At 72.4% G+C, this 54,244-nt stretch carries 59 protein-coding genes and 1 riboswitch (1 of these 60 running past the window's edge); of the genes, 31 read left to right on the top strand and 28 right to left on the bottom strand.

What is annotated here, in order from left to right:
• Both OG373_RS22285 and OG373_RS22280 read right to left on the bottom strand, forming a co-directional pair.
• Positions 1–203, bottom strand: the 5' portion of a protein-coding gene (locus OG373_RS22285) for a hypothetical protein (protein WP_405439874.1). 34 nt of this gene lie to the left of the window's left edge; the window shows 203 of its 237 coding nt (coding positions 1–203); the start codon lies at positions 201–203; its stop codon lies off the left edge, out of view.
• 23 nt (positions 204–226) lie between these two features.
• On the bottom strand, positions 227–1,150 hold the full coding sequence (locus OG373_RS22280) for a DUF3027 domain-containing protein (protein WP_327263091.1): 924 nt from the start codon (positions 1,148–1,150) through the stop codon (positions 227–229).
• Positions 1,151–1,478: 328 nt separating this feature from the next.
• Between OG373_RS22280 and OG373_RS22275 the strand changes: the two genes are divergently transcribed.
• From OG373_RS22275 to OG373_RS22260, 4 genes are all read left to right on the top strand, one after another.
• Positions 1,479–2,837, top strand: coding sequence for an MFS transporter (locus OG373_RS22275; RefSeq protein ID WP_405439872.1), 1,359 nt, complete (start codon positions 1,479–1,481; stop codon positions 2,835–2,837).
• A 176-nt stretch (positions 2,838–3,013) separates the two neighbouring features.
• A complete protein-coding gene (locus tag OG373_RS22270) occupies positions 3,014–3,505 on the top strand; it encodes a DUF2771 domain-containing protein (RefSeq protein ID WP_397736897.1) in 492 nt (163 codons plus the stop codon).
• A 13-nt stretch (positions 3,506–3,518) separates the two neighbouring features.
• Positions 3,519–4,250: a futalosine hydrolase gene (locus OG373_RS22265; protein WP_405439871.1), complete on the top strand. Its 732-nt coding sequence runs from the start codon at positions 3,519–3,521 to the stop codon at positions 4,248–4,250.
• Positions 4,231–5,112 (top strand): 1,4-dihydroxy-6-naphthoate synthase, encoded by an 882-nt coding sequence (locus OG373_RS22260; RefSeq protein ID WP_405439870.1) that lies wholly within the window; start codon positions 4,231–4,233, stop codon positions 5,110–5,112. The genes OG373_RS22265 and OG373_RS22260 overlap by 20 nt, the downstream gene beginning before the upstream one ends.
• 74 nt (positions 5,113–5,186) lie before the next feature.
• Here OG373_RS22260 and OG373_RS22255 read toward each other — a convergent pair whose 3' ends face one another.
• The gene (locus tag OG373_RS22255; RefSeq protein WP_030012939.1) at positions 5,187–5,570 is read right to left on the bottom strand and encodes a cold-shock protein; all 384 of its coding nucleotides are present in this window, start codon (positions 5,568–5,570) and stop codon (positions 5,187–5,189) included.
• A 178-nt stretch (positions 5,571–5,748) separates the two neighbouring features.
• Here OG373_RS22255 and OG373_RS22250 point away from each other — a divergent pair, with 178 nt between their 5' ends.
• On the top strand, positions 5,749–6,000 hold the full coding sequence (locus OG373_RS22250; protein WP_030387359.1) for a hypothetical protein: 252 nt from the start codon (positions 5,749–5,751) through the stop codon (positions 5,998–6,000).
• Positions 6,001–6,006: 6 nt separating this feature from the next.
• On the opposite strand, the gene OG373_RS22245 is transcribed toward OG373_RS22250, so the two are convergent.
• On the bottom strand, positions 6,007–6,624 hold the full coding sequence (locus OG373_RS22245; RefSeq protein WP_405439868.1) for an HAD family hydrolase: 618 nt from the start codon (positions 6,622–6,624) through the stop codon (positions 6,007–6,009).
• A gap of 171 nt (positions 6,625–6,795) precedes the next feature.
• Complete coding sequence (locus tag OG373_RS22240) at positions 6,796–7,806, bottom strand: hypothetical protein (protein WP_405439867.1); 1,011 nt, start codon at positions 7,804–7,806, stop codon at positions 6,796–6,798.
• A gap of 86 nt (positions 7,807–7,892) precedes the next feature.
• On the opposite strand from OG373_RS22240, the gene OG373_RS22235 reads away from it, so the two are divergent.
• Complete coding sequence (locus tag OG373_RS22235) at positions 7,893–10,379, top strand: helicase-associated domain-containing protein (RefSeq protein WP_405439866.1); 2,487 nt, start codon at positions 7,893–7,895, stop codon at positions 10,377–10,379.
• 116 nt (positions 10,380–10,495) lie between these two features.
• Positions 10,496–11,089: a DUF4291 domain-containing protein gene (locus tag OG373_RS22230; RefSeq protein WP_405439865.1), complete on the top strand. Its 594-nt coding sequence runs from the start codon at positions 10,496–10,498 to the stop codon at positions 11,087–11,089.
• Between the two features lie 18 nt (positions 11,090–11,107).
• On the opposite strand, the gene OG373_RS22225 is transcribed toward OG373_RS22230, so the two are convergent.
• Entirely contained in the window at positions 11,108–11,650 is a 543-nt protein-coding gene (locus tag OG373_RS22225) for a DoxX family protein (protein ID WP_397736912.1), read from the bottom strand.
• 179 nt (positions 11,651–11,829) lie between these two features.
• On the opposite strand from OG373_RS22225, the gene OG373_RS22220 reads away from it, so the two are divergent.
• The gene (locus OG373_RS22220; RefSeq protein ID WP_405439864.1) at positions 11,830–12,651 is read left to right on the top strand and encodes a hypothetical protein; all 822 of its coding nucleotides are present in this window, start codon (positions 11,830–11,832) and stop codon (positions 12,649–12,651) included.
• Positions 12,652–12,723: 72 nt separating this feature from the next.
• Here OG373_RS22220 and OG373_RS22215 read toward each other — a convergent pair whose 3' ends face one another.
• The gene (locus OG373_RS22215) at positions 12,724–13,284 is read right to left on the bottom strand and encodes a peroxiredoxin-like family protein (RefSeq protein ID WP_405439863.1); all 561 of its coding nucleotides are present in this window, start codon (positions 13,282–13,284) and stop codon (positions 12,724–12,726) included.
• Between the two features lie 69 nt (positions 13,285–13,353).
• Here OG373_RS22215 and OG373_RS22210 point away from each other — a divergent pair, with 69 nt between their 5' ends.
• Both OG373_RS22210 and OG373_RS22205 read left to right on the top strand, forming a co-directional pair.
• On the top strand, positions 13,354–13,971 hold the full coding sequence (locus OG373_RS22210) for a TetR/AcrR family transcriptional regulator (protein WP_405439862.1): 618 nt from the start codon (positions 13,354–13,356) through the stop codon (positions 13,969–13,971).
• A 116-nt stretch (positions 13,972–14,087) separates the two neighbouring features.
• Entirely contained in the window at positions 14,088–15,731 is a 1,644-nt protein-coding gene (locus OG373_RS22205) for a DNA repair helicase XPB (protein WP_397736918.1), read from the top strand.
• Here the strand turns inward: OG373_RS22205 and OG373_RS22200 are convergent.
• Complete coding sequence (locus OG373_RS22200; RefSeq protein ID WP_405439861.1) at positions 15,689–16,456, bottom strand: glycosyltransferase 87 family protein; 768 nt, start codon at positions 16,454–16,456, stop codon at positions 15,689–15,691. The two genes, OG373_RS22205 and OG373_RS22200, sit on opposite strands and share 43 nt — an antisense overlap.
• 82 nt (positions 16,457–16,538) lie before the next feature.
• A complete protein-coding gene (locus tag OG373_RS22195; RefSeq protein WP_397736922.1) occupies positions 16,539–16,724 on the bottom strand; it encodes a hypothetical protein in 186 nt (61 codons plus the stop codon).
• Between the two features lie 366 nt (positions 16,725–17,090).
• On the opposite strand from OG373_RS22195, the gene OG373_RS22190 reads away from it, so the two are divergent.
• Entirely contained in the window at positions 17,091–19,154 is a 2,064-nt protein-coding gene (locus OG373_RS22190; RefSeq protein WP_405439860.1) for a HelD family protein, read from the top strand.
• Positions 19,155–19,285: 131 nt separating this feature from the next.
• On the opposite strand, the gene OG373_RS22185 is transcribed toward OG373_RS22190, so the two are convergent.
• On the bottom strand, positions 19,286–19,972 hold the full coding sequence (locus OG373_RS22185; protein ID WP_405439859.1) for a copper homeostasis protein CutC: 687 nt from the start codon (positions 19,970–19,972) through the stop codon (positions 19,286–19,288).
• Positions 19,973–20,101: 129 nt separating this feature from the next.
• On the opposite strand from OG373_RS22185, the gene OG373_RS22180 reads away from it, so the two are divergent.
• The 3 genes from OG373_RS22180 to OG373_RS22170 all read left to right on the top strand — a co-directional run bounded on the left by OG373_RS22180 (position 20,102) and on the right by OG373_RS22170 (position 23,435).
• The gene (locus OG373_RS22180) at positions 20,102–20,770 is read left to right on the top strand and encodes a hypothetical protein (RefSeq protein ID WP_397736928.1); all 669 of its coding nucleotides are present in this window, start codon (positions 20,102–20,104) and stop codon (positions 20,768–20,770) included.
• 54 nt (positions 20,771–20,824) lie between these two features.
• Positions 20,825–22,045, top strand: coding sequence for a Cmx/CmrA family chloramphenicol efflux MFS transporter (locus OG373_RS22175; protein WP_405444152.1), 1,221 nt, complete (start codon positions 20,825–20,827; stop codon positions 22,043–22,045).
• A 118-nt stretch (positions 22,046–22,163) separates the two neighbouring features.
• Entirely contained in the window at positions 22,164–23,435 is a 1,272-nt protein-coding gene (locus tag OG373_RS22170; protein ID WP_405439858.1) for a serine hydrolase domain-containing protein, read from the top strand.
• 10 nt (positions 23,436–23,445) lie between these two features.
• Here the strand turns inward: OG373_RS22170 and OG373_RS22165 are convergent, their stop codons facing one another.
• Together OG373_RS22165 and OG373_RS22160 are read right to left on the bottom strand one after the other, a co-directional pair.
• Positions 23,446–23,715, bottom strand: a complete 270-nt coding sequence (locus OG373_RS22165) for a DUF4031 domain-containing protein (RefSeq protein WP_397736932.1) — start codon at positions 23,713–23,715, stop codon at positions 23,446–23,448.
• A gap of 7 nt (positions 23,716–23,722) precedes the next feature.
• The gene (locus OG373_RS22160; RefSeq protein WP_397736934.1) at positions 23,723–24,097 is read right to left on the bottom strand and encodes a hypothetical protein; all 375 of its coding nucleotides are present in this window, start codon (positions 24,095–24,097) and stop codon (positions 23,723–23,725) included.
• A 100-nt stretch (positions 24,098–24,197) separates the two neighbouring features.
• Between OG373_RS22160 and OG373_RS22155 the strand changes: the two genes are divergently transcribed.
• From OG373_RS22155 to OG373_RS22140, 4 genes are all read left to right on the top strand, one after another.
• Positions 24,198–25,151, top strand: coding sequence for a MurR/RpiR family transcriptional regulator (locus OG373_RS22155; protein ID WP_405439857.1), 954 nt, complete (start codon positions 24,198–24,200; stop codon positions 25,149–25,151).
• An 83-nt stretch (positions 25,152–25,234) separates the two neighbouring features.
• Positions 25,235–26,170, top strand: coding sequence for an N-acetylmuramic acid 6-phosphate etherase (gene murQ / locus OG373_RS22150; RefSeq protein WP_405439856.1), 936 nt, complete (start codon positions 25,235–25,237; stop codon positions 26,168–26,170).
• A 23-nt stretch (positions 26,171–26,193) separates the two neighbouring features.
• Complete coding sequence (locus OG373_RS22145; RefSeq protein ID WP_405439855.1) at positions 26,194–27,717, top strand: PTS transporter subunit EIIC; 1,524 nt, start codon at positions 26,194–26,196, stop codon at positions 27,715–27,717.
• A 17-nt stretch (positions 27,718–27,734) separates the two neighbouring features.
• Positions 27,735–28,121, top strand: a complete 387-nt coding sequence (locus tag OG373_RS22140) for a hypothetical protein (protein WP_405439854.1) — start codon at positions 27,735–27,737, stop codon at positions 28,119–28,121.
• An 88-nt stretch (positions 28,122–28,209) separates the two neighbouring features.
• Here the strand turns inward: OG373_RS22140 and OG373_RS22135 are convergent, their stop codons facing one another.
• Positions 28,210–29,715, bottom strand: a complete 1,506-nt coding sequence (locus OG373_RS22135; protein ID WP_405439853.1) for a hypothetical protein — start codon at positions 29,713–29,715, stop codon at positions 28,210–28,212.
• A gap of 137 nt (positions 29,716–29,852) precedes the next feature.
• Here OG373_RS22135 and OG373_RS22130 point away from each other — a divergent pair, with 137 nt between their 5' ends.
• The gene (locus OG373_RS22130) at positions 29,853–30,053 is read left to right on the top strand and encodes a hypothetical protein (protein ID WP_405439852.1); all 201 of its coding nucleotides are present in this window, start codon (positions 29,853–29,855) and stop codon (positions 30,051–30,053) included.
• A 7-nt stretch (positions 30,054–30,060) separates the two neighbouring features.
• Here OG373_RS22130 and OG373_RS22125 read toward each other — a convergent pair whose 3' ends face one another.
• Complete coding sequence (locus tag OG373_RS22125) at positions 30,061–30,705, bottom strand: hypothetical protein (protein ID WP_405439851.1); 645 nt, start codon at positions 30,703–30,705, stop codon at positions 30,061–30,063.
• Positions 30,702–30,923, bottom strand: a complete 222-nt coding sequence (locus OG373_RS22120) for a hypothetical protein (protein WP_030387336.1) — start codon at positions 30,921–30,923, stop codon at positions 30,702–30,704. Before OG373_RS22120 ends, OG373_RS22125 begins: the two co-directional genes overlap by 4 nt.
• Before the next feature lie 116 nt (positions 30,924–31,039).
• On the opposite strand from OG373_RS22120, the gene OG373_RS22115 reads away from it, so the two are divergent.
• Together OG373_RS22115 and OG373_RS22110 are read left to right on the top strand one after the other, a co-directional pair.
• On the top strand, positions 31,040–31,876 hold the full coding sequence (locus tag OG373_RS22115) for a Scr1 family TA system antitoxin-like transcriptional regulator (protein WP_405439850.1): 837 nt from the start codon (positions 31,040–31,042) through the stop codon (positions 31,874–31,876).
• Complete coding sequence (locus tag OG373_RS22110; protein ID WP_405439849.1) at positions 31,860–32,057, top strand: DUF397 domain-containing protein; 198 nt, start codon at positions 31,860–31,862, stop codon at positions 32,055–32,057. Before OG373_RS22115 ends, OG373_RS22110 begins: the two co-directional genes overlap by 17 nt.
• A gap of 4 nt (positions 32,058–32,061) precedes the next feature.
• Here the strand turns inward: OG373_RS22110 and OG373_RS22105 are convergent, their stop codons facing one another.
• Entirely contained in the window at positions 32,062–33,243 is a 1,182-nt protein-coding gene (locus OG373_RS22105) for a S8 family peptidase (protein WP_405439847.1), read from the bottom strand.
• A 366-nt stretch (positions 33,244–33,609) separates the two neighbouring features.
• On the opposite strand from OG373_RS22105, the gene OG373_RS22100 reads away from it, so the two are divergent.
• Complete coding sequence (locus tag OG373_RS22100; protein WP_405439845.1) at positions 33,610–33,936, top strand: protease inhibitor I9 family protein; 327 nt, start codon at positions 33,610–33,612, stop codon at positions 33,934–33,936.
• 3 nt (positions 33,937–33,939) lie between these two features.
• Here the strand turns inward: OG373_RS22100 and OG373_RS22095 are convergent, their stop codons facing one another.
• Positions 33,940–34,680, bottom strand: coding sequence for an SDR family oxidoreductase (locus OG373_RS22095; protein ID WP_405439844.1), 741 nt, complete (start codon positions 34,678–34,680; stop codon positions 33,940–33,942).
• 156 nt (positions 34,681–34,836) lie between these two features.
• Between OG373_RS22095 and OG373_RS22090 the strand changes: the two genes are divergently transcribed.
• The gene (locus OG373_RS22090) at positions 34,837–34,965 is read left to right on the top strand and encodes a hypothetical protein (RefSeq protein ID WP_405439842.1); all 129 of its coding nucleotides are present in this window, start codon (positions 34,837–34,839) and stop codon (positions 34,963–34,965) included.
• Here the strand turns inward: OG373_RS22090 and OG373_RS22085 are convergent.
• On the bottom strand, positions 34,962–35,561 hold the full coding sequence (locus tag OG373_RS22085) for a phosphoribosylanthranilate isomerase (protein ID WP_405439841.1): 600 nt from the start codon (positions 35,559–35,561) through the stop codon (positions 34,962–34,964). The genes OG373_RS22090 and OG373_RS22085 overlap by 4 nt on opposite strands.
• 136 nt (positions 35,562–35,697) lie before the next feature.
• On the opposite strand from OG373_RS22085, the gene OG373_RS22080 reads away from it, so the two are divergent.
• The gene (locus OG373_RS22080) at positions 35,698–36,270 is read left to right on the top strand and encodes a Uma2 family endonuclease (protein ID WP_397736962.1); all 573 of its coding nucleotides are present in this window, start codon (positions 35,698–35,700) and stop codon (positions 36,268–36,270) included.
• 94 nt (positions 36,271–36,364) lie between these two features.
• Here OG373_RS22080 and groL read toward each other — a convergent pair whose 3' ends face one another.
• From groL to thrC, 4 genes are all read right to left on the bottom strand, one after another.
• Entirely contained in the window at positions 36,365–37,987 is a 1,623-nt protein-coding gene (gene groL, locus OG373_RS22075; RefSeq protein ID WP_398676671.1) for a chaperonin GroEL, read from the bottom strand.
• A 325-nt stretch (positions 37,988–38,312) separates the two neighbouring features.
• Positions 38,313–38,519, bottom strand: a complete 207-nt coding sequence (locus tag OG373_RS22070; RefSeq protein ID WP_030009783.1) for a cold-shock protein — start codon at positions 38,517–38,519, stop codon at positions 38,313–38,315.
• A gap of 415 nt (positions 38,520–38,934) precedes the next feature.
• Entirely contained in the window at positions 38,935–39,213 is a 279-nt protein-coding gene (locus OG373_RS22065; protein WP_030387325.1) for a MoaD/ThiS family protein, read from the bottom strand.
• A 36-nt stretch (positions 39,214–39,249) separates the two neighbouring features.
• A complete protein-coding gene (gene thrC / locus OG373_RS22060) occupies positions 39,250–40,524 on the bottom strand; it encodes a threonine synthase (protein ID WP_397736967.1) in 1,275 nt (424 codons plus the stop codon).
• A gap of 17 nt (positions 40,525–40,541) precedes the next feature.
• Positions 40,542–40,700: riboswitch (SAM riboswitch) on the bottom strand.
• Positions 40,701–40,884: 184 nt separating this feature from the next.
• On the opposite strand from thrC, the gene OG373_RS22055 reads away from it, so the two are divergent.
• Together OG373_RS22055 and OG373_RS22050 are read left to right on the top strand one after the other, a co-directional pair.
• Entirely contained in the window at positions 40,885–41,835 is a 951-nt protein-coding gene (locus OG373_RS22055; RefSeq protein ID WP_405444151.1) for a glucosyl-3-phosphoglycerate synthase, read from the top strand.
• Between the two features lie 46 nt (positions 41,836–41,881).
• Positions 41,882–43,312 carry a trehalose-6-phosphate synthase gene (locus tag OG373_RS22050; RefSeq protein WP_405439839.1) on the top strand — a complete coding sequence of 477 codons (1,431 nt, stop codon included), beginning with the start codon at positions 41,882–41,884 and terminating at the stop codon, positions 43,310–43,312.
• Positions 43,313–43,484: 172 nt separating this feature from the next.
• Here the strand turns inward: OG373_RS22050 and otsB are convergent, their stop codons facing one another.
• The 3 genes from otsB to OG373_RS22035 form a co-directional block, all read right to left on the bottom strand.
• Positions 43,485–44,333, bottom strand: coding sequence for a trehalose-phosphatase (otsB, locus tag OG373_RS22045; RefSeq protein WP_397736971.1), 849 nt, complete (start codon positions 44,331–44,333; stop codon positions 43,485–43,487).
• A 39-nt stretch (positions 44,334–44,372) separates the two neighbouring features.
• On the bottom strand, positions 44,373–44,609 hold the full coding sequence (locus OG373_RS22040; RefSeq protein WP_030031449.1) for a DUF3263 domain-containing protein: 237 nt from the start codon (positions 44,607–44,609) through the stop codon (positions 44,373–44,375).
• An 81-nt stretch (positions 44,610–44,690) separates the two neighbouring features.
• On the bottom strand, positions 44,691–45,989 hold the full coding sequence (locus OG373_RS22035; RefSeq protein WP_405439836.1) for an extracellular solute-binding protein: 1,299 nt from the start codon (positions 45,987–45,989) through the stop codon (positions 44,691–44,693).
• A 176-nt stretch (positions 45,990–46,165) separates the two neighbouring features.
• On the opposite strand from OG373_RS22035, the gene OG373_RS22030 reads away from it, so the two are divergent.
• From OG373_RS22030 to OG373_RS22020, 3 genes are all read left to right on the top strand, one after another.
• Positions 46,166–47,098, top strand: coding sequence for an ROK family protein (locus OG373_RS22030; RefSeq protein ID WP_189973198.1), 933 nt, complete (start codon positions 46,166–46,168; stop codon positions 47,096–47,098).
• Positions 47,098–48,261 (top strand): N-acetylglucosamine-6-phosphate deacetylase, encoded by a 1,164-nt coding sequence (nagA, locus tag OG373_RS22025; protein WP_405439834.1) that lies wholly within the window; start codon positions 47,098–47,100, stop codon positions 48,259–48,261. Before OG373_RS22030 ends, nagA begins: the two co-directional genes overlap by 1 nt.
• 100 nt (positions 48,262–48,361) lie before the next feature.
• Complete coding sequence (locus tag OG373_RS22020) at positions 48,362–49,279, top strand: 1-phosphofructokinase family hexose kinase (RefSeq protein ID WP_397736977.1); 918 nt, start codon at positions 48,362–48,364, stop codon at positions 49,277–49,279.
• A gap of 25 nt (positions 49,280–49,304) precedes the next feature.
• On the opposite strand, the gene OG373_RS22015 is transcribed toward OG373_RS22020, so the two are convergent.
• The gene (locus OG373_RS22015; RefSeq protein WP_405439832.1) at positions 49,305–50,303 is read right to left on the bottom strand and encodes a CBM35 domain-containing protein; all 999 of its coding nucleotides are present in this window, start codon (positions 50,301–50,303) and stop codon (positions 49,305–49,307) included.
• Between the two features lie 68 nt (positions 50,304–50,371).
• Entirely contained in the window at positions 50,372–52,120 is a 1,749-nt protein-coding gene (cdgB, locus tag OG373_RS22010; protein ID WP_397736981.1) for a diguanylate cyclase CdgB, read from the bottom strand.
• A 302-nt stretch (positions 52,121–52,422) separates the two neighbouring features.
• Here cdgB and OG373_RS22005 point away from each other — a divergent pair, with 302 nt between their 5' ends.
• Positions 52,423–52,992 carry a flavin reductase family protein gene (locus tag OG373_RS22005; RefSeq protein WP_405439830.1) on the top strand — a complete coding sequence of 190 codons (570 nt, stop codon included), beginning with the start codon at positions 52,423–52,425 and terminating at the stop codon, positions 52,990–52,992.
• Between the two features lie 52 nt (positions 52,993–53,044).
• Here OG373_RS22005 and arfB read toward each other — a convergent pair whose 3' ends face one another.
• On the bottom strand, positions 53,045–53,470 hold the full coding sequence (gene arfB, locus OG373_RS22000; protein ID WP_266483857.1) for an alternative ribosome rescue aminoacyl-tRNA hydrolase ArfB: 426 nt from the start codon (positions 53,468–53,470) through the stop codon (positions 53,045–53,047).
• A gap of 187 nt (positions 53,471–53,657) precedes the next feature.
• On the opposite strand from arfB, the gene OG373_RS21995 reads away from it, so the two are divergent.
• Positions 53,658–54,233: a TerD family protein gene (locus OG373_RS21995; protein ID WP_030387311.1), complete on the top strand. Its 576-nt coding sequence runs from the start codon at positions 53,658–53,660 to the stop codon at positions 54,231–54,233.
• The last annotated feature ends 11 nt before the right edge of the window (positions 54,234–54,244 follow it).

Raw genomic sequence — 54,244 nt, 5'->3', positions numbered from 1 at the left:
CGCGGCGGCAGGTACTCGACCACCGTGACCACCGTCCCGACGGTGAGGCGGCCGGTCCCGTGGACCGGATGGGCGAGGAAGTGCTCCGCCCCGCCCCGGATCCGGACGATGACCTCGCCCACCAGGCCGGGGCCGACCGTCCCGGTCACCCGGCCGGTCATTCCCACCATGTCCATGTCCGTGTCCGCGCCCGTGTCCCCCATGGGGCGAGGGTACGCCGACCGGTCTACGAGTGGCCGAGGTCCGCGGCCGGCAGGTCGGACTCCGAAACCGGCACCGAACCGCTGTCGGGAGCCGGGCGCAGGGTGAACTCGTCCGAGGCCATCGAGTCGAGCACCGGCGGAGCCGGTCGCAGCGGCGCCGGCATGACCGCGGCCTCCGAGTGGCCGCCGCAGCCGTAGGACAGCGACACCAGACGGCCGTCGGCCGGGCTGAACTCGTTCGCGCAGACGCCGAAGGCCTGGCCGAGCGAGCCGCCGATGGCGACCAGGAAGCCGCAGGAGACACACGACGCGGGCGCGGCCTGCGCCATCGGGGTCTTGGCGCCGAAGGACTCGTCCCAGCGGTCGGCGGCGGTGTGCAGCCCGTACCGCGACAGCACGCGCGCCCTGCGCATGCCCAGTTCCTCGGCGACCGACGTGATGGAGCCGCGTACGGGGACCACCGCGCGGTCGGTGACGTCGGCGTCCTCGGCCTCGACCAATTCGGCCATCTCGGTGGAGACCACGGAGTTCGGCGGCGGGGTGTCCTCGCCCGACCAGCCCGGCTCCAGCCGCAGGTCCTCGGCGTCGGTGGGCAGCAGGTCGCCGGGGCCCATGTCGCCGGGGCGCAGCCGCTCGCTCCACGGCACCCACTCGGGGGCCAGCAGCGCGTCGTCGCCGGGCAGGAGCACCGTTTCGTCGAGGGTGACGTTCTTCGCGCGGGAGGCGCGGGTCACGGTGACGGCCCAGCGCCAGCCCCGGTAGCCGGGTTCCTTGGACTCGAAGAAGTGGGTGACGACGCGGTCGCCCTCCGCCACGGCGGAGACGTGCGCGCCCACCACTCCGGGGAAGGCGGCCTCCTCGGCCGCCGCACGGGCGAGTTCTACCGCCTCGACGCACAGGCGGTCGGGGGTACGCGGGGTACGGCTTCGCGTCGTCGCAGCACTCACTGGTCTCGTTCTCTCCTACGCCGTCTCACGTGTGCGCCGTCCGTACTGTCGTCCACAACGACCCGTCGGTGCTGTCCGTACGTGGCACGGGCGGAGCGGACCAGAGGGCCGCGTCGACGTCCGCACCCGATCGGACTCCGGGCGCACCTCACTGCAACCCATTCTGCGGGATCACGAAGAGGCGCGCGGCCAGGAGCAACCGCCGGTGGCGCGCTACGCACGCTACCTCCTCTTAAGCCTCGGGCACACATGCAAGGTCCGATTCGCGGACAAGCCACCGGGTCGGCGACGCGCCGGGAGGCGCCCCGGGACGGCCGGGTGGGGCACTATGTCGAGTGTGGCACCCGTACGGTCGTCCGACGACGGCTCGGGACCGGCCAGGCGGGCCGGCCGGGCTGTCGGGCGTGCGCTGCACTTTCCGGCGCGCGGCATCCGGCGGGCCACGCACGCGCACGGGGCCGGGGAATCGGGCCTCGGCCGGCTGATCGAGCTGCACGCCATCAACGGCGCCGGCGACATGATGATCACGGTGGCGCTGGCCTCGACGGTGTTCTTCTCCGTCCCCACGGACGAGGCACGCGGCCGGGTGGCTCTGTACCTCGGCATCACGATGGCCCCCTTCACCGTGCTGGCCCCGGTGATCGGCCCGCTGCTGGACCGGCTGCCGCACGGCCGCCGGGCGTCGATGGCGGCCGCGATGCTGGCCCGCGCGCTGCTCGCGCTGATGATGTCGGGCGCGGTGGCCACGGGGGGCATCCAGCTGTATCCGGCGGCCCTGGGCGTGCTGGTGGCGTCGAAGTCGTACGGGGTGGTGCGCAGTGCGGTGGTGCCGCGGCTGCTGCCGCCGAAATTCTCACTCGTCAAGGCGAACTCGCGGGTCACCCTGGCCGGTCTGCTGGCCACGGGCGCCGCGGCGCCGGTGGGGGCCGCGCTGCACATGATCGGGCCGCCGTGGCCGCTGTACGGGGCCTGCGTGATCTTCGTATGGGGCACCTTCGCGGCGTTCACGCTGCCGCACAAGGTGGACGAGGCCAAGGGCGAGCGCCGGGCGCGGCTGTCCACGCACGAGGCGCACTCGAAGCGGCCGGGCCTGCGGACGGTGAGCCGGTCGGTGCTGTGCGGGCTGCTGGCGAACGCCTCGATGCGCGCCCTGTCCGGGTTCCTGATCTTCTTCCTGGCGTTCCTGCTGCGCGAGCATCCCCTGGCGGGGCAGAGCGCGGCGGTGTCGCTGGGGATCGTGGGCGTCTCGGCGGGCGTGGGCAACGCGTGCGGCACGGCGGTGGGCTCGTGGCTGCGGGCCCGGGCGCCGGAGGTCATCATCGCGGCGGTGCTGTGCCTGACCCTCGGGGTGGCGGTGCTCGCGGCGGTGTTCTTCAGCGGGCTGTTCATGGCCGTACTGGGCGCGACGGCGGGCTTCTGCCAGGCGCTGGCGAAGCTGTCGCTGGACGCGATGATCCAGCGGGACGTGCCGGAGGCGGTGCGCACTTCGGCCTTCGCCCGTTCGGAGACGTTGCTCCAGGTGGCGTGGGTGATGGGCGGCGCGATCGGCATCGTCCTGCCGCTGAACGGCGTACTGGGGATGTCCGTGGCGGCCGCAATTGTGGCCCTCGGCACGACGATGGCCCTCCGCGGCGTCCTGTCCACTCCCCACCACCATCCGGGCACCTCCCGCCCCCGCGTGGCGTAGCGAAATCGGCCCCGCCGGCGTGTGGGGCGCGGGGGTCCGGGGGCAGGGCCCCCGGCAACGGCGCCGCACCCGGCATGCCTCCGGGCGGGGCTTCGCGCAACCGGAGCAACGCCGCGCCGCAGGCCACCGGTACCCCGTGCGGCGGCGCAGCCCACCGGCCCGATAGCCTTCGGCTCATGACCGCACCGCTTTTCTCGGGTAGGGCCCGCCGCAGCGTCGCGGCCCTCGGAGCCGTGTCCGCCGGCCTCCTCCTCCTCTCCGCCTGCGGCGAGAAGCCGACACCGCTGGCGACCGTGACGGTCGGCACCTCGTCGGTGTCCGCCGAAGCCTCCTGCCAGAACGACGGCAAGGAGCTCTCCATGGAACAGGTCCAGGAGTGCCTCACCAACCTCAAGAACCCCAAGACCGTCGAGTACGCCCGGGGTGACACGCTGCGTCTCGGTGTCGAGCCCGAGATCGTCGAGGACGGCAGCCGCTGGTCGGCGGTCCTCGACGGGCAGCCGATCACCGAGCCCTCCTCGAACACCTACCGCAGCTTCCCCGGCGCGGACGTCTTCGCCACCGGTGGCCAGGGCGAGGCCCCCTCCTCCAAGAAGCTGGCGTTCCTGCAGACCAGCGAGGACGGCAAGCCGCTCGCCGTCTGGTCCTTCAACCTCAAGCTCAAGTAACCGGGCGGCACCGGTGCGCGCGCTCGTCGTGACCGCGGTGGCGGCGGAGGCAGACTCCGTCACCACCGGGCTGACCCCTCATCCGGACGCCTTCGGTCCCGACCCGCGCACGCTCCCCGGCGGTTACCTCATCCACCGCCGGGACCTTCCGGGCATCGCCTTCGACGTGCTCGTCGGGGGCGTCGGGCCCGCGGCGGCCGCCGCCGCTGCCGCCACCGCCCTGGCCCTCGCCGACTACTCGCTCGTCATCTCCGCCGGCATCGGCGGCGGGTTCGCGCCCGCCGCCCCGCTCGGTTCCCTCGTGGTCGCCGACGCGATCGTCGCCGCCGACCTGGGGGCCGAGACCCCCGACGGCTTCCTCGACGTGACGGAACTCGGCTTCGGCCACAGCGTGCACCTGCCGCCCGCCGAGCTCGCCGCCCGCGCCGCCGAGGCGACCGGGGCGCTGCTCGCGCCCGTGCTGACCGTCTCCACCGTCACCGGCACCGCCGAACGGGCCGCCGAACTCGCCGCCCGGCACCCGATGGCCGGGGCCGAGGCCATGGAGGGTTTCGGGGTCGCGGAGGCGGCCGCCGCGCACGGGCTGCCCGTACTGGAGGTCCGCGCCGTGTCCAACGCCGTGGGCCCGCGGGACCGTGCCGCCTGGCGGATCGGGGACGCGCTCGCCGCGCTCACCGAGGGCTTCCGCGTGCTGGGGCCCGTACTCGCGAACTGGGGAGAACGCCATGAGCACGATCACCGGTGACCCGCTGAGGATCGCCTACTCGCCCTGCCCGAACGACACCTTCGTCTTCGACGCGTGGGCGCACGGCCGGGTCCCGGGCGCGCCCGCCCTCGACGTCACCTTCGCGGACATCGACCTCACCAACGGTATGGCCGAGCGCGGTGAGCTGGACGTGCTGAAGGTGTCGTACGCGGTGCTGCCGTGGGTGCTGGAGGAGTACGCGCTGCTGCCGTGCGGCGGTGCGCTGGGGCGCGGCTGCGGTCCGCTTGTGCTTGTGAAAGATCCCAGCCTGACCCGTGAGCCGGGGCTCGATCTGGCCGGGCGGACGGTGGCCGTGCCGAGCGAACGCTCCACCGCCTACCTGCTGTTCCGGCTGTGGGCGGCGGACGTGCTGCCGGAGGGTGTCGGCAAGGTGGTCGTCCTGCCGTTCCACGAGATCATGCCGGCGGTCCGCGACGGCCGGGTGGACGCCGGGCTGGTCATCCACGAGGCCCGGTTCACCTATCAGGACTACGGGCTGCACTGCCTGGCCGACATGGGTGGGCACTGGGAGTCCACGACCGGCCTGCCGATCCCCCTCGGTGCGATCATCGCCAAGCGCTCGCTGGGCGCCGAGCGGCTGCGCGCGCTGGCCGCGGCGGCGCGTACGTCGGTCCGGATGGCCTGGGACGACCCGGAGGCCTCCCGCCCGTACGTGCGCGCGCACGCCCAGGAGCTGGACCCGGCCGTCGCCGACCAGCACATCGGCCTCTACGTCAACGAGTTCACCGCCGACCTCGGCGATTCCGGGTACGCGGCGGTGCGCGGGCTGCTGACCCGGGCGGCGGCGGAGGGGCTGGTACCGGCCATCGCGCCCGGCTCGCTGGACTTCCCGCGGGGCTGATCGCCCCGTGCACGGCTGCGCCCCGCCACTCTTGCGAGTGGCGGGGCGCAGCCGTGCACGCGACGGCGAGGGGGTCAGACGTCGAGCTGGTCGGCCACCGCGCGCAGCAGGCCGGCGATCTTCGTGCCGTGCACCTTGTCGGGGTAGCGGCCGCGCTCCAGCATCGGGGTGATGTTCTCCAGGAGGGTCGTGAGGTCCTGCACGATCGAGGCGAGCTCGTCGGGCTTGCGTCGCTGCGCCGCCGCGACGGAGGGCGCCGGGTCCAGTACTGTCACCGAAAGTGCCTGGTCACCGCGCTGACCCGCGACGACACCGAACTCGACGCGCTGGCCGGGCTTGAGTGCGTCCACCCCGGCAGGGAGCACCGACGAGTGGACGAAGACGTCGCCGCCGTCGTCACGGGAGAGAAAGCCGAAGCCCTTCTCACTGTTGAACCACTTGACCTTGCCGGTAGGCACGTCCGTCCTCTGTCCTTGTGCTCGTCGGGGTCCGGAGTGCCGTGAACGGCTCCGGACAACAGCGCAGCGGGCCATGTGTGACCCGCCACCTCAAGGCTAATGGTCCAGTGCCGGGTGACAAGACGTTCCCCGGTCCTTCGCCGTCGGCTGCCTTCGGCCAGGCAACTACCCTGGTGAGGTGACTGTTACTCCTCATTCCGACGAAGCGCGGCCGGGCGACGGACTCGTCAAGGCCGGCGGCATCGTGTTCATCGCCGGGGCCGTGGCCACGCTGGCGACCATGGCTCCGCTCTTCCTCGACATCGACCCGTTCCCGCCGTACGCGTGGGCGGTGTGCATGCTCATGGGCGTCGGCTTCGCGATCTCCGCGGCGGGCGTGCTCCGCTCGGCGGCGGCGCAGCGCAGGGCGGCCCGCGCCTCGCAGGCGTAGCGAGACCTACACCGGCTGCGCGGCCACGTACTGCGCGAGCCACTGCGGCAGGGCGGTGAGGTCGGGCAGGATCACGTCCGCGCCCGCCTCGCGCAGCTCCGCCTCGGGGCACGGGCCGGTGGGCACCACCACGGACAGCGCGCCGGCCGTACGGGCCCCGCGCACGTCGCCGACGTGGTCGCCGACGTAGACCTGCGCACCGTACTCGCGCAGCGCGCCGGCCTTGGCCTCCGCCCAGAGCCAGCCGATGACCGCGTCGGGCTCGATGCCCAGGTGCGCCAGGTGCAGGCGGGCGTTGGGCTCGTGCTTGGCCGTGACGACGATCGCGCGGCCGCCGAGCGCCCGGACGGCGTCGATCGCCTCGCGGGCGCCCGGCATCGCCGGGGTCGGCGCGATGGCGTGGGTGGGGTAGATCTCCCGGTAGCGGTCGGCCACAGCCGGGATCCGGGCCTTCGGGAACCAGTGCGCGAGCTCCTCGTCCAGCGGCGGACCCAGTCGGGTGATGGCCGCGTCGGCGTCGATGAACGTTCCCGTTTCGGCCGAGAGGGCCTGGTAGGCGGCCTTGATTCCCGGGCGCGAGTCGATGAGGGTCATGTCGAGGTCGAAGCCGACTGTGAGGTTCATACCTGCCATTGTGCCGAGGCTGCCGTACGGGCGGCCGACACCGGGGCCACGCCGGGGGGAACGGACGACCACCGGCCCCGCCGGCGGCACTACCGGCCCTACCAGCCCCGCCGGCGATTGAGGCGCGGGGTCCGGGGCCCGGGGCCGGGCAGCGGCGCCGCACTCCGCGGGCTACCGCCGCCGCGCCCGCCACACCAGGTAGAGGACGGACGCCAGCGCCGCGCCCCTCAGCACCCACGGCCACATCCCGTGCAGCGCCCCGCTGACCTGCTCGTCGGCCAGGGCCTCCCCCCACTTGCCGTTCATCCGCCCCCACACCCACAGCACCGCCCCCGCGAGGACCGCACCGGGCGGCCCGAGGACGACCCACTTGCGCTCCGCCGGCCGCAGCACGCGGGAGGCGTACGGCAGGAGCCAGCCGATGACGAGCAGCAGCCAGTAGCCGGTCACCACGCCGACGACGAGGACCGCCGCGGCGAGCAGCAGGAAGGCGTTCGGCCTCGGCCGGGCCGCAGGAGCCACGGCGGCCTCCCCGGCGGCCCCGGCCGCCGCCTCCTTCTTCGCGCGCCGCCGCTCGCGCAGGAACCGTACGAGGGTCCGCGCGCGCCCCCCGTCCTCCCCGGGCGGAGCCGCCCCGGCCTTCCCCGCTTCCGCGGGCTCCTCCTCCGGCCCCTCCTTGAACAGGTCCGGGATCTCGATGCCGCCCGCGAAGCCCTCCACCTGCGGGCCCGCGCCGTGCGCCCCCGGGCTCACCCGCCACCAGTCGGGCTCGGCCCCGCCGGAGGGGCCGAGGTCGTCGAGCCCGGCCAGGTGCGGCGGTACGTTCTCGGCCTCCGCCGGGCGCGCCGGGGGCACCTCCCGGCGGCGCAGCCGGCCCGGACCCCGCTGGACGGGGACCGACAGGCCGGCGTCGGCGGGGGCGGGGGCCGGGGCGGGGGCGGGAGCCGCGCCCTGCCGGGAGCCGAGGGTGTCCAGGACCTCCTCGGGCGTGCCGATCCGCTCCAGGATGCGGCGTACGGCGGCCGGGGTGTCCGGGTCGTACTTGGCGCGCCGACGGTCGATCTCGTCCCGCAGCCCGGCCACCAACCGCATCCGGTCGCCCGAGGACAGCTGCCGCCGTTGCGCCAAGTCCCCGACGCGGCTCAGATATTCGTAGACCAGGTGGTCGCTCTCGATCCCCACGCCCAGGCTCCTCCCTTACCCCCTGACCCGAAGGTAGCGCGTGCGCCCGTGGAGCTGCTGCGGGCGCAGCGGATACCGTTGACCGGATGGGGACCGGCCGACTGACCGGCCGACGCGACCAGGAGGCGACTGTGCCCGAGGCAAGCACTGCGGCGGGATCCGCCGGCGGGAGCCCGGCGGGAAGCTCCCCGCGTTCACTCGCCGAGGCGCTGCGCGCCCGTGACGACGCGGCGCTCGCGGCCCTGTTGCGCGCCCGGCCGGACCTGCTCGGCCCGGTGCCGGGCGACGTGACCCAGCTGGCCACCCGCGCCGGGACCCGGGCCTCGGTGGTGCGGGCCCTGGACCGGCTGGACCGGTTCGCCCTGCAGACCGCCGAGGCGCTCGCGGTGGCTCCGGACCCGTGCCCCTACCCGGTGCTGGAGGGGCTGTTGACGGGCGGCGAGGACGAACGGGCCCGCGCGGCGCTCCCCGACGCGCTGGCCACCCTGCGCGACCAGGCCCTGGTGTGGGGCGACGAGGACCGGCTGCGGCTGGTCCGCACCGCGCGCGAACTGCTCGCCCCGGCCGCCTCCCGCCCCTCCCCCACCGGTCTCGGGCCGACCGTCGCGGAGGCCACCTCCGGGATGTCGCCGACCCGGGTGCAGGAGATCGTGGCGGCCGTCGGGCTGCCCGCCACCCACGACCCGGTGTCCGCGGTGGCCGCGCTGACGGGGCTTTTCACCGACCCGGAGCGGATGTCGGCGCTGCTGGACGAGGCTCCGGCGGAGGCGCACCAGGTGCTGGGCCGGCTCGTGTGGGGGCCGCCGTACGGGGAGGTGACCCCGAACCCGACGCCGCCGGTGCGCTGGCTGCGCGACCGGGGACTGCTGCTGCCCGCGACGGCGCGGACCGTCGTACTGCCGCGCGAGGTGGCACTGCACCTGCGCGGCGGGCTCGCGCACCGGGACACCGCGCCGGTGGCGCCGCCGGTGCCCGCGGCCCGCGAGCACCGTCCACAGCTTGTGGACGCGAACGCCGCCGGTCAGGCGCTGGCCGCGCTGGGCACCGTCGAGGAGCTGGTGAAGTCCTGGGAACACGCCGGTCCACCGGTGCTGCGCGCGGGCGGGCTCTCCGTACGGGACCTGAAGCGGGCCGCGGCCCTGCTGGACACGACCGAGCCGCAGGCGGCGTTCTGGATCGAACTGGCCTACGCGGCCGGGCTGCTGGCCAGCGACGGGGAGGCCGACGAGCGGTACGCGCCCACCCCGGCCTTCGACGACTGGGTCGAACTGCCGCCCGCCGAGCGCTGGTCGCGGCTCGCGGCGGCCTGGTTGCCGGCCACCCGCACGGCCCCGCTGGTCGGCGAGCAGGACACCAAGGGGCGCACGCTCTCCGCGCTCGGCCCCGAACTCGACCGTTCCGCCGCCCCCGAGGTGCGCCGGCGCGTGCTGGAACTGCTCGCGGATCTCCCCGAGGGCGGCTCGCCCGACCCCGAGACCCTGCTGGGGCGGCTCGCCTGGGAACGCCCCGTACGCGGCGCGAGCGACCTGCGGGCCCGGCTCGCGCACTGGGTGCTGGCCGAGGCGGAGGTCCTCGGCGTGACCGGCCGCGGCGCCCTGTCCGGGCCCGGCCGGGCCCTGCTGGAGCACCGCGACCCGGCGCCGCTGCTGGCCCCGCTGCTCCCGGAGCCGGTCGACCACGTACTGCTCCAGGCCGACCTGACGGCGGTGGCCCCCGGCCCGCTGCGCCGCCCGCTGGGCGACACGCTGGCCGTCCTCGCGGACGTGGAGTCCAAGGGCGGGGCGACGGTGTACCGGTTCACGCCCGGCTCGGTGCGCCGGGCCCTGGACGCCGGCCACGCCGCCGCCGACCTGCACGCCTTCCTCAAGGAGCACAGCCGTACGCCGGTCCCGCAGCCGCTGGCGTACCTGATCGACGACGTGGCCCGCCGGCACGGGCACCTGCGGGTCGGCGCGGCCTCCTCGTACGTGCGCTGCGACGACGACGCGATGCTGGGCGAGATCCTCGCCGACAAGCGCTCGGCCGGGCTGGGACTGCGCCGCCTCGCGCCGACGGTGCTGGCCGCGCAGGCCGAACCGACCGTCCTGCTGGAGGGGTTGCGGGCGATGGGCTACGCGCCGGCCGCGGAGTCCCGTACCGGCGACGTGCTGGTGGCGCGGGCCGATGCCCACCGCACCCCGGCCCGCTCGGCGCCCGTACCGGTGCCGGAGGGCCCGCCGGTGCCGGACGCCACGCTGCTGGCGGCGGCCGTACGGGCGATCCGCGCGGGCGACGTGGCGGCGACGGCGGTGCGCAAGGAGCCCGCTGCGACCTCCGCGGCGGACGTGCCGGGCGAGCTGCCGCGCACGAGTGCGGCGGAGACCCTGGCGACGGTGCAGGCGGCGGCGCTGACCGGGTCGGCGGTGTGGATCGGCTACGTGAACGCGGAGGGTGCGGCGAGCCAGCGGGTCATCGCGCCGGTCCGGGTGGAGGGCGGCTTCGTCACCGGGTACGACCACACGGCGGACGAGGTACGGACGTACGCGCTGCACCGGATCACCGGTGTCGCGGAGCTGGCGGACGACCAGGTGTAGGAGTGATGGTGGCGGCCCGCCCGGGGCGGCCCACGGTCCGCCCCCGGCCCGCCCCCGTCTCGCGCCCGGACCGAAATCCGCTGGTCGGCGGGATGCCGAACCGCCATCCTGTGCTCATGTCCGACGACGTACCGAACCGCCAGATCCGCGCGGCGCACACCGGCACCACCATCACCGTGTACCAGGCCTACTCACCGGCGCTCGGGGTGCCGGCCGCCCGCGACGGACACTTCCCGCCCGACTGGAAGCGGGAGCGGATGACCTGGATCAAGCCGTCGTTCCTGTGGATGATGTACCGCTGCGGCTGGGGGTCCAAGGCCGGCCAGGAGACGGTGCTCGCGGTCGAGATCACCCGTGAGGGCTTCGACCGGGCGCTGCGGGACGCCTGCCTGTCCCACTACGCGCCGGGCGTGCACGCGGACCGGGCGGCCTGGAAGGAAGCCCTTCGCGGGGCGCCCGCCCGGGTCCAGTGGGACCCGGAGCGGGACCTTCGGCTGAACCCGCTGCCGTACCGGTCGCTCCAGCTGGGCCTGTCCGGTCCGGCGTCGCGTGCTTACGCGGACGAGTGGACGGTCGGCATCCGTGATGTGACCGGGCTGGCCCGGGAGATCCGCGGCCTGCTCGGGTCCGGGGACGAGGCGGCCGCGCGGGCCCTGCTGCCCGCGGAGACCCCGTACCCGGCCGGGCCGCTGCCGCATCTGGGTGCGTAGACGGCCCGGCGGGGCGGTTCAGTCCCGGATGATCAGGACGATGAATCCCGCGACGACGCCCACCAGCAGCGCGAGCAGGGAGTAGCGGGGCCGGGACTCGCGCAGCACGGGGAGGTAGTGGTCGACGGCGAAGCGTCCCGGGCCGGTGAGGGTGAGGGCGACGACCGCGGCGAACAGCACCACTTCGAGCTCCACGCCCTTGGGCGGGAAGTACGCGCTCAGGCCCCGGACGTCGAGGACGTTGATGAAGATGCCGGTCAGGGCCGCTCCGGCGAGCGGGGTGAGCAGGCCGAGGGCCAGACCGAGGCCGCCGAGGGTCTCGGAGAGCCCGGCGATGACGGCCATGGCGTCGCCGGCGGGGTAGCCGGCCATCGTGAAGCCCTTGCCGGTCGCGGTGAGGCCGGGACCGCCGAACCAGCCGAAGAGCTTCATCGTGCCGTGGCCGACCATGCTGAGGCCGACGACGAGCCGGAGCAGGAGCAGGCCGGTGTCGTGGGTGATGGTGGTGGCGGGAGCCGAGGAGGTGCTGAAGAGCGTGCGGTCCCAGCTTGTCTGCATCATGAGGGTCCGTTCCGAGATCGCCTGGCAGCGACGGCCACCGTACGACGCCCGCCCACGACACCCCGGCGCAACATCACCGGCCCGCCCCATCGGCCCTGCCGTCTACCCGTTCGGCCGTAGAACGACTGGACACAACCGCGGCGAGGGGCGCCCCCGGCGGTCCGTTACGCTCACGCACCATGCCTGACCTGCCTCCTTTCCACAGCACCATCATCGACGCGCTCATGGACCACGCCGGCCGGGCGACGCTGCCGTTCCAGCGGGCCAACCGGGCCGAGCAGCACGCGACGGCCTTCTGGTTCAACGAACTCGTCGAGGAGACCGACGAGGGTGCGGCCGTCCGGCAGTACCTGGTGACCGCGGGCGAGCGGACGCGGTACGACATGGCCGAGTTCACGCTTCGGCCGGAGCTGTGCGCACCCGCGATGAGCGCGGAGAAGTTGGCGATGACCGGCTTCGCGGAGGGATGGATCCACCTCGGGGACCTGGGCGTGGCGGTCATGCCCGACACCCCGCTGTACGCGTACGCCGCACGCAAGGGGTGGAGCTGGACGACGGACGAGGTCACCGACGGTGTCGCGGCGACGGAGGAGGACATCGCCGCCCTCGACGGGGCGCCGGTCCCCGCCTACCTGCTGGGCCACGTCGACGACGACGTGGACGGCCCGCGGGGGCAGGCCGTGGTGGTCGGGGAGATCGTGCGCACCGACGAGGACGGCGTCCGCTGGCTCGGAACCCTGCCGCAGGGGTGTGTGGGCGCGCCGGTGTTCATCGGCGCCGGTCTCGGCGAGAACAGCTTCAAGCTGGTCTGCGTCGGGGTGGCACTGCCGGGCGAGGGCCCGCACCCGATCGCCACCTTCGACCGTATCCGCGCCGCCCTGCTCAGCGTCGCCCCGGAGCGGCGCGACCTCGCCCCCGTCGTCACGGTCACCGCCACCACCACCGCCCCGGAGCCCGGGTCCGTCGAACCGAAGCGTCGCTGGTGGCGGCGGCGCGGCTGACACGGGCCGCAAAGTCGATGGGCACGAAGGGCACGAAGGGTACGAAGGGCACGAAGGGCTGCTGAGCATGACTCACGCCGGGACGGTACGTGCCTCCGCCGCCAGGGTCAGCAGCTTGTCCACCGGCCACTGGTCGTCCGCGTGCACCCCGTACCCGGCGGCCAGGACGCGCCCGTCCGACGCGATCAGGAAGTCCGCCGGCAGGCCGAGGCGCCCGCCGTCCTGGACGAGCGTCGGCGGCTTCGCCCGGCGGCGCAGGATGTCGAGGGTGCCGAGGGCGATGGCCCGCCAGGCGCGCGCGGCCAGCAGGGCGCGGGGGGACGTTTCGACGCCGAACTCCGCGTACAGCCGCTTGCGGGGGTCCGCGATCACCGCGAAGGGCAGGTCGGCGACGTGCTCGCGCAGTTCGTCGGCGCCGGAGTGGAAGACCACGACCTCCCGGATCCCGGCGGCTGCTATCTCGTCGTGCCGCCGCACCACCGAGCGCAGGTGCAGATGGCAGATGGGGCAGCCGGCGAACCGGCGGAACTGGAGGTGCACGAGCCGTTCGGGGTCGGGGACGGCGACGGGTGCGCCGTCCACGACGGCGGTGAGGGTGCGGGGACGGACGGTGGCACCGGTGTCGAGCTGCACAGGGGTCTCCTCGGTAGGCGTATGCCATACACCTACAGCGTAAGCGTATGTCGTACGCTGTCAATCACCATGCCGCGCCCCCGATCGCTCACCCCGGACCAACTGGCCGCCGCCGCCCTCGCCGTGATCGACCGCGAGGGACTCGCAGGACTGTCCATGCGCGCCGTCGCCGTCGAACTCGGCATCAGCACCATGGCCCTGTACCGGTACGTCGCGGACCGCGGGGAGCTGGAGGCCCTCGTCGTCGAACTCGTCCTCGGCGCCGTCGACAGCACCCCGCCGCCCCTGACGGCCGGACCCTGGCGCGCCCGCGTCACTCTCCTCGTCGACCGGATGCGGGACACCGTCGGCGCACACCCCGCCGTGCTGCCGCTGACCATGACCCACCGGCACCGCTCCCCCGCGGTGCTGCGCTGGGGGGAGACGGTCCTCGGAGTGCTCGGCGAGGCCGGACTGGGGGCCGAGCAGCGGATCATCGCCCTGCGGGCCCTGCTCGCCTACGTGATCGGCGCGATCCAGCAGGAACACCTCGGTGCCCTCTCCGGCGCGGGCACCGCCGCGATCGCCGAACTCCCGGCGGACGAGTACCCGTACCTGACCGAGGCGGCCCTCGGCGCCCGCTCCCTCACCCGGGACCGCGAGTTCCACGGCGGCCTCGCCCTGCTCCTGGACGGCCTGGGCCGCTGACCCGCCGGGCGCCTGACCGGGTGCCCCGGCCGGTGCCCCGCCGAAGCGCCGTGTTCCCAGCCTCCGCGCCGTACGGCACACTGGAGGTTTGACCTGAATGAAACGGGGCGCCGCGCGTGAATGGTCCACTCATCGTCCAGAGCGACAAAACCCTCCTCCTCGAAGTCGACCACGAGCTCGCCGGAGCCGCCCGGCGCGCCATCGCCCCCTTCGCCGAGCTGGAGCGGGCTCCCGAGCACATCCACACCTACCGGATCACCCCGCTCGGCCTCTGGAACGCCCGGGCCGCCGGGCACGACGCCGAGCAGGTCGTCGACGCGCTCGTCGAGTTCTCCCGCTACCCCGTCCCGCACGCACTCCTCGTCGACGTCGCCGAGACGATGGCGCGCTACGGCCGCCTCACCCTCAGCAAGCACCCCGTCCACGGGCTGGTGCTGACCAGCACCGACCGGCCGGTGCTGGAGGAGATCCTGCGGTCCAAGAAGGTCGCCCCGCTCGTCGGTGCGCGGCTCGACGCCGACACCGTGGCCGTGCACCCCTCCGAGCGCGGGCAGATCAAGCAGACCCTGCTCAAGCTGGGCTGGCCCGCCGAGGACCTCGCCGGTTACGTGGACGGCGAGGCGCACCCGATCGACCTGGCCGAGAACGGCTGGGCCCTGCGCCCCTACCAGCAGCAGGCCGTCGAGGGCTTCTGGCACGGCGGCTCCGGCGTGGTCGTGCTGCCCTGCGGCGCCGGCAAGACGCTGGTCGGCGCCGGAGCCATGGCGATGGCCAAGGCGACGACGCTGATCCTCGTGACGAACACCGTCTCGGCCCGCCAGTGGAAGCACGAGCTGGTGAAGCGGACCTCGCTGACGGAGGACGAGATCGGTGAGTACTCCGGCACCCGCAAGGAGATCCGGCCCGTCACCATCGCCACGTACCAGGTGCTGACGACGAAGCGGAAGGGTGTCTACCCGCACCTGGAGCTCTTCGACTCCCGGGACTGGGGTCTGATCGTCTACGACGAGGTGCACCTGCTGCCCGCGCCGGTCTTCAAGTTCACCGCCGACCTCCAGGCGCGCCGCCGGCTCGGCCTGACCGCGACGCTGGTGCGCGAGGACGGGCGGGAGTCGGACGTCTTCTCGCTCATCGGGCCGAAGCGGTTCGACGCCCCGTGGAAGGAGATCGAGGCGCAGGGCTACATCGCGCCCGCCGACTGCGTGGAGGTCCGGGTCAACCTGACGGAGTCGGAGCGGCTCGCGTACGCCACCGCCGAGACGGAGGAGAAGTACCGCTTCTGCGCGACGACGGCGACGAAGCGGAAGGTCACCGAGGCGCTCGTGGCCAAGCACCGCGGTGAGCAGACCCTGGTGATCGGCCAGTACATCGACCAGCTCGACGAGCTGGGCGAGCACCTGGACGCGCCCGTCATCAAGGGCGAGACCTCCAACGCGCAGCGCGAGAAGCTCTTCAACGCCTTCCGTGAGGGCGAGATCAGCGTGCTGGTCGTCTCGAAGGTCGCGAACTTCTCCATCGACCTGCCCGAGGCCACCGTCGCCATCCAGGTGTCGGGCACCTTCGGCTCCCGTCAGGAGGAGGCGCAGCGCCTGGGCCGCGTGCTGCGGCCGAAGGCGGACGGCCACGAGGCGCGGTTCTACTCGGTCGTCGCGCGCGACACGATCGACCAGGACTTCGCGGCGCACCGCCAGCGGTTCCTCGCCGAGCAGGGGTACGCCTACCGGATCATGGACGCCGACGAGCTGCTGACCAGCGACTGACCCCGGCAGGCCCGGGCCGCGAGGACGGTCAGCAAGGGCGCGCACCACACCCACAGCGGCGGCCAGTCCAGGACGAGGGCCCGGGCGGCGGCGGGCAGTTGCCCGGTCCAGAAGGCGGCGGAGGCCTCCGGGAGGACCAGCAGCCCGAGCAGGGCGGTAGCGGCCGAGGCCGCCAGGGCCGTGAGCCCGGCCCGGACGTGGCGGGTCAGCAGGAGGTACGCGGCGATGGCCGCCGGGGCGAGGGTGATCCCGGCGGCGACGCCCAGCGCGAAGCCCTTGCCGAGGGCCGAGCGGGGCCGGCCGAGGTCCCACAGGACCAGGCAGGCGAAGGCCAGGTTGATCTGGCCGGGCAGCGGGGCCTGGAACAGCGGTTGCAGCCACAGCCCCACGATGGTCGCGGCCAGCACGGGCCCGGGCCGGGACCGCAGTCCCGCGAGGCGGCAGGACAGCGTGACCAGGAGCGCGAGCAGACCGGCGTTGCCGAGGACGAGGAAGGCCTTCAGCGCGCCGGCCGGCAGCCACGCGGCCGGCGTGAACAGGATCGCCGCGAACGGCGGATACGTGGCGGGCGGCCCCCACTCGGCGGCGGAGAAACCCTCGACGAACGCGTCGGCCACCGGAATGCGCAGGGCGATGCAGAGCACGCCCAGCACCAGCAGCGAGCCGGTCAGCAGCACATCGGCGAGAGGCGACGGCGAGCGGCTGGGAACGGGGCTCCGGGTCACCCGCGTGACCCTAGTGGATCAGGTGGACGCGCTGCGCGGCCCTGCGCGGGGCCTGCCCGGGCCTGCGCGGGCGGGGTGCAGGTCAGTGACGTATGACGCCCGCGTCCTCGGCGTATTCGCCGAGGACGACGACGCTGACGGCGGTCGCCGCGAAGATCCTGACGGCGCGCAGCATGCCGCCGAGGCCCTGGCGCGGACGGGAATCGGAGGTGTCGGTGGCGCCGCTAGGGCGGCGGCCCTGGATCGGGGTGAAGGTTGCGGTGCTCATGGATCCATGGTGCGTTTTCGCGCCGCCCCGCACATCGCTCCCGGGAGGGAACCTCACGGGTCCCCGGGTCCTCCTCCCGTCGCATGCGCACCCCTAGGGGAGCTACCGAGGTCTGACACTCCCCGGTATGACGCCCGCTCCGGACCACCCGGCGCCCCTCGATGCTCCTCCCTGACGCCCCTGCCACCGCCCTGCCGCCGTCCCTGCCGCCGCCCCGCCGCCACGCGTTAATCCATTCGCGCCGCACCGCACCGGTGGCTAGAATCTCCGCTCTTGCCGCCTCCCGCCGCCTCATCGGGGAGAGCCGCCCTCCGGCCGGAAACCGGCGGGCCATCTGTTCCGCACCCAGCAGCTGGAGGCAGTTCCGTGCCCGCGCACGCCCCCGAGACCACGCACGACGACCCGCTGGGCCGCGAACGCGCCCACCTCACCGCCTCGCGTTCCGCACTGCGCGCCATGCGCGAGGACGTCGAGGCCCTCGACATCCGCGACGTCACCGCGAACTGGGTCAACGCGATCGTCCTCCAGGCCCAGATCGACGACCGCATCAAGGCCCTCGCCGACCTCGCCCACACTCCGCTCTTCTTCGGCCGCCTGAACTACCTGCACGCACCCGGCTCCGAGCTCGCCGAGGGCGCGGAGGGAGAGCAGTTCTACATCGGCCGCCGCCACGTCCACGACGCCGGCGGCGACCCCATGGTCATCGACTGGCGCGCGCCCGTCTCCCAGCCCTTCTACCGAGCCTCCAAGAAGGACCCGCAGGACATCTCCCTGCGCCGCCGCTTCGGGTACACCGGCGGCGAGCTGACCGCGTACGAGGACGAGCACCTGTCCGACCCCGCCGAGGCGGCCGCGGTCAGCAAGCTGCTCCAGCAGGAGATCGAGCGCCCGCGCGTCGGCCCGATGCGGGACATCGTCGCGACGATCCAGCCCGAGCAGGACGAGATCGTCCGCTCCGGGCTGTCCGGCTCCGTCTGCGTGCAGGGCGGCCCCGGCACCGGAAAGACCGCGGTCGGCCTGCACCGGGTCGCGTACCTGCTCTACGCGCACCGCGACCGCCTCGCCCGCACCGGCACCCTCGTCATCGGGCCGAACCGTTCCTTCCTCCACTACATCGAGCAGGTCCTGCCCGCCCTGGGCGAGCTGGAGGTCAAGCAGGCCACCGTCGACGACCTGGTCGCCCGCCCCGGCCTGGAGGTACGCGGCACGGACGCGGCCGAAACCGCCGTGGTCAAGGGCGACGCCCGGATGGCGGAGGTGCTGAGCCGTGCGGTCCGCGCGCACGTCGGCCGCCCCACGGAGCCGCTGATGGTGGTCCGCGGCTCGCGCCGCTGGCGGGTGCCCGCGTACGAGCTGGAGGAGATGGTCGCGGAACTCCAGCAGCGCGACATCCGCTACGGCGCCGCCCGCGAGGCACTGCCGCAGCGCATCGCGCACGCGGTGCTCGTACGGATGGAACAGGCGGGCGAGGCTCCGGACGACCGGGTGCAGGACGCGGTGGCCCGCAACGCGGCCGTGAAGGCGGCGGTGAAGGAGATCTGGCCGCCCGTCGAACCGGCGAAGCTGGTCCTGCGCCTGCTGTCCGACCCCGAGTTCCTCGCTCTGCACGCGGCGGACGTCCTCACCGAGGACGAGCAGAAGCTGCTGCTGTGGCCGAAGCCGTTCCGCAGCGTGAAGGCGGCGAAGTGGTCGGCAGCCGACCTGGTCCTGATCGACGAGGTGGCCGACCTGGTGGAGCGGACGCATTCGCTGGGTCACGTGGTGCTCGACGAAGCCCAGGACCTGTCGCCGATGCAGTACCGGGCGGTCGGGCGGCGCTGCACCACGGGCTCGGCGACGGTCCTCGGCGACCTCGCGCAGGGCACCACCCCGTGGGCCACGCGCAGCTGGGACGAGGCACTCACGCACCTGGGCAAGCCGCAGGCGGTCCTGGAGGAGCTGACGGCGGGCTTCCGCGTGCCGCGCGAGGTGATCGCCTACGCCTCCCGGCTGCTCCCGTCGATCTCCCCGGGCCTGGCCCCGGTCTCCTCGGTCCGCGAGACCCCGGGGTCGCTGCGGATCGCGGCGGTCGCGGACCTCGACGCGGCAGTGGTCGCCGCGTGCCGTGACTCCTTGGCGTACGAGGGCTCGATCGGCCTGATCACGGCGGACGCGCGGATCCCGGTACTGGCCGAGGCTCTGCTGGCGGCGGGGCTGCCGTACCTGTCCCCCGGCGAGGAGACGACCGCGCAGTCCCGGCTGACGCTGGTGCCGGCGTCGCTGGCGAAGGGTCTGGAGTACGACTACGTGGTCCTGGACGAGCCCGCGGCGATCGTGGACGGCGAGCCGGACGAACGGACGGGCCTGCGCCGGCTGTACGTCTGCCTCACCCGCGCGGTCTCGGGCCTGACGGCCCTCCACTCGGCCCCGCTGCCGACCGCCCTGTCCTGACCTGCGGGTCCGCTCCTGGGGCTCCGCCCCAGACCCCGCGCCTCAAACGCCGGCGGGGCTGGTGCGGGCCGGCCTTCGAGGCGCGGGGTTCGGGGCGGGGACCCGGTGTGTTTCGGGGGCGGAGCCTCCGGTCAGGACAGGGCGGCGCGCCATTCCGCGACGGCCGCCGCCGAGACGGGCCGGTCCCACCCGGAGGGACGGGCCGCACCGCCGATGTGGAACGCGTCGATCCCGCCCGCCCGCAGCACCGGCAGGTGCGCCAGCGTCAGGCCGCCGCCCACGAGGATCCGCGCCCCGTACCCCGGCTCGCCCCCGCGCGCCGCCTCCGCGAGCAGCACCGGCAGCCCCGCCTCCACACCCGTCGGCGAGCCCGCCGTCAGGTACGTGTCCAGCCCGGGCACATCGGCCAGCGTCTTGCGCAGCTGGTCCCGGTCCGCCGCGCGGTCGATCGCCCGGTGGAAGGTCCAGGGGCAGCCGTCCAGCTCCGCGACGACCGCCTCGACGGCGGCCAGGTCGGGGGTGCCGTCGGCGTGCAGGAAGCCGAGGACGAACTCCTGCGCACCCTCCGCGCGCAGCTCCCGCGCCGCCCGGACCAGGTCGGACACGTCACCGGCCGCGAAACCGTCGGTCCTGCGGAGCATCACGCGCAGCGGGATCCCGACGGCCGCCCTGATCGCCGCGAAGGTCTCGCGCGGCGGGGTGAGCCCGTCGGCGGCCATGTCGGTGACCAGTTCGAGTCGGTCCGCCCCACCGGCCTGGGCCGCGACCGCATCCTCCACGTCGAGGGCGATCACCTCCAGGAGCGCACGGTTGCTCATTCGATCCCATCCTTCGGAAAGCAGCTCGGAAAACCGGGGAAACCAGATAAATAGGTCTAGTCCAATATTCAGGGTACGGGGCTCCCCCCGCCCTTCACCAGCACAATCACGCCACCCCACAATGTGCCCATGGACACAGGCACCCCGCGCAGCGACACCGCCGATCTCCGGGCCCGCTGGCACGCGACCGTCACCGCCGCCGGCGCCCCCGCCGACCGCGACCCCGCCCCCTACGCCGACCGCCTCCTCGCCGCCTGGGCGGAACCGCAGCGCCGGTACCACACCACCGCGCACCTGGCCGATGTCCTCGCGCGGATCGACGTACTGGCCCCGCACGCCGCCGATCCGGCCGCCGTGCGGCTCGCCGCCTGGTTCCACGACGCCGTCTACCGCCCGGACCGCTCCGAGAACGAGGAGCGCAGCGCCGCCCTCGCCGAGCGCGCCCTGCCCGAGCTCGGCATCGACCCCGCGCGCACCGCCGAGGTGGCCCGGCTGGTCCGGCTCACCGTCACCCACGACCCCGCCCCCGGCGACACCGACGGCGAGGCCCTCTGCGACGCCGACCTGGCCGTCCTGGCCGGATCACCCGACGCCTACGCCGCGTACGCGGCCGCCGTCCGCGCCGAGTACGGCTTCGTCCCCGACGACGCCTTCCGCACCGGCCGCGCCGCCGTCCTGCGCCAGCTCCTCGACCTGCCGCGGCTCTTCCGCACGCCCTACGGAGCCACGCACTGGGAGGCCCCGGCCCGGGCCAACCTCGCCGCGGAACTCGCCGCGCTCACCGACCGGGGAATTTGATCGCGTTCGCGCTGGTTGGTGACAGGCATGCCCGCAGCAGCCGCACGCCCCCGCATGCCCGTCGCCGTGTATGTCCTCGGCCTGTCCGTCTTCGCGCTCGGCACCAGCGAATTCATGCTCTCCGGGCTGCTGCCACCCATCGCCGAGGACATGGGCGTCACCATCCCGCAGGCGGGCCTGCTCATATCCGCCTTCGCGATCGGCATGGTCGTCGGGGCACCGCTGCTGGCCGTCGCCACACTGCGGCTCCCCCGCCGCACCACTCTCGTCTCCCTGATCAGCCTCTTCGGCCTCGGGCAGGTCGCGGGCGCGCTGGCCCCCTCGTACGAGCTCCTCTTCGCCTCCCGCGTGGTCTCCGCGCTCGCCTGCGCCGGTTTCTGGGCCGTCGGCGCGGCCGTCGCCATCGCCATGGTCGACAAGGACCAGCGGGCCCGTGCGATGGCCGTCATGATCGGCGGCCTGTCCATCGCGAACGTCCTCGGCGTCCCCGCCGGCGCCTTCCTCGGCGAGCACCTGGGCTGGCGCTCCGCCTTCTGGTCGGTCGGCGCGGCCTCCGCGATCGCCCTCTTCGGCATCCTGGCGCTGATCCCGAAGATCCCGCTGCCCGCCGAGAAGCCCTCGCTCGCGCGCGAGCTGCGCATCTACCGCGACCGCCAGGTGTGGCTCTCCATCGGCATCACGGCGCTGGCCGCGGGCGGCGTCTTCTGCGCCTTCAGCTACCTCTCACCGCTGCTCACGGACGTGGCCGGGCTGGACTCGCAGTGGGTCCCGTGGATCCTGGGCCTCTTCGGCATCGGCGCGCTGGCCGGCACCACCGTCGGCGGCCGGGTCGCCGACGCGCACCTGTTCGGCGTGATGATCTGGGGCATCACCGCCTCCACCGTCTTCCTCGGCGCGCTCGCCCTGCTGGCCTCCACGGCCGCCGCGGCGGTGGCCCTCGCCTTCCTGCTCGGCTTCTCGGCCTTCTTCACCGCCCCGGCGCTCAACGCCCGCATGTTCAACGTGGCCGGCGCCGCCCCGACCCTGGCCGGTGCCACCACCACGGCCGCCTTCAACCTCGGCAACACCGGTGGCCCCTGGCTCGGCGGCACCGTCATCGACGCCGACCTGGGCTTCGCCGCCACCGCCTGGGCGGGCGCCGCCATGACGGTCACCGCGATCGCCCTCACCGTGCTCGCCCTGCGCCTGGACCGCCGTACGCGGCCGCGCACGACCCGCGTGGTCGCCACGGGCGGCGCCGCCGCGACCCCCGCCGAGGAGCCCGCCCGCGCCTGACCGCGGTCCCGGCCGCACCGCGGTCCCCGGTCGCCGCCCCTGACCCGGCTTCCTACGATGGGATGGTCCGCTCGGGGACAGGGCACCGCTCGGGGACGTGCGTCAGAGGGGATCCGCCATGGGCCGGTACCGCACGCCCACCGTCCTCGCAGCCGCCTCCCTGCTGCTGACCGCGCTGTGCGCGGGCCAGGCCCCCGCGGCCACCCCGCCGGGCCGGGTCGACATCGACCCCGTCATCGCCGAGCAGCTCGACGACGCGATCACGGCGGCCATGCGCAAGGCCGCCGTCCCCGGTGTGGGCGTCGGCCTGTGGATCGACGGCAACGACTCCTACGTGCGCGCCTTCGGCACCGCCGACAAGGCCACCGGCACCCCCATCAAGACCGACATGCACACCCGCATCGGCAGCGTCACCAAGACCTTCGCCATCACCGCCGCCCTCCAGCTCGTCGACGACGGGAAGGTACGGCTCGACGCGCCGATCTCGACGTACCTCGACGGCGTGCCCGGCGGCGACAGGATCACCGTCCGGCAGCTCGCCGACATGCGCAGCGGCCTCTACAACTACACGGAGGACCCGCGCTGGACGGCCACCTTCAAGGCCGACCCGCACCGCGCCTGGACCCCGCAGGAGCTGCTGGACATCGCCTTCGCGCACCCCGCCGTCTTCCCGCCGGGCGCGCGCTGGGAGTACTCCAACACCAACACCGTCGTGCTCGGCCTGCTCGTCGAGAAGATCAGCGGGCAGCCCCTGCACACCTACCTGAAGCAGCACGTCTTCGAACCGGCCGGACTGGAGGCGACCTCGCTGCCGACCGGCGCGGAGATCGCGTCCCCCTACGTGCACGGCTACACGAACTTCACCCCGGACGGCGCGACCGTCGACGCCTCCACCTGGAACCCGTCCTGGGGCTGGGCGGCCGGCGCGATGATCTCCACCATGGACGACCTGCGCTCCTGGGTCCCGACCCTGGTCACCGGGCGGCTGCCCGACGGCGGCCGCCTGCTGGAGCAGGGCACCCAGGCCCAGCGGCTGCGCATGCTGCCCACCGGGCACCCCGACGTGGGCTACGGGCTCGGCATCGCCGAGCTCGACGGCTGGATCGGCCACAACGGCGAACTGCCCGGCTACGAGACCATCGCCGTCCGGCTCCCACAGGCCCGCGCCACCCTGGTGATCGTGGTGAACTCCGACATCGACGGAAAGTTCGGCAGCCTGAGTTCCCTCATCGCCAACACCGTCACCAAGATCGTGACGCCGGAGCACGTCTGGGAGCTCCCGCAGCCGGCCCAGCCCAACACCGTCCCCGAGCCCTCCGCACCGAAGCCGTCGCCGTCGACGCCCGCCCCGGCCCCGGCCCCGGCCCCGGCCCCGGCCCCGAGCACCTGAGGGACGGACTTCAGGCGGCCGGCCGGCCCTTCGGGCGGCGCAGTCCCGCCGCGGTGAGGCGGCGGACGAGTTCCTTGCTGCCGATCTCCACCGCCCCGGCGTCGACCGCGTCCGCGTACCGGTAGGACGGCACGTCGTAGTGGTCCCGCTCGAAGGCCCGCGGCGGACACCCGATGCCCGCCGCGAAGGCGTGCAGCTCCTCGTACGAGACGTCGCTGACCAGGTGCGACCACATGCGGCCGTGGCCCGGCCAGGTCGGCGGGTCGATGTAGACGGTCACCGGCGGCTCATCGCCGGCCGAGGACGGGGCCCAGGCCGCCGATCGCGGCCACCTTCACGCCCGCCTCCGAGCAGACCCAGTGCGGGTCGGGTCCCAGCTCCGGCTCCACGTCCAGCGCGTGCGGGTCTCCGTGGTTGCAGACCGGGCACAGCGGCCAGCGTCCGTACTTCTCCAGCAGTGCGTCCTTCACATCCTGGGCGACGAGTCCGGCAAGGTAGTCGACCCCCTCCGGCCACTGCTCCACCCACCACCGGCGGTGCGTGACCGAGTCCTCGACGAGGGAGACGACATCGGCATCGGCGACCTCGCCGGCAGCGAGATCGGCGAGAACGAGGGCACGGGCGACGTGCAGCGCCTGTTCCAGGGGAGTCGCGTGGTCCATGCGCCCATTGTGGACCCGTTCGGGGCCCCTGACGAAGGCCCTCTTTCCGAGGGCCCAATGGCGGATTGACCGGAGCCACCCCTGAAAATAAGTTTCAGAGGTGAGCCGGAATCCGAAGGAAACTTCCAACACCCCCGCGCCCCCCACCGCCACGGCTCCGCCGCCCCACGCACTCCGGGCCCGGATCCGCGGTCTCGGCCCGTCCCTGCCCCGTTCCGTGCAGGCCGTCGCCGACGCCGTCGCCGCCGACCCCGCCACCTGCGCCCGGCTCACCGTCTCCGCCCTCGCCGAGCACACCGGCACCAGCGAGGCCACCGTCGTGCGCACCGCCCGCCTCCTCGGCTATCCCGGCTACCGCGACCTGCGCCTCGCGCTCGCCGCCCTCGCCGCCCGGCAGGAGTCCGGCGCCGCTCCCGCCGTCACCGTCGACATAGCCGTCGACGACCCCCTCGCGGACGTCGTCGCCAAGCTCGCCCACGAGGAGGCGCAGACCCTCACCGACACCGCCGCCGCCCTCGACCTCACCCAGCTCGCCGCCGCCGTCACCGCCCTCGCCACCGCCCGCCGCATCGACATCTACGGCGTCGGCGCCTCCGCCCTCGTCGGCCAGGACCTCGCCCAGAAGCTGCTGCGCATCGGCCTCGTCGCCCACGCGCACAGCGACCCCCACCTGGCGGTCACGGGCGCCGTACAACTGCGCCCCGGCGACGTCGCCGTCGCGATCACCCACTCCGGCACCACCGGCGACGTGATCGAACCGCTGCGCGTCGCCTTCGGTCGCGGCGCCACCACCCTCGCCCTCACCGGCCGCCCGAACAGCCCCGTCACCCGCCACGCCGACCTCGTACTGGCCACCTCCGCCGCCCGCGAGACCCGGCTGCGCCCGGCCGCCATGTCCAGCCGGACCAGCCAGCTGCTCGTCGTCGACTGCCTCTTCGTCGGCGTCGCACAGCAGACCTACGACACCGCCGCACCCGCCCTGGCCGCCTCGTACGAGGCCCTCACCCACCGCCACAGGTCCGGCCCCGCCACATCCGGCCCCTCCGGCGCTTGAGGAGCGGGGTCCGGGGCGGAGCCCCGATCTCGAAGCTCGGCCCGCGCAGCACCCGCCACCCGCCACCCGCCCGGGAGCCACCCATGACCGCCCACGCAGAACTCCGCGCCCAGCTGGACACGCTCACCACCGAGGCCTTCCGCCAGGACCTCGCCGAGATCGACCGGCTGTCCACCCTCGACATCGCCCGCACCATGAACGCCGAGGACGCCACCGTCCCCGCCGCCGTCGCCGCGCAGCTCCCGCGGATCGCCGCCGCCGTCGACGCGATCGCCGAGCGGATGGCCCGCGGCGGCCGGCTCGTCTACGCGGGCGCCGGCACGGCCGGCCGGATGGGCGTCCTGGACGCCAGCGAGTGCCCGCCGACCTTCAACACCGACCCCGCCGACGTCGTCGGACTGATCGCGGGCGGCCCCACCGCCATGGTCAAGGCCGTCGAGGGCGCCGAGGACTCCGAGGAGCTGGCCGCCGAGGACCTCATCGCGCTGGAGATCGGACCGGACGACACGGTCGTCGGCATCTCCGCCTCGGGCCGCACCCCGTACGCGATCGGCGCGGTCGAGTTCGCCCGCATGCGCGGCGCGCTCACCGTCGGGCTCTCCTGCAACGCCGGATCCGCCCTCGCCGCGGCCGCCGACCACGGCATCGAGGTCGTCGTCGGACCCGAACTCCTCACCGGATCCACCCGCCTGAAGGCCGGCACCGCGCAGAAGCTCGTCCTCAACCTCGTCTCGACCATCACGATGATCCGCCTCGGCAAGACGTACGGGAACCTCATGGTCGACATGCGCTCCTCGAACGAGAAGCTGCGCGCCCGCGCCCGCCGCATCGTCGCACTGGCCACCGGCGCTCCCGACGAGGAGATCGAGGCCGCCCTGACCGCCACCGGCGGCGAGGTCAAGAACGCCGTACTCGTCGTCCTCGGCGGGGTGGACGGCCCGACGGCCGCCGAACTGCTCGCCGCCTCGCAGGGCCACCTGCGCGCCGCCCTCGAACTCGCCCTCGCCCACACCCGCTGACCCCCGAGCCAAGGCGATCCCACATGTCCACTGACAAGAACCGCGCCACCGCCGCCGCGATCCTTCCGCTGGTCGGCGGCCCGGACAACATCACCTCGATCGCGCACTGCATGACCCGCCTGCGCATCTCGCTGCGCGACCGCTCGCTGGTCCAGGACGAGGCCCTGCGCGCCCTCCCGGCGGTCCTCGGCGTGGTCGAGGACGACACATACCAGATCGTGCTGGGCCCGGGCGCCGTCGCCCGCGTGACCCCCGAGTTCGAGGCACTGGTCGAGGAGGGCCGCTCGGCCGCGCCGGTGGCCCCGGCCGCCCAAGCCGCCCAAGCCGCCCAAGCCTCCGGCGCGATTACCGCAGAGGCCCTCGCCGCCCAGGGCGCGGCGCTGAAGGAGGCTCAGAAGGCCCGCAACGCCACCCCCTTCAAGCTGTTCCTGCGCCGCATCGCGAACATCTTCGTCCCGCTGATCCCGGCCCTGATCGGCTGCGGCATCATCGCCGGGCTGAACGGCCTGCTGACGAATCTGGGCTGGGTGCCGGCCGTCGTCCCCGCCCTCGCCGCCATCGCGTCCGGCTTCATGTCCCTGATCGCGGTCTTCGTCGGCTACCACACGGCCAAGGAGTTCGGCGGTACGCCGATCCTGGGCGGTGCGGTCGCCGCGATCATCGTGTTCCCGGGCGTCGCGAAGATCGACGCCTTCGGCCTGGAGCTCAAGCCGGGCCAGGGCGGCGTCCTCGGCGCGCTCGCCGCCGCCCTCCTCGCCGTGTACGTGGAGAAGTGGTGCCGCAGGTGGGTGCCGGAGGCCCTGGACGTCCTCGTCACCCCCACCCTCACCGTGCTGATCTCGGGCCTCGTCACCGTCTTCGGCCTGATGTACCTCGCCGGTGAGGCCTCCGCCGCCATCGGCACCTTCGCGAACCGGCTCCTCGCCGGCGGCGGCGCCTTCGCGGGCCTGGTCCTCGGCGGCCTCTTCCTCCCCCTCGTGATGCTCGGCCTGCACCAGGCCCTGATCCCCATCCACACCACCCTCATCGAGCAGGACGGCTACACCGTCCTGCTGCCCATCCTCGCCATGGCGGGCGCGGGCCAGGTCGGGGCGGCCATCGCCGTCTACTACCGGCTCCCGCGCAACGGCTCGCTCCGCGCCACCATCAAGTCCGCGCTCCCGGCCGGTTTCCTGGGCGTCGGCGAACCGCTGATCTACGGCGTCTCCCTGCCGCTCGGCCGCCCCTTCGTCACCGCCTGCATCGGCGGAGCGGCCGGCGGCGCCTTCGTGGGCCTCTGCCACCAACTGGGCGTCGCCTTCGGCTCCACCGCCATCGGCCCCTCCGGCTGGGCCCTGTTCCCGCTGCTCGACGGCAGGTCGAGCGCGGGCATCACCCTCGCGATCTACGCGGGCGGCCTGCTGGTCGGCTACCTGACGGGCTTCGTCGCCACCTACTTCTTCGGCTTCACCCGCCGGATGCTGGCCGACCTCGACACCGACCCGGACCCGGCCCCGGACACCACCACCGCCGCCGAAGCACCCCCGCAGGAACGCATCCCGGCCTAGGCCGCCATGCTGTGCGGATGCTGCTCCCCGCCGAAGCCGTCGCCGCCACGACCCGTATCGACGTCGTACGCATCACCGACGGTCCCGAGCGGCACGGCGACCCGATGACCGGGCCCGTCGTGGGCCAATGGGAGGGTCCCGCCGTCGCGGAGATGCTCGCGGCCGTACGGAAGATCCCCGCCGCCGACCTCACCATGTGCGGGTTCGCCCCCGGCTGGGGCATCCGCGCGTACGCCGACCCGGCCGGACCGCCGCTCTACGAGGCCGCGTTCTGCTACGGCTGCGACATGGCCTGGCTCTGGGGCCCCCGGGTCCCGGAGCCGCTGCACCGCCAGACCTTCGCCTCGGACTCGCCCTACGCGCTGTTCCTGCGCATGCGCATGCGCGCCGCGGGTCCGCAATGATGCAGAGATGATCAACTCCATTCCTCCCGTGGTCCCCGCCGGCCGGATGCGTGCCCTGCCGCAGCCGACGCCCCGGTGTGTGAGGGGGTCACCGGGCCTGGGGCCGGGGCTGGAGCGGGGGCTGGAACGGGGTCGGAGTCGGGGTCGGAGTGGGGGTCGGCGTCGCGGTCGGGGGCGGGGTCGCACCCTTTTCAGTGGCACTGGCCTTTTCCAGGAGCTCTGCGTAGGGCGTCTCCGCGGTGGAGCCGCGCACCTGCGTGAGGCCGTACCGTTCAGCGGTTTCTTCGTTCGCGATGGGGTGTAGGGGGTCGAAGGAGATCCGTTCATTCGGTGGCGACACGTCCACAATGACGTGTGGATTCTTGCCGCCCACCCTCCACAGGGTGATGCGCTGTGGGCCGCGGGTCACGTTCAGGACTTCGCTGCTGTTCGAGATAGGGGTCCGGTATCTGTACTCCGCATTGGCCGGATCCCCCGGCTTGCAGTCCTCCTTGAGTGTCTTCCCCGCCGTCCAGGAGCGCTCGTAGTCCGCGGTCATCTTCATTCTGTCTTTCCTGATCACGTACACCTCGGTCCGGGCCCTGACCGCTTCATATTTGCGAGGAACGGCACCCTCTATCTCAATGACCGCATCCTGGGCGACCTCTTCCCCTGGATTGAGTACGCGGCCGACCGGCGAGACGAACTCGCCATCGTAAATCAACTCAGCTGCGGCAGGCTTGGCGGCGGGCTTGGTACGCGCAGGCAGACGGTCAGACTTGCTACTCGCAGGCACACCGTGGACCCAGTAAATGCTGCCGAGGACGTAGACGGGCACCTGGCCGGCGTTCTTCACGAAAAGATGGACCGTCACATACGCCCGCCGCGACCCTCTTTCCATGTTCGACTCCTTGAACTCGGCCCCACTCTGGATCAGCGGCGTCGTCACAAAGGGAACATAGATCTGCGAATACGCAAGGTTGGCGGAGGCGAGGAGGGTGGAAATCATCAACCCGATCGCAATTTTCCTGGGAACGCGGAGCCCCTTCCACGCCCCGCATTTGAGAAGTCCGCACAGGGCCACCGAGGACCAGACACCGAGGGCTATCCCGACCATGGTGTAACCGGTGAACCGCTCGCCGATCTGCAGTAGGAGCAGGGCGACGCTACAGAAGAGGGAGATCACGACTCCGACCAGAACGACCACTCCCGAGTAACGCCACCGACGCTTGGTCCAGTAGTCGATGGCGGCCAGGCCGGCCAGGGCTTCCACCATGGCCACGGCGAGGATGGTGAGTCCCGCGATTCGTCCGGCGTACGTAAGGGCATCGCCGCTGTCCGACATTCCGATCCGGAAGAGCGGATATGCCGTCGCGAGGAGGCCGACGACCATGAAGAAGCAAATGGTTCGCCGCACCCACGCCACATCCGGCCAGACAGAGCTGTCTCCGCCGAGCCAGTGGATCTCGTGCCCCGGATCCACACCGGAACGATCCAGGATTTTTCGGAGTTCCTTGAGGGATCCGGCCTTGCCGACCCGCCTGCCGCCCACCGAAACCGGCCGCAAGCCGAGGTCTCCAGGCGCCCCCACAGTTACCTCGGGCGTGTTCGCCATAACACCAGCCTGCCGCTCGACCGCGAGCGGCGCCCCTCGAGCGCCCCCTTGTGCACCCCCGCCGGGGTGCACCCGACCCGGCGCAGAGGGAGGCTGGTGTTGACGTGTTGGTATTGCTCGACCCCCGGAGGAGTCCCATGCGTACCCGAATTCTCGCGGTCACCGCCGCCCTCGTACTGGCCGCCTTCGGCGCCACGGTCCCCGTTGCACAGGGCGCCGTACCGACTGTCGCCGGACCGACGTGCGAGCACACAGGGGGAACCGTGGAGTACGACTCCGCCACTGGCATCTATAACTGCGTAGGCGGCGAGTACGACGGCGAGCGCATCACCAGCTGAACACGGCTCAGCCCGCGGCAGTACGCAAGAACCGCACCAGGTCATCAGCGCCGTAGCCGAGCTTCGGCCCGCGCTCGGCGGCCATCAGCAGCAACTGGCCCACAATCTCCGCGCCCCAGCCGTCCGTACCGTCCTGCGACCACTCCCACAGCTTCTCGATGCCGAGGTCGGACATGAGCAGCCCGTGCTCCGTCCGGACCTCCCGGCAGGTCTCGGCGACGGCATCCAGCAGCCGCGCCCCCGGCCGCTCGCAGCGCAGCCCGAAGTACCCGCCGACGTACTCGACCACGCACCCCCGCGGCGGCCGCGCCTCGATGCGTTCGTAGCTCGGCCGCTCCCCCACCGGGCAGTGGATCAGCGTGAACCGCTGCCACCCCGGCGGCGGAGGCGGCTTGGGGCGCCATGCGGTCAGCCCGAAGGCCTCCTGTACCAGCGCGGTCGCCTCGTCCGCCGTGGCGGCCGTCCGCGCCTCCCGCCGCTCCCCGTCGTCCCCCACGGCCGTCCAGAGCGTGCCTCCCTCTTCGCTCTGCACGCGCACGGACAGTCCCATGCCTCCGCGCCTCCACGCGCCACTGGCCAGAGCCGTCTCCAACCCCCGGAGCTTCCAACCGAGTTCGAAGGCGAAGTTCACCGCCTCCACGGCCTCGCTCACGAACCCGCCGCCCGCTCGTGGAGCACGGCCGCCAGGCGGAGCGCGGTGTCCAGGTTGCAGCGCCCCAGGTCCACCAGCGGCAGGCCGTACGTACCGGCGGCCGAGACCCGTTCCACGTCCAGCGAGGGGAACAGCACCCCGACCCCGGCGAGGGACTCCCGCAGCTGCCGGACGGCCTCCTCGGCCGCCTGCATGCGCTCCTGTGGGGAGAGCACCATGACATGTCACCTTTCTACTCTGAGTATCCGACTTCTTCACACAGAGTGGCGACGCGCTCACTAGCCTTTCAAGTGCGGACCCCGCAACAACCGCACATGTTGCTCAGGGAGTTGCCATGCCACGAAAGAACCTCGATCCCTCCTCCTCACCCCGCGCCCTCCTGGGCGCGGAACTGCGCGTAGCGCGCGAGCGCGCGGGCATGAGCCAGGCCGAACTCGGCGAACGCCTCTTCGTGAGCGGCGCGTTCATCGGCCAGCTCGAAGCCGGCACGCGTCGGATGCACCTGGAGTTCGCCCGCCAGATCGACGAGATCCTCGACACGGGCGGCTTCTTCGTCCGCAACTGCGGAGCCGCGGCCGAGTCGAAGTACCCGGACCACTTCGCGGCGGCAGCCGAAGCCGAAGCCCTGGCGAAGACCATCCGGGAGTACGCGCCGCAGCTGATCCCCGGACTGCTCCAGACAGAGGCGTACGCGCGCGAGGTGTTCCGCGCGTATCAGCCGACGGCCACGGAGGAGACCATCGACGAGCTGGTCACGAATCGCCTGGCCAGGGCCTCGCTGCTCAATGATCCAACAACCCCACTGTTGTGGTGTGTCCTCGACGAGGCGGTACTGCGACGCGCCGGGGACAGCCCGGCGATCCTGGCCGAGGCCCTGCGGCACATCGCGCGACTGATCCGCTCCTGCCGGATCATCCTGCAGGTGCTCCCGTTCAGCGCGGGCTTCCATGCGGGGCTGGCGGGCACCCTCAAGCTGATGTCGTTCGATGACGCGCCGCCACTCTCCTACGTCGACGGCCTCGGGATGGGCCAATTGTTCGACGATCCGGCCACTGTCGCCCAACACACCCTGACCTACGATCTCCTCACGGCCAACGCGCTGTCACCGCGCAAGTCCCTGGCCCTGATCGAATCGGTGGCGGAGGAGTACGAACATGATCAGCAAGCCTGAGTACGACCTGTCGGCGGCCTCCTGGCACAAGTCCAGCTACAGCGCGGGCGACGGCGGCAACTGCCTCGAAGTGGCCGACGGCCACCCCGGCGTCGTCCCCGTACGGGACTCCAAGCAGCCCGAAGGCCCGCACGTGGTGTTCCACGCGCGGGCCTGGGCGACCTTCGTCGCGGCGCTCTGACGGATCAGAGGCCGTTGGTGAACAGCAGCTGGTTCGGGCTGTTGTCGCTCAGGTTCTCGATGACGTCCTTCGTGGACTTGTCCGACAGGAAGTTGTGCAGCTCGGCCGGCAGCGCGTTGGGGTGCTCGGCCTTGTAGAGCGCGGCCACACCGGCGACGTGCGGCGCGGCCATGGACGTACCGTTCAGGGCCACGCTGCCGCCGCCCAGCCTCGCGGAGACGATGTCCTTGCCCGGGGCGTAGATGTCGAGGCACTCGCCCCAGTTCGAGAAGTCGGTCTCCTGGTCGAAGCGGTCCGTCGCACCGACCGTCACCACGCGGGGCGCCGAGGCGGGCGAGACGCGACAGGCATCCCGGTTCTCGTTGCCCGCCGCGATCACCGGCAGCACACCGCGGTCCGACACGGCGGTGGCTGCCGCGTTGACCGAGTCGAGGCGGTCGCCGCCCAGGGAGGCGTTCAGGACGGCCGGCTGCTGGGCGTTCCTGGCGACCCAGTCGAAGCCCGCGATGATGCCCGACCAGGCGCCGCGGCCGTCGCAGCCCAGGACACGGACGCTCACCAGGTTGACCTTGTGCGCCACGCCGAACGTGGTGCCGCCGACCGTGCCCGCCACGTGCGTGCCGTGGCCGTTGCAGTCCGCGCCGTTGCGGCCGTCACCGATCGCGTCGAAGCCGAAGCGCGCCCGGCCGCCGAACTCCGGGTGTCTGTAGTCGATGCCCGAGTCGACGATGTACGCCGTCACGCCCTGGCCGCTGCCGTGGGCACTGAAGTTGTTGTCGAGCGGCAGGAACCGCTGGTCGATCCGGTCCAGGCCCCAGGAGCTGGCGGGCGCCTTGGTCTGTGCGCCGGCGGCCGGCATCGGCGGGGCGCTGACCTGCGCGTCCTGCTCCACCCTCAGCACGCCGGGCGTCGTCCGGGCAATCTTCAGCTGCTCCGCGGTGAGGGAGGCGGCGAAGCCGTTGAACGCGGCCGAGTACTTGAACTTCGGCTTCACCCCGACGGTCGCGGCGAACCTCGTCGCGTCGGTCGCCTTGTCCAGAGTGACGATGTACTGGTCGGCGATGGCGTTGGCCGAGGTGATCAGCGGTACCGGGGTCGGCTCCGGGGCCGCGACCGAGGCGGTGGCGGCCGCGACGGGGGTGACGGTGAGGAGAACGGCCGTGGCCAGACGGGCGAGCAGACGCATGGAAGGAGCTCCCTGACGTGCTGTGAAAGGTCGACGTGGAGGAGCCGCCCCCGCGACCTGGAGTCCTCCGCGGGTGCGGCCCTCCTCTACATCGGGCACCGCCTCGGCGCGGCTTGAACCATCGCCTCCACCTGGCCGATCGTCCGACTGCCGCGTCAACATGCCGGGTCGGACACGCTGCAGAAAGGGTTGATCCCTTGTGCTGCTTGGGCCCTGGCCCGCTCCACCCGGGGCGTGGAATCCCGTGCGGGATTCACCCGTACGCCTCGCCCCCGGATCAGGGAGCGCACGGCCGGAGCCCGCCGTGCACCCGCCACACCCGCCGGCGTCGTTGACCCGCCCTGCCGCGCGTGATGGCCTCGGGCCATGCGCATCCGTCTGAGCCGAAGCCTGCCCGTGGCCGTCGCCGTACTGGCCGCCGTCGCCGCCCTGCCCGTGTCCGCGGCCACCGCCGACGTGCCGGAACCCGTACCGCACACGGCTCCGGCCGACCACGCCTCGTACATCGTCACCGTGTGGGAGGAGGTCGACCCGGCCGCTGTGGCCGAGCGGGTCGGCGCCACCCCGGTCCACGTCTACCGCACCGTCCTGCACGGCTTCTCCGCCCGGCTGAGCCCCGCCCAGGTCGAGGCCCTGCGGGCGATGCAGGACGTCGAGTCCGTGGAGGAGGACGGCCGGGCCATCGGCTTCTGAGGATCAGAGCGCGGTGCCGCCGGTGGCGTCGACCACGCGGCCCGTCACCCAGCGCGCGGCGTCGGAGGCCAGGAAGCCGACGACGTCCGCGATGTCCTCGGGGCGGCCCACCCGGCCGAGCGCGGAGAGGGAGGCGGCGTGCGCCTCGGCCTCGGCGTTGCCGCGCAGCCAGCCGGCGTTGACGTCGGTGTCGACGATGCCGGGGGCGACCGAGTTCACGGTGATCCCCCGCGCGCCGAGGGCCTTGGCGAGGTTCAGGGTGAGGGTGTCGAGTGCGCCCTTGGTGGCCCCGTAGGCGAGGATCTCGGGCATCGCGATGCGGGCGGCGCCGCTGGAGATGTTGATGATCCGGCCCCCGTCGCGCAGCCGCCCGAGGGCCTCCTGGACGACGAAGAACGGCGCCCGGACGTTCACCGCGAAGACCCGGTCGAAGTCCTCCTCGGTGATCCCGCCGAGCGGAACGGGCAGTCCGATGCCCGCGTTGTTGACGATGACGTCGACCCCCTCCAGCCCCAGCGCGTCGTACACCGTCCAGAGCGCGGCGGCGGCGCCGGGGCTGCCGAGCTCGGCGCGGAGGGCGAAGGCCCGGCCGCCGTCCTCGGCGATCCGCCGGGTGGTCTCGCGGGCGGCCTGCTCGTCGCTCGCGTAGGTGAGCACGACCGTGACGCCGTCGGCGGCGAGGCGCTCGGCGATGGCCCGTCCGATGCCGCGGCTGCCGCCCGTGACCAGCGCTGACCTGCTCATGAAGCTCCCCCTTGAATTCAATAACGATCACTACAGAAATAGTCGGGCACGGTGCCCGGTCCGTCAAGCCCCGAATGTCCGCACCGTGACACGGGCGCCCGCACGCGGCGCAATGGAGGTCGACCCGCTTCCCCGAAACCGCCAAGGACCGCCCTCATGACCCTCGCCAGGACCCGCCGCATGGCCTTCGCGATCGTCGCCCTGTTCGCCGGTGGACGCGTAGCCGCGTACGCCGACGGCTCGTCGTCAACCGCCCCGGGACAGGGGGTGGCCCGGGCGGCCTAGCCCCTGGCCGCCCCGATGAAGGCGCGGATCAGCTCCGGCGACTTCACGCCGCGCTCCCGCTCCACCCCGCTGGACACGTCCACACCCCAGGCGCCGGTCACCTCGACCGCCTCCCGCACGTTGCCCGGGTTCAGCCCGCCGGCCAGCAGCCAGCGCCCCTCGGGCGCGGTGAAGTCGGCCGAGCCCCAGTTCCACGGCTTGCCGGAGCCCGGGTCGGGCGCGTCCAGCAGCAGCAGGTCCTCGCCGTACTCACCGCAGCGCTTCACGTGCTCGGCGGTGGCTCGCAGCAGGGTCCGGCCGCCCGCGCGCAGCGCCGCGAAGTCCTCGGGGCCCTCCTCGCCGTGCAGCTGCACCCCGCGCACCCCGCTCTCCTCGGCGAACCGGCACACCTGGGCCACCGACTGCCCCCGGAACACCCCGACGGTGAGCACCCCCTCCGGCACCCGCGCGGCCAGCTCCCGCGCGGTGGCGGCATCGACCGTGCGCGGACTGCCCGGCGCGAACACGAACCCGACGGCATCGGCCCCGGCGGCCACCGCCACGTCGACGTCGTGCGCGGTCTTCAAGCCGCAGATCTTGACGAAGAGATCGCTCATGCCTCCAGTCAACCAAAACCGCCCGATCAGTGTGCTCCGTCTCGGCACCCGGGCGCGACCGCCCATGCGCCGCTAGCCTGGAACGGGGCTCACGCCCAGTGCACGGCACGCCACTCGGAGGACAACGGTGACGATCATGAGCGAACGGGCCACACCGATAGAGCGGGCGGCACCGCCGACATTCGAGACGCTCCTGCGCACCGTCGAGGAGATGGACACGCCAGACGGCTTCAAGGCCGAGCTCATCCGGGGGAAGATCATCGTGTCGCCGTTTTCCACGCTGCGCTACCTGCGCCGCATGCGTGCGCTGCGCGAACAGCTCCAGGCGCACGCACCCGAGGGGCACATCGCGGAGATCGCACCCTTCCTGTTCCGGTTCTCGGCAGCGGAGCGCGCGTACGGGCCCGACCTCTTCGTGGCGGACGAATCGGCCTTCGAGAGCGAGGGTCGACACGCGGACGGGTCGGCCCTGTCTCTCGTCGGCGAGTTCACGTCCGTCTCCACCAGGGATGCCGACTGGAACGAGAAGCTGGACGTGTACGGCCGGCTCGTACCGGTCTACATGGTCGTCGACATGCAGGACTCGGAGATCACCTGCTTCTGGGAGCCTTCCCCGCACGGATACCGCTCCCGGACGACGGTGTCCTTCGGCGAGGCCCTGCATGTCCCCGAGCCGTTCGGCTTCGCGATCGACACCACCGGCTTCTGAGCCGGCCGGAAACGCCCGAGGGCGGCACCCCCGTGGGGGTGCCGCCCTCGTTCGAGAACAGCCGATCAACCTTCAGGCCGGAGCCGGGGGTCGATCAGAAGTCCATGTCGCCGCCCGGCATTCCGCCCGGCGCACCGGCGCCGGCCTTCTCGGGCTTGTCGGCGATGACGGCCTCGGTCGTCAGGAACAGCGCGGCGATCGACGCGGCGTTCTGCAGCGCGGAACGCGTGACCTTCGCCGGGTCGATGATGCCCTCGGCGATCATGTCGACGTACTCGCCGGTCGCGGCGTTCAGGCCGTGACCGATCGGGAGGTTGCGCACCTTCTCGACGACGACGCCACCCTCGAGACCACCGTTGACGGCGATCTGCTTGAGCGGGGCCTCCAGGGCGAGCTTCACGGCGTTGGCGCCGGTCGCCTCGTCACCCTCGAGCTCCAGCTTCTCGAAGACCGCGGAGGCCTGCAGCAGGGCCACGCCACCACCGGCGACGATGCCCTCCTCGACGGCCGCCTTCGCGTTGCGAACGGCGTCCTCGATGCGGTGCTTGCGCTCCTTGAGCTCGACCTCGGTCGCGGCACCGGCCTTGATGACGGCCACGCCGCCGGCCAGCTTCGCGAGGCGCTCCTGGAGCTTCTCGCGGTCGTAGTCCGAGTCGGAGTTCTCGATCTCGGCGCGGATCTGGTTGACGCGACCCTGAACCTGGTCGCTGTCACCGGCACCGTCGACGATGGTGGTCTCGTCCTTGGTGATGACGACCTTGCGGGCGCGGCCGAGCAGGTCGAGACCGGCGTTCTCCAGCTTGAGGCCGACCTCCTCGGAGATGACCGTGCCGCCCGTGAGGATGGCGATGTCACCGAGCATGGCCTTGCGGCGGTCGCCGAAGCCCGGAGCCTTGACGGCGACGGACTTGAAGGTGCCACGGATCTTGTTGACGACGAGGGTGGAGAGCGCCTCGCCCTCGACGTCCTCGGCGATGATCAGCAGCGGCTTGCCCGACTGCATGACCTTCTCCAGGAGCGGCAGCAGGTCCTTGACCGAGCCGATCTTGGAGTTGACGATCAGGATGTACGGGTCGTCGAGGGACGACTCCATGCGCTCCATGTCGGTGGCGAAGTACGCCGAGATGTAGCCCTTGTCGAAGCGCATACCCTCGGTGAGCTCCAGCTCCAGACCGAAGGTCTGGGACTCCTCGACGGTGATGACGCCTTCCTTGCCGACCTTGTCCATGGCCTCGGCGATGAGCTCGCCGATCTGGGTGTCGGCGGCGGAGATGGAGGCCGTCGAAGCGATCTGCTCCTTGGTCTCGACATCCTTGGCCTGGGCGAGCAGGGCGGCGGAGACGGCCTCGACGGCCTTCTCGATACCACGCTTGAGGGCCATCGGGTTGGCACCGGCGGCCACGTTGCGCAGGCCCTCGCGGACGAGCGCCTGGGCCAGGACGGTGGCCGTGGTCGTACCGTCGCCGGCGACGTCGTCCGTCTTCTTGGCGACTTCCTTGACCAGCTCGGCGCCGATCTTCTCGTACGGGTCCTCGAGCTCGATCTCCTTGGCGATGGAGACACCATCGTTGGTGATCGTGGGGGCGCCCCACTTCTTCTCAAGGACGACGTTGCGACCCTTGGGGCCAAGGGTGACCTTGACGGCGTCGGCGAGCTGGTTCATGCCTCGCTCGAGACCGCGCCGGGCCTCCTCGTTGAACGCAATGATCTTGGCCATCTGAAGTGGTCCTCCCGGACAGCGGTGGATTGCTCCCGGACCGCGCCCGCGCCCGCGACGGACGGCCTGAGTGCCCGGCGGTTCCTTCCCGCCGGACCCTGCGGGCCTCACCGACCCGGTCCTCGTTTCAGTAGCACTCTCACCAGGAGAGTGCTAACGCCAATGATTAGCACTCGACCCCTCCGAGTGCAAGCGGCTTGGGGCAACGCCCCGCCACTACCGGGCATACGCAGGAGGGGCCCCCATCCCGTGTCCAGGATGTGGGCCCCTCGTGGTGTTCCAGGTCTTCGATGCAACTGTGCGTCGGCGGTCGATCGCGCCAGGACTAGCCGAGTGCGAGCTTGACCATGTCCGCCTGCGGACCCTTCTGGCCCTGCGAGATCTCGAACTCGACCCGCTGACCCTCTTCAAGGGTGCGGTACCCGTCCATCTGGATGGCGCTGTAGTGGACGAACACATCCGCACCACCGTCGACCGCGATGAAGCCGTAGCCCTTCTCCGCGTTGAACCACTTGACGGTGCCCTGAGCCATGCCTAACTCCCCTATTACTGGCCCTTGCGCAGGAACGCACTTCGCGATCCCGGGTCAGAACTTGCGTCGGAACGCGTCGACCGAGGCTGAATGTATCTGCGCGGATGCTGTCTGCAACAGGTCAATCCGATGAGAATTCTGGACACCGAGAAACATTGAAATAGAGTGAAAATTTGCCATACTCCAGGGCAACTCGGGCCGGGCATATCTCGCCAAAGCCCCATACCGCACTTGCACATTGGCCCGATGTCGACCCTCGCGCGGCCCGTTCATATGCAGGGGGCAAGAACAGCGGAGGGGACTTCCCCAACCCTACCGTGCCCAATCAAGCAGAATTGCCCCCTCCGCTTTTAGCGGAGGGGGCAATTTCGGTTTGCGCGTGTCACCTGTCGGGTGATCCCGGGGATCCGGGTATTCAGCAACCGCCTGCCACGGCCGGGATGATCGAGACGCCTGCGCCGTCCGGCGTCGCCGCCTGCAGCCCGCCCTCGAAGCGCACGTCGTCGTCGTTCACGTAGACGTTCACGAAACGGCGCAGCTTGCCCTGGTCGTCCAGGACGCGCGCGGCGATGCCCGGGTGGCTCTTCTCCAGGGACTCGATGACCTCGGCGAGGGTCGCGCCCTCGGCCGGGACCTCGGCGGCGCCGCCGGTGTAGGTGCGCAGGATGGTGGGGATGCGGACGTTGACGCTCATGGCGCTACTGCCTTTCCGGGTGCAGAGGGAGAAGGATCAGACCAGGCCGGCGGCGCGGAACGCGTCCAGGCTCGGGCGGATGGTGGCGGTCTGCCCGCTGTCCGCGGCCACCGCCTCCAGGGTCTTGAGGCCGTCACCGGTGTTGAGGACGACCGTGGTCAGCGTCGGGTCGAGCTGCCCGTTGTCGATGAGCTTCTTCGTCACGCCGACGGTCACACCGCCCGCGGTCTCGGCGAAGATGCCCTCGGTCTGCGCGAGGATCTTGATGGCCTCGACGACCTGCTCGTCGGTCACGTCCTCGACGAAACCGCCGGTGCGGCGCGCGATGTCCAGGACGTACGGGCCGTCCGCCGGGTTGCCGATCGCGAGCGACTTGGCGATGGTGTTCGGCTTCTGCGGGCGGACCACGTCGTGACCGGCCTTGAAGGCGGTCGACACCGGGGAGCAGCCCTCGGCCTGCGCACCGAAGATCTTGTACGGCTTGTCCTCGACGAGGCCGAGCTTGATGAGCTCCTGCAGACCCTTGTCGATCTTCGTCAGCTGCGAGCCGGAAGCGATCGGGATGACGATCTGGTCGGGCAGCTGCCAGCCGAGCTGCTCGCAGATCTCGTACGCCAGGGTCTTGGAGCCCTCGCCGTAGTACGGGCGGAGGTTGACGTTGACGAAGCCCCAGCCCTCGCCCAGCGGGTCGCCGATGAGCTCGGAGCAGAAACGGTTCACATCGTCGTAGTTGCCCTCGATGCCGACCAGGTCGCCGCCGTACACACCGGCCATGACGACCTTGCCCTGCTCCAGGTCGTGCGGGATGAACACGCAGGAGCGGAAGCCGGCCCGGGCGGCCGCGGCGCCGACGGCGCCGGCCAGGTTGCCGGTGGAGGAGCAGGACAGCGTGGTGAAGCCGAAGGCGCGGGCGGCCTCGACGGCGATGGCCACGACGCGGTCCTTGAAGGAGTGCGTCGGGTTGCCGGAGTCGTCCTTGACGTAGAGCTTGCCGGTGACGCCCAGCTCCTTGGCCAGGTTGGCCGCGTCCACGAGCTTGGTGAAGCCGGGGTTCAGGCTGGGCTTGGCGGCCACGTCGGCGGGGACGGGCAGCAGCGGCGCGTAGCGCCAGATGTTGTTGGGGCCGGCCTCGATCGCGGCGCGCAGGGCCTCGGGGTCACCGGTCGGGAGGTCGTAGGCGACTTCCAGCGGTCCGAAGCACTCGGCGCACGCGAAGATGGGGCCGAGCTCGAAACGGGTACCGCACTCGCGACAGGAAAGGCCGGTGGCAGGTCCGAGATCAACAGAGGTGGCGACAGTCTGTGCAGCCATGATGGCGAGGCCCTTTCTCCTCATCTTCCCCATGGCGCACTTCGCCATGAGACGGAATTGGCACCTTCCCTAGCCGGGGACCTCGCTGACGTCGCTGATGTGCGCGATCGCGAGAACCGACTGGAGGGTTGCCGGGGCTTCAACGGGCCGTGTCCCTCTGCCCCTCTGGATGAGCGGTATGGCACCGGGCGACGCGCTCTTCGGCGCGCCCGGGCATTTGTCACGAGGACCCCCGGCATGCGGTGGTCCTTCGCGTTGTTCAAGACTGTAACCGAAGGGCCGGGCGGTTGAGACAGGCGTCCGAACCGCGAGATGGATCACATACCGGCGGATTTCGCCGACACGCAGGGAGTGCTGAAGGTGCTGGAAGAGGTGGAGCGATGGCTGGCCGACCGCTCCTGGTCCGCCGCCGACCGACCGCTCGACCAGCTGCTCGACCGGAAACGGGCGGCCGGGACCACGGTCAGCGTGGTGCTGCCCGCGCTGGACGAGGAGGCGACGGTCGGCGCGATCGTCGAGGTGATCCGGCGTGAGCTGATCGAGGGACTGCCCGTCCCCCTGGTCGACGAACTGGTCGTTGTCGACTCGGGCTCCAGCGACCGCACAGCGGAGGTCGCGGCGAAGGCCGGGGCCCGGGTGGTGCACCGCGACGACGTGCTGCCCCGCATCCCGGCGCTGCCCGGCAAGGGCGAGGTGCTGTGGCGCTCGCTGCTGGCCACCGACGGGGACATCGTCTGCTTCGTCGACGCCGACCTGCGGGACTTCTCCGCCGCCTTCGTCTCCGGGATCGTGGGCCCGCTGCTGACCGACCCGGACGTGCAGTTCGTCAAGGCGATGTACGACCGGCCGCTGGGGGACACCCCCGGCCAGGGCGGCCGGGTCACCGAACTCGTCGCCCGCCCCCTCCTCAACCTGCACTGGCCGCAGCTGGCCGGCTTCGTCCAGCCCCTGGGCGGCGAGTACGCCGTACGCCGATGCCTGCTGGAACGGCTGCCGTTCCCCGTCGGGTACGGCGTCGAGCTGGGCCTGCTGGTCGACGCCCTGCACACGGTCGGGCTGGACGCGCTGGCCCAGGTGGACGTGGGCGTACGCGTCCACCGCCATCAGGACGGGCAGGCGCTGGGCCGGATGGCCGCGGCGATCTACCGCACCGCCCAGGTACGGCTCTCGCGCGGGCACCTCGTACGGCCGGAGCTGACACAGTTCGAGCGCGGGCCGGAGGGCTTCGTGCCGCGGACGTACCCGGTGGACACCGAGGAGCGGCCCCCGATGGCGGGCATCAAGGAGTACGCCCTGCGTCGCGTGGCGTGAGCGAACGTACGGTTTGAGCGGGCGCGGGCCGGGCTAGGTTGGCCGCATGGCTTCCCAGGTACTCGTTGCAGCGAACCGCGGCCCCCTCTCCTACGCCCTCGCCGACGACGGGACGCTCAGCGCCCGGCGCGGCGGGGGCGGTCTCGTCTCCGGACTCTCCACGGCCCTCGCGGAGCAACCGGATGCACTGTGGATCTGCGCGGCACTGTCGGACGCGGACCGGGAGGCGGTCCGCCGGGGCGTGGCCGAACCGGGCGTCCGGATGCTGGACATCGATCCCACCATGTACGACGACGCCTACAACGGCATCGCCAACTCTGTGCTGTGGTTCACCCACCACCACCTGTACGACATCCCGCGCGAGCCGGTCTTCGACGCGGAGTTCCGCCGCCGGTGGGACTCGTACGAGCGCTACAACCAGGCCTTCGCCGAGGCCCTGGCCGAGGAGGCCGCGCAGGGCGCGTCGGTACTGGTGCAGGACTACCACCTGGCGCTGGTCCCCGGGCTGCTGCGGGTACTCCGCCCCGACCTGCGGATCGCGCACTTCACGCACACCCCGTGGGCGGCGCCCGGCTACCTCTCGATGCTGCCCGACCTGGTCCGCGAGACCCTGCTGTGGGGCATGCTCGGCGCGGACGTGCTCGGCTTCCACACCGAGGCCTGGGCGGCGGAGTTCCTGGGCTCGGCGCGGCTCGACGACGCGTGGGGGCAGGCCGAGGTGCAGGAGGGCTCGGTGGTGGAGCACCGCCGGTACTCGGTGTGGCCCACCCGCACCACGCGGGTGCGGGCGTACCCGCTGGGCGTGGACGGCGACGAGCTGCGGGCGCTGGCGCACCGCCCGGAGGTGAACGACAAGCTGGCGGAGCTGCGGGCGGAGGTGGACGGCCTGCGGACGATCGTCCGCGTGGACCGCACGGAACTGTCGAAGAACATCCTGCGCGGCCTGCTGGCCTACCGGGAACTGCTGACCACGCGCCCGCAGTGGCACGGGCGGGTGGTCCACCTGGCGTCGGCGTACCCGTCGCGGCAGGACCTGCGGGTGTACCGGGAGTACACGGCCGCGGTGGCGGCGCTGGCGGAGGAGATCAACGCGGAGTTCGGCACGGAGGACTGGCAGCCGGTGCTGGTGTCGGTGAAGGACGACTTCGCGCGCTCCCTGGCGGCGTACCGGCTGGCGGACGTGGCGCTGGTGAACCCGGTGCGGGACGGGATGAACCTGGTGGCGAAGGAGATCCCGGTGGTGTCGGAGGCGGGGTGCGTGCTGGTGCTGTCCACCGGGGCGGGGGCCTACGAGGAGCTCCGCCAGGACGCGCTGACGGTGAACCCGTACGACGTCTCGGCGACGGCGGAGGCGCTGCACGCTGCGCTGGCCATGCCGACGGGTGAGCGCGTGGAGCGGACCAAGCGCCTGGCCGCCGCGGCCACAGCCCTCCCGCCCGCGGCCTGGTTCACGGCCCAGCTCGCGGCCTTGTCCTGATCCACTGCTGGGGCTCCGCGCCTCAATCGCCGGCGGCGCTGAAAAACCGGGCTCTGCCCGGACCCGGTCCTCAAACGCCGGACGGCTGGAAAATCCAGCCTCGCCGGCGATTGAGGAGCGGGGGTCCGGGGGCAGCGCCCCCGGCAACGGCGCCGCGCCCGGCAGCGGAAGGTCAGCGGCGGATGGCGGCGGCCAGGTCGGCCAGGAAGGCGGCCACCGAGGCCGGGCCCGGGAGGACGAGGTCGGCGCGGGAGGCAAGTTCCGGCACCTCCGCGGAGCCACTGCACACCAGCACCCCCGGCAAGCCGTCGGCCCGGCGCTTCTCGACCGCCGAGTACGCCGCGAGGTCGCCCAGGTCGTCGCCCGCGTACAGCACCGCCTCCGCGTCCCGCTCCGCCAGGAACTCGGTCAGGGCGACGCCCTTGTCCATGCCCGGCGGCCGCAGCTCCAGCACCGCCCGGCCCGGCTCGACCATCAGCCCGTGCCGCGCCGCCAGCTCTGCCAGCGGCTCCCGCAGTGCCGCGAACGCCGCCGCCGGGTTCTCCGCCCGGCGGGTGTGGACGGCCAGCGCCCGGCCCTTCTCCTCGATCCACGTGCCGCGCCAGGCGCCGATCGAGTCCAGGAAGCCCGGCAGCTCCGCCCGGACCGCCGCCACCCCGGGGTGCTCGGCGGGGGCGTGGACGATGCCGCTGACGGCGTCCCAGCGTTCGGCCCCGTAGTGGCCGAGGACGACCATGTGTTCCAGTCCGGGGACCCCGGCGAAGCCCCCGTAGCGGACGGCGACGCCCGCCGGCCGGCCGGTGATCACGGCCACCGAGTCGACCTCGGGGGCGAGTGCGGACAGGGCCGGGACGGCGCCCGGGTGGGCTCTGGCCTGGTCCGGGTCCGGGACGATGTCGGCGAGGGTGCCGTCGAAGTCCAGGGCGACCACGGACCGGCGAGGTGTGCGGAGGAGGGCTTCGAGTCCCTCGCGTCCCGCTGCGGTGACGGGCATCGGCAGATCGTGCGGATGGCTCCCCATAAGCACGACCCTAACGGCCCAACCGTGCGACGGCTACGGCTATCGCCGGGCTCGCTGGGCCTCGCGGATCCTGCGCAGCCGGTTGACCGTGCCCGGGGCGTGGGCCAGCGCCCGTGGGTCGTCCATGAGCGCGTTGAGGAGCTGGTAGTAGCGGACGGGGGTCATCCCCAGCCCTTCGCGGATGGCCCGCTCCTTGGCTCCGGGCCCGGGCCAGGTGCGTCCCTCGTACGCGAGCACCGCGGCCTCCGTGGCCGTCAGCTGCCCCTCGTCCGTCATACCGCCAGATTAACGCCGCCGTCTGACACCCGGCGCGCCGCCCGCACCCGGTCGGCGCGGGCGGGCGCGTACGGGCGCGGGTCAGCGCGGGTCGGCCGCCCGCGCGGCCGTCGAGATCTCCTCCAGCACCTTCGCCGGCTGTCCGCCCGGCTGGACGGTCTTGCCGATCTTCTGCTTGATGTCCTCGCTCACGCCCGCCCAGGACTTCTTGCCGACCGGGTAGAGCCGCGAGCCGGGCAGTGCCGTCAGGAAGGGCTTCAGCTGGGGGGCACCGCCGGCCGTCGCGGCCTGCTTGGCCTGGTAGCCGCTGGTGGTGGCGGGCAGCAGGTCGTACTTCTCGGTGAAGGCCGACACGTTCTTCGGCTGGTACAGGAAGTCCAGGAACTTGCCGGACTGCTCGCGGTGGCCGTTCTTGAAGGCCATCACCCAGTCCGCGACGCCCATGGACGGCTCCTCGGACCCGGTGGCGGTCGGCAGCGGCACCATGCCGTACTTCACGCCCTTGGCCTCGGCCTGCTTGAGCAGCGTCGGGTGCCCGTTGAGCATGCCGACCTCACCCTTGGTGAAGGCTTCGAAGGCGGCCTGCCGGTCCAGCTTGCCGGGCTCCACGGGGCCGGTCAGCCCCTGGCCGACCATCTTGTCCCGCAGGAACTCCAGCGCCTTGACGTTGTCCGCGGAGTCGATGGAGTACTGCTCCTCGTTGTCGGTGTAGCCGCCACCGCCCGCGAGCATCCACATCATCGTCTCGGCCTGCGCCTCCTCGCGGCCCAGCGGCAGCGCGAAGGGCGTGGGCACGCCCGCGGCCTTGAGCTTCTTGGCGGCCGCCTCCAGGTCCGCCCAGCTCTTCGGCTGCCAGCCCTTGGCGTCCTTGCCGATCACACCGGCGTCGGCGAGCAGCTTCTCGTTGTAGAAGAGCAGCCGGGTGCTGGCCACGAAGGGCATGCCGTACTGGACCTGCTTGACCTTGCCTGCGTCCGCGAGCGGGCCGAGGAAGTCGGCCTCGGTCTTCACGGAGAGCAGCTCGGCCGTCGAGTACAGCTTGTCGGCGGCCGCGTAGTCGGCGTAGGCGCCGATCTGGGCTATGTCGGGGGCCTTGCCGGCCTTGACCATCTCGGCGACCTTGGCGTCGACCTCGGACCAGGAGTAGACGCTGACCTCGACCTTGGTGCCCGGGTTGGCCTTCTCGAAGCCGGCGGCGAGGTCCTTCCAGTAGGCCGCCGAGGAGTTCTGCGGATTGTCCCCGTAGTCGGCCGCCACGACCCGCAGGGTCACCTCGTTGTCTCCGGTGAGTCCGCCGACGGCTCCGCAGCCCGTCAGCGTCACGGCAGTCAGGCACAGCGCGGCGCCGGACGCGGCCAGGCTCAGGTAACGGCCCTTCACAGTTCTCCATCCACCCCTTGTTGTACGTACGATCCACGTAAGGTCTACACCACTTTGGCGGCTCGTCCACATCGGGCTCCCGGCCGGAGTCCCGAATTTGTATGGCCGCTCAACAATCTCCCTCATTGGACTAGACCTTTCCCCGCCGAGCACGCGAGACTGTCTCTGTGAAACCCGTGAAACACGTCATCGCCCTCGATGTGGGCGGCACCGGGATGAAGGCTGCCCTCGTCGCCGAGGACGGCACCCTGCTCCACGAAGCGCGCCGTGCCACCGGCCGCGACCGGGGCCCCGACGCCGTCGTCGAGACGATCCAGGACTTCGCCGCCGAGCTGCTCGACACCGGCCGGGAACGCTTCGGACGGCCCGCGTCGGCCGCCGGCGTCGCCGTCCCGGGCATCGTCGACTCCGAGCACGGGATCGCCGTCTACGCGGCGAACCTGGGCTGGCGGGACGTACCGATGCGGAGCCTGCTCAGCAGACGCCTCGGCGGCATCCCGGTGGCCCTCGGCCACGACGTGCGCACGGGCGGACTCGCCGAGGGCCGCATCGGCGCCGGCCGGGGCGCCGACCGCTTCCTCTTCGTCCCGCTGGGCACCGGCATCGCCGGAGCCATCGGCATCGCCGGCCGCATCGAGGCCGGCGCCCACGGCTACGCGGGCGAGATCGGGCACATCGTGGTGCGCCCCGGCGGGCCCGCCTGCGGCTGCGGCCAGCACGGCTGCCTGGAGACCCTCGCCTCCGCCGCGGCCGTCAGCCGCGCCTGGGCGGCAGCCTCCGGCGACCCCGAGGCCGACGCGGCGGACTGCGCCAAGGCCGTCGAATCCGGCGACGCGCGCGCCCGGGAGGTGTGGCTGGCCGCCGTCGGCGCCCTCGCCGACGGACTGGTCACCGCGATCACCCTGCTGGACCCGCGCACGCTGATCATCGGTGGCGGGCTGGCGGAGGCGGGGGAAACCTTGTTCACACCACTACGGACGGCCGTGGAGGAGCGCGTGACGTTCCAGCGGCTCCCCCACATCGTGCCGGCGGCCCTCGGGGACACCGCCGGATGCCTGGGCGCAGGGCTGCTCGCCTGGGACCTACTCGCCACGGAGGTACCGGCCTGATGTCCGGAAGCGCACACAGCACTGTTCTTTCGGGCGCCAGGGTGGTGCTGCCCACCGGCACGGTGGCGGGCGGCCGGGTCATCGTCGACGGCGACCGCATCGCGGGCAGCGCCCACGACGCCACCACGACCGTCGACCTGACCGGGTACTGGATCGTCCCCGGCTTCGTCGACATGCACAACCACGGCGGCGGCGGCGCCTCCTTCACCTCCGGCACCGCCGAGGACGTCCTGAAGGGCGTCCGCACCCACCGCGAGCACGGCACCACCACCCTCGTCGCCTCCACCGTCACCGGGGACCTGGACGAACTGGCCCGCCGCGCCGCCCTCCTCGCCGAGCTGACCCAGCAGGGCGAGATCGCGGGCATCCACTTCGAGGGGCCGTTCATCAACGCCTGCCGCAAGGGCGCGCACAAGGAGGACCTGCTCCGCGACCCCGACCCGGCCGAGGTCCGCAAGCTGATCGACGCCGCGCACGGCGCCGCCCGCATGGTCACCCTCGCCACCGAACTGCCGGGCGGCCTGGACTCCGTACGGCTGCTGGCCGAGCACGGCGTCATCGCCGCGATCGGCCACACGGACGCCACGTACGAGCAGACGCGCGCCGCCATCGACGCGGGCGCGACCGTGGCCACCCACCTCTTCAACGCGATGCCGCCCCTCGCCCACCGCGAGCCCGGCCCGATCGCCGCGCTGCTGGAGGACGAGCGGATCACCGTCGAGCTGATCAACGACGGCACCCACCTGCACCCGGCGGCCCTCGAACTGGCCTTCCACCACGCGGGCGCGCACCGCGTCGCGCTGATCACCGACGCGATGGACGCGGCCGGCTTCGGCGACGGGACCTACCACCTGGGCCCGCTGGAGGTCGAGGTCAAGCACGGAGTGGCCCGGCTGGTGGAGGGCGGCTCGATCGCCGGCTCGACGCTGACCCTGGACACCGCCTTCAAGCGCTCGGTGACCCTCGACAAGCTGCCGGTGGAGTCCGTGGTCCAGGCGATCTCCGCCAACCCGGCCAAGCTGATCGGCCTCTACGACGAGATCGGCTCGCTGGAGCCCGGCAAGTACGCGGACCTCGTCGTCCTGGACTCCGCGTTCGACGTCCGGGGCGTCATGCGGCGCGGCGAATGGATCGTCAGCCCGCCCGTGCGACCGGCGATCTGACGGCCAAGCGGCTGTACGCAGGGAAAACGGTCGGCCCGAGGACTGGGCCGACCGCCTTGTGTTTGGCATGATCCCGGCAGCAACAGACCCGGGAGTGCCCATGATCCTTACCGTGACGCTCAACACCGCGCTCGACGTCACGTACCAAGTGCCGCGGCTGCTTCCGCACGCCTCGCACCGGGTCTCCGCCGTCGCCGAACGCCCCGGCGGCAAGGGGATCAACGTCGCGCACGTCCTGGCCGCCCTCGGCCACGAGGTGACCGCGACGGGCTTCGCGGGCGGCCCGGTCGGCTCCGTCGTCCGCGGACTGCTCGCGCAGTCCCCGGGGGTGGTCGACGCCCTGGTGCCCTGCGCAGGCAACACCCGCCGCACGGTGGCCGTGGTCGACGCGGCCTCCGGCGACACCACCCAGTTCAACGAGCCGGGCCCGCTCATCACCGCCGCCGAGTGGTCGCGCTTCCTCGCCCGCTACGAGGACCTCGTGTACGGCGCCCGCGCCGTGGCCCTGTGCGGCAGCCTCCCGCCGGGCGTGCCGGTGGGCGCGTACGCCCTGCTCGTCCGCTCGGCCCGCGCGGCCGGGGTCCCCGTCCTCCTGGACACCAGCGGCGAGGCCCTGCGCCGCGGGGTCGCCGCCCGCCCCGAGATCATCAAGCCGAACGCCGCCGAACTGGCCGAGCTCACCGGATCCCGCGACCCGCTCCCCGCCACCCGCGACGCCCGCCGCCGGGGTGCCCACGCGGTGGTCACCTCCCTGGGCCCGGCCGGCCTGCTGGCCGCCACCGCCGAGGGCACCTGGCAGGCGGCCCCACCGCGCCCGCTGTCCGGCAATCCCACCGGAGCCGGCGACTCCGCGGTCGCCGGCCTGCTGTCGGCGGTGGCCGAGGGCCTGGACTGGCCCGCACGCCTCACCCGCGCGGTCGCCCTCTCGGCGGCCACCGTCCTGGCCCCGGTGGCGGGAGCATTCGACCCCCGCACCTACGAGGAGGTACGGGGGTCGGTGAAGGTCACGACGGCCTAGCCGGCCGGCGGGGACGCGGGGCCGATCAGCCCTGCTCCAGCCAGAGCTGGTCGAGGACGACCTCGCACTGGTTGCCCGCCTCGCACGAGATCTTGATCGTGTTGGCGCCCTGCTTGAGGTCCACCAGCGAGTAGGTGTTGGTCCAGCCCTTGGCCCAGTCGCCCGCGGCGGCCTTGGAGAAGTTCGCCATGTTGACCGGCCGGGTCTGCGCCTCGCCGTTGATGGTCAGCGTGGTGTTGGCGTCCTTGCCCGGCACCCCGTAGGTCATCTTCAGCTTGTACTTGCCCGCCTTGGGGACGTCCAGCGACCAGGTGGCCGCCGCACCCTGCGCGTTGAGGCCGCCCACGTACTGGCCGCCCTCGCTCTTCGCGCCCGGCACCGTGTTCTGCAGCACGGCACCGCCCGTGAGGGACATGCCGCTGCCGGCGAAGTCGGCCTTCGGCAGCTGAACCTGCGACGGCTTCGCGCTGGGCGTCGGGCTGGACGGGTTCTGCGGGGCCGCAGACTGCTGGCCGCCCGTCGTGGCCGCGTCGTCCTTGCCCTTGTCCTTGTCGCCGAACTGCAGCGCCGCGACGATGCCGATCACGACCACGGCGACCACCGCGACCGCCGCGATCAGCAGACCCCGGCGGCTGGAACCACCGCCACCGTGACCGCCGCCCGGCCGGTCGACGGTCTGGGTCGGGTGCTGCGCCTGCTGCGGGACGCCGTAGCCGCCCGCCTGGAGCGCTTCCGGGGCCTGGTACTGCGGGTACGCGGGGGGCTGCTGCGCGGGCACCTGGCCGCGCTGGCCGCCGTTGCGGCGCTCGCCGACCGTCCGCACCTGGTGGTGGGAGGTCCGGGGAACCCCGCGCTGCGCGCCGGAAGGACCGCCTGCCGCGGGCCCCGGGTAGCCGTATGCGCCGCCCTGGCCGGGCGGTGTGGCGCCGGCCGCCTGACCGTCCTCGTAGAGGTAGCCGAACGGATCGTCGTCCTCGGGCTTGTTCGCCCCACCGTGCGGGCCGTTGTTCGCGGGCGTCGTCATCGCAGGTCACTCCTTTCGACCCCCGGGAGCCTACCCCGAACACGTGCGCCCACGGGCGGCAGACCGCCTCAGCCGGCCCTGCGATGGGCCTTCGACCGGGACCTTTTCTCGATATACATCCGCTGGTCGGCGGAGCGCAACACCTCGTCCGCGGACATCCCGCAACTCGCCCAACCGATGCCGAAACTGGCTCCGACCCGCACCGCACGGCCGTCCACCCGGATCGGCGGGATGATCGCGTTGCGCAGCCGGACCGCGAGGTCGGCGGCGTCCGCCGCGCCCAGACCGTCCGCCAGAACGACGAATTCATCACCACCCAGCCGAGCGACGGTGTCACCGTCCCTGACGCCGGTCGTCAGCCGCCGGGCGACCTCGATCAGGACCGCGTCACCCGTGTGGTGCCCGAACCGGTCGTTGATCGACTTGAACCCGTCGAGATCGCAGAAGAGGACCGCGAGCCCCTTCGTGCCGTCGTCGATGTCGGTCGCGGGCGCCACCGTGTGCACGTGGTGGTCGTACGGTCCGTCCGACGGGGCGGGCGGCGCCCCGGGGAACTCGAAGGGATCGGCCCCGGGGAACCGGTCGGGGCCGTCGGGATGAAACCCGTGCTCACCGGCACCACCCGCCTCCGCCCCCACCGGGAGCCCGTCGTGCCCCACGTGCCCCGTGTGCCCGTCGTAGCCGTCGCGCCCCTCGAAGGCCGCGTCCAGTGCCTCGACGGCGGTCGCCCGTACGGACTGTGGCCTGCGGCACAGCCGCGCGCCGAGCCGGGCCCGCAGCTCGGCGCTGTTGGGCAGGCCGGTCAGCGAGTCGTGGCTGGCGCGGTGGGCGAGCTGGAGCTCGTGCCGCTTGCGTTCCTCGATGTCCTCGACGTGCGTGAGCAGGAACCGCGGCCCGTCGGCGGCGTCGGCGACGACGGAATTGCGCAGCGAGACCCATACATACGTGCCGTCGCGGCGGCCCAGGCGCAGCTCGGCTCGGCCGCCCTCGGCGGAGGTCCGCAGCAGCGTCCCGATGTCCTCGGGGTGGACCAGGTCGGAGAAGGAGTAGCGGCGCAGCACGGAGGCGGGCCGGCCGAGCAGCCGGCACAGCGCGTCATTGGTCCGCAGCAGCCGGCCGTGCTGGTCCCCGCCCATCTCGGCGATGGCCATGCCGCTGGGCGCGTACTCGAAGGCCTGGCGGAACGACTCTTCACTGGCCCGCAGCGCCTGCTGCTCGCGCTCCAGCCGGACGAGGGCGCGCTGCATGTTCGCACGGAGCCTGGCATTGCTGATCGCAATCGCCGCCTGGAAGGCGTACATCTGGAGCGCCTCGCGGCCCCAGGCGCCGGGCCGGCGGCCGTTGCGCGGTCTGTCCACCGAAATAACACCCAGAAGTTCCCCGCCGGACGCATACATGGGGGCGTAGAGCCGGTCCTCGGGGTGCCACTCGTCCTCGAAGCGCGGATCGGGGCCGTCGGTGTGCCACTGGGGGACGTCGTCCTCCATGAGGACCCAGCCCTCGGTGTGCGGGATGAACCTGAGTCCGTCCCAGCTCTCACCCATCGTCAGGCGGCGTTCCCAGGAGGCGCGGGAGCCGACCCGGCCGGTGATGAGGGCCTCCGCGGCGGGGTCGCCGGCGAAGGCGGCGACGACGAGATCACCGTCCGGGCGAACGAGGTTGACGCAGGCGAGTTCGTAGCCGAGGCCCACGACGATGCCGTCCACGACGGTCTGCAGAGTGTCCGCCAGGCTCCTGGCCGTGTTGAGCTCGGCCACCACCCGGTGCAGCTGCCGCAGGGTCGCAAGACGGACGTACGGCTCCGACTCGGTCTCCATTGCTCGCTCTCCCCGAGACCTCGACAGCAACTCCAGGTTTGTCATCGGCGTTTCGTTGCGGTGTCCCGTCCACTGAATCACAGTGAGCTGTGCGCCAGGTACACAGGGTCAACAAATCTTGCCCTCTGTGACTCAAGTCACATCAGGTGAATATCGGTGCGCAGTGGGTCCGTGCATGACTGGGAGCGCTCCCTCACATTCCCGAGAGCAAACGATACGCCGGGGCCTAGGCCAAGGGGCGGGGACGCGACTCGGACCATGGCCCGATGTGCGACGCGGAAGGGCGAGATTAGCGTTTCGGCGTGCTGAAGACGACCCCCGTACCCACCGCGCCCCACGCAACCCCCCATGCTGAGGGAGTGAGCAATGACGAGTTCCGGGCCGCGATGTCCCGGCTGGCGGCGGGCGTGTGCCTGATCACGGCGCACGAGCCCCCGCTGACGGCGGACGGCCCGCGCGGCGAGGACGTCGGTATGACGGCGACCGCCTTCATGTCCGTGTCCCTGGACCCGCCGCTGGTCCTGGTGAGCCTGCGCGAGGGCTCCCGGATGGACGACCTGCTGGCGGAACAGCCGCTGTGGGCGGTCTCCGTGCTCGCCGACCACCAGCTCCAGGTCGCGGGCCGCTTCTCGATGAAGGGGCGCATCAGCGACCGGCTGCTCTTCGCCGACCTGCCCTGCGTACGCGGCGAGGCCTCCGGCGCACCCCTGCTGACCGGCGCCCTGGCGACCCTGGAATGCCGGACGGAGAACCGCGTCGAGGCGGGCGACCACACCCTGGTCGTCGGCCGGGTCCTGACGGCCGGCCTGCCGGCCCCGGACTCGGCGCCGCTGACGTACTTCCGCGGGCGCTACCGGCACCTGGGCACGTAGGGCGCGTTGCGCGGGCAGGACGGGCAGGACCCGTAAGAGGGGCACGGCGCGGCTACCAGTCCCGGCCGGTGCGGCCGCGCTTGGTCTCGGCCCGCGCCTTCTTCTCGCGCAGCCGGCGCTCGTTGATCCCGCGCGGAATCTTCGTCGCCCGGCGCTGCTTCGGCGGCGGCGCCGTCGCCTCGGCCAGCAGCGAAGCCAACCGGACCAGCGCCATCTCCCGGTTGCGCAGCTGCGAGCGGTGCTCGGAGGCCCGTACGGTCACCACCCCGTCCACCAGCCTCCCGGCGAGCCGCTCCAGCGCCCGCTCCTTCCACACCTCGGGCAGCGCCTTCGTCGCCGCCAGGTCGAACAGCAGCTCCGCTCGCGAGTCGGAGGTGTTCACGTGCTGACCGCCCGGCCCGGAGGAACGCGAGAACCGCCAGGCGAGCTCTCCCTCGGGGAGCACGACCGAACCGCGGATGACATAGGGACCAGGCATGCCCCTATGATCCGCCCCCGGCACCGCCGCCGTCACCCGCATTTACCGGCCCGCCCTCCGGCTCACGCGGATCCGCCGTCACGGACAATTCACGACGGGAACCCGACCGGCCTCTCGTCGCGTTATAGGAGGCAGCGGTAGTTTGACCGCCTGTACGTGCATGTTGGATGAGGAAAGGGACATTCCCATGGCTGTCAGCCTGTCCAAGGGCGGCAACGTCTCGCTCACGAAGGAGGCCCCGGGCCTCGCTGCCGTCACGGTCGGCCTCGGCTGGGACGTCCGTACGACGACCGGTGTCGACTTCGACCTCGACGCCTCGGCAATCGCCGTCAACCCGACGGGCAAGGTCGTCTCCGACGGCCACTTCGTCTTCTTCAACAACAAGTCCACCCCGGACCAGACCATCGTCCACACCGGTGACAACCGCACCGGCGAGGGCGCGGGCGACGACGAGGCCATCAACGTCAACCTCGCCGGCCTCCCGGCCGACGTGGACAAGATCGTCTTCCCGGTCTCCATCTACGACGCCGAGGCGCGCAGCCAGAACTTCGGCCAGGTCCGCAACGCGTACATCCGCGTCGTGAACCAGGCCGGCGGCGCCGAGATCGCCCGCTACGACCTCTCCGAGGACGCGGCGACCGAGACCGCCATGGTCTTCGGCGAGCTCTACCGCAGCGGCGCCGAGTGGAAGTTCCGCGCGGTCGGCCAGGGTTACGCCTCCGGCCTCACCGGCATCGCGCAGGACTTCGGCGTCAACGTCTGATTCCGCGCCCG

The organism is Streptomyces avidinii, from assembly GCF_045161815.1.
Taxonomy (GTDB): domain Bacteria; phylum Actinomycetota; class Actinomycetes; order Streptomycetales; family Streptomycetaceae; genus Streptomyces; species Streptomyces avidinii.
Note: the sequence above shows the minus strand (reverse complement) of the source record. Positions and strands in the feature narration are given on the sequence as shown.

What these genes read in the sequence shown, in the direction of transcription:
- OG373_RS22275 (WP_405439872.1), top strand. Translation starts at nt 1,479, where the DNA reads ATGTCGAGTGTGGCACCCGTACGGTCGTCCGACGACGGCTCGGGACCG.
- OG373_RS22270 (WP_397736897.1), top strand. Translation starts at nt 3,014, where the DNA reads ATGACCGCACCGCTTTTCTCGGGTAGGGCCCGCCGCAGCGTCGCGGCC.
- OG373_RS22260 (WP_405439870.1), top strand. Translation starts at nt 4,231, where the DNA reads ATGAGCACGATCACCGGTGACCCGCTGAGGATCGCCTACTCGCCCTGC.
- OG373_RS22245 (WP_405439868.1), bottom strand. Translation starts at nt 6,624, where the DNA reads ATGAACCTCACAGTCGGCTTCGACCTCGACATGACCCTCATCGACTCG.
- OG373_RS22235 (WP_405439866.1), top strand. Translation starts at nt 7,893, where the DNA reads ATGGGGACCGGCCGACTGACCGGCCGACGCGACCAGGAGGCGACTGTG.
- OG373_RS22230 (WP_405439865.1), top strand. Translation starts at nt 10,496, where the DNA reads ATGTCCGACGACGTACCGAACCGCCAGATCCGCGCGGCGCACACCGGC.
- OG373_RS22225 (WP_397736912.1), bottom strand. Translation starts at nt 11,650, where the DNA reads ATGATGCAGACAAGCTGGGACCGCACGCTCTTCAGCACCTCCTCGGCT.
- OG373_RS22220 (WP_405439864.1), top strand. Translation starts at nt 11,830, where the DNA reads ATGCCTGACCTGCCTCCTTTCCACAGCACCATCATCGACGCGCTCATG.
- OG373_RS22210 (WP_405439862.1), top strand. Translation starts at nt 13,354, where the DNA reads ATGCCGCGCCCCCGATCGCTCACCCCGGACCAACTGGCCGCCGCCGCC.
- OG373_RS22195 (WP_397736922.1), bottom strand. Translation starts at nt 16,724, where the DNA reads ATGAGCACCGCAACCTTCACCCCGATCCAGGGCCGCCGCCCTAGCGGC.
- OG373_RS22185 (WP_405439859.1), bottom strand. Translation starts at nt 19,972, where the DNA reads ATGAGCAACCGTGCGCTCCTGGAGGTGATCGCCCTCGACGTGGAGGAT.
- OG373_RS22180 (WP_397736928.1), top strand. Translation starts at nt 20,102, where the DNA reads ATGGACACAGGCACCCCGCGCAGCGACACCGCCGATCTCCGGGCCCGC.
- OG373_RS22175 (WP_405444152.1), top strand. Translation starts at nt 20,825, where the DNA reads ATGCCCGTCGCCGTGTATGTCCTCGGCCTGTCCGTCTTCGCGCTCGGC.
- OG373_RS22170 (WP_405439858.1), top strand. Translation starts at nt 22,164, where the DNA reads ATGGGCCGGTACCGCACGCCCACCGTCCTCGCAGCCGCCTCCCTGCTG.
- OG373_RS22160 (WP_397736934.1), bottom strand. Translation starts at nt 24,097, where the DNA reads ATGGACCACGCGACTCCCCTGGAACAGGCGCTGCACGTCGCCCGTGCC.
- murQ (WP_405439856.1), top strand. Translation starts at nt 25,235, where the DNA reads ATGACCGCCCACGCAGAACTCCGCGCCCAGCTGGACACGCTCACCACC.
- OG373_RS22145 (WP_405439855.1), top strand. Translation starts at nt 26,194, where the DNA reads ATGTCCACTGACAAGAACCGCGCCACCGCCGCCGCGATCCTTCCGCTG.
- OG373_RS22140 (WP_405439854.1), top strand. Translation starts at nt 27,735, where the DNA reads ATGCTGCTCCCCGCCGAAGCCGTCGCCGCCACGACCCGTATCGACGTC.
- OG373_RS22135 (WP_405439853.1), bottom strand. Translation starts at nt 29,715, where the DNA reads ATGGCGAACACGCCCGAGGTAACTGTGGGGGCGCCTGGAGACCTCGGC.
- OG373_RS22130 (WP_405439852.1), top strand. Translation starts at nt 29,853, where the DNA reads ATGCGTACCCGAATTCTCGCGGTCACCGCCGCCCTCGTACTGGCCGCC.
- OG373_RS22120 (WP_030387336.1), bottom strand. Translation starts at nt 30,923, where the DNA reads ATGGTGCTCTCCCCACAGGAGCGCATGCAGGCGGCCGAGGAGGCCGTC.
- OG373_RS22115 (WP_405439850.1), top strand. Translation starts at nt 31,040, where the DNA reads ATGCCACGAAAGAACCTCGATCCCTCCTCCTCACCCCGCGCCCTCCTG.
- OG373_RS22110 (WP_405439849.1), top strand. Translation starts at nt 31,860, where the DNA reads ATGATCAGCAAGCCTGAGTACGACCTGTCGGCGGCCTCCTGGCACAAG.
- OG373_RS22105 (WP_405439847.1), bottom strand. Translation starts at nt 33,243, where the DNA reads ATGCGTCTGCTCGCCCGTCTGGCCACGGCCGTTCTCCTCACCGTCACC.
- OG373_RS22100 (WP_405439845.1), top strand. Translation starts at nt 33,610, where the DNA reads ATGCGCATCCGTCTGAGCCGAAGCCTGCCCGTGGCCGTCGCCGTACTG.
- OG373_RS22095 (WP_405439844.1), bottom strand. Translation starts at nt 34,680, where the DNA reads ATGAGCAGGTCAGCGCTGGTCACGGGCGGCAGCCGCGGCATCGGACGG.
- OG373_RS22090 (WP_405439842.1), top strand. Translation starts at nt 34,837, where the DNA reads ATGACCCTCGCCAGGACCCGCCGCATGGCCTTCGCGATCGTCGCCCTG.
- OG373_RS22085 (WP_405439841.1), bottom strand. Translation starts at nt 35,561, where the DNA reads ATGAGCGATCTCTTCGTCAAGATCTGCGGCTTGAAGACCGCGCACGAC.
- OG373_RS22080 (WP_397736962.1), top strand. Translation starts at nt 35,698, where the DNA reads ATGAGCGAACGGGCCACACCGATAGAGCGGGCGGCACCGCCGACATTC.
- groL (WP_398676671.1), bottom strand. Translation starts at nt 37,987, where the DNA reads ATGGCCAAGATCATTGCGTTCAACGAGGAGGCCCGGCGCGGTCTCGAG.
- OG373_RS22070 (WP_030009783.1), bottom strand. Translation starts at nt 38,519, where the DNA reads ATGGCTCAGGGCACCGTCAAGTGGTTCAACGCGGAGAAGGGCTACGGC.
- OG373_RS22065 (WP_030387325.1), bottom strand. Translation starts at nt 39,213, where the DNA reads ATGAGCGTCAACGTCCGCATCCCCACCATCCTGCGCACCTACACCGGC.
- thrC (WP_397736967.1), bottom strand. Translation starts at nt 40,524, where the DNA reads ATGGCTGCACAGACTGTCGCCACCTCTGTTGATCTCGGACCTGCCACC.
- OG373_RS22050 (WP_405439839.1), top strand. Translation starts at nt 41,882, where the DNA reads ATGGCTTCCCAGGTACTCGTTGCAGCGAACCGCGGCCCCCTCTCCTAC.
- otsB (WP_397736971.1), bottom strand. Translation starts at nt 44,333, where the DNA reads ATGGGGAGCCATCCGCACGATCTGCCGATGCCCGTCACCGCAGCGGGA.
- OG373_RS22040 (WP_030031449.1), bottom strand. Translation starts at nt 44,609, where the DNA reads ATGACGGACGAGGGGCAGCTGACGGCCACGGAGGCCGCGGTGCTCGCG.
- nagA (WP_405439834.1), top strand. Translation starts at nt 47,098, where the DNA reads ATGTCCGGAAGCGCACACAGCACTGTTCTTTCGGGCGCCAGGGTGGTG.
- OG373_RS22020 (WP_397736977.1), top strand. Translation starts at nt 48,362, where the DNA reads ATGATCCTTACCGTGACGCTCAACACCGCGCTCGACGTCACGTACCAA.
- OG373_RS22015 (WP_405439832.1), bottom strand. Translation starts at nt 50,303, where the DNA reads ATGACGACGCCCGCGAACAACGGCCCGCACGGTGGGGCGAACAAGCCC.
- cdgB (WP_397736981.1), bottom strand. Translation starts at nt 52,120, where the DNA reads ATGGAGACCGAGTCGGAGCCGTACGTCCGTCTTGCGACCCTGCGGCAG.
- arfB (WP_266483857.1), bottom strand. Translation starts at nt 53,470, where the DNA reads ATGCCTGGTCCCTATGTCATCCGCGGTTCGGTCGTGCTCCCCGAGGGA.
- OG373_RS21995 (WP_030387311.1), top strand. Translation starts at nt 53,658, where the DNA reads ATGGCTGTCAGCCTGTCCAAGGGCGGCAACGTCTCGCTCACGAAGGAG.